This window comes from Streptomyces sp. 2A115 (genome assembly GCF_052245575.1).
GTDB lineage: Bacteria > Actinomycetota > Actinomycetes > Streptomycetales > Streptomycetaceae > Streptomyces.
Map to the genome: position 1 here is coordinate 54,860 of NZ_JBQQCG010000014.1, position 57,671 is coordinate 112,530.

Genomic DNA, 57,671 nt, shown 5'->3' on the forward strand with positions numbered 1-57,671 from the left:
TCGCGGCCATCCGCCAGTACACCGGCACGTCGCCCCGAACACCCCCGCCCTCGCCCCCGCCTCCCTGAACGAGCGCGAGCAACCGCGCTGACGCCTCCGCCGCGCCGCCCACCACCGACTGCCCGGGCCCCGCCCACCAAGGCCACGTACCCGTATGCCTGGCATACGGACCCAGCTCGCCATCGACCGACGTGACCACCGCCGCGCCGCTCCCAACTGTGCTCATGATTCCCCCGTGCTGTGATCGCATACTGCTTCCCCCGACAAGGAACAGCCACCGCCCCGCAGCCGTCCCCCACTGCTGACAAACCCTACGCCGCCCCACTGACAACGCCCGAAATCCCAAGCCCCACAAGGCTTCGGGCCCCGGGCCCGAACGTCAGCCGCCGGCCAACGCCAGGACCGCTCGTCGGTCTCGCAGGGCGACGCGGCCAGGGTCTGTGTGGGGTTGTGATCTGGATCAGGGAGCGGGGCGTGGTGCGTGCGCTCGCAAGGCGCCGGAAGGCCCTCGTAGCGGAGCTACTTGGGCATTTCGGCAACGCGGCGAGCGTGCGTGCCACGCCCCACGAGCCCAGATCACAACCCCACACACAGGCCCAAGAGGGTGGGTGCCATTTCCCACGGGCCGGTGGGGGCTTGGCGCGCAGTTCCCCGCGCCCCTGACGGAACCGGCGCGGCAGTCGGCTACGTCCCTTCAGCCGCCCCGCGCCGAATCCCGCCCGGCGAGAACCGCATCCACCGTCTGCGCCACCCTCAGCTCGGACGTGTCCAGCAACAACCCGACCCGCGGAGTCTCCTCCCGCAGGCCCCGGTCCGGCACGTCAACCGTCCATGCCCTCGCCCTGTACCCGCTGCTCGCCCGCCCCGCCTCACGCACCGCGACGACCTCGGCCCGCGATCCCGCGGCCCCTTCACTACATGGCCGTCACTGCATGGCGGTCACTGCGTGGCGGTCACTGCGTCGCCGTCACCACGGCCGCCTGAGGCCGTATCGGCAGCCGGTTCACCGGCCGCCCGGTAGCCGCCCGCACCGCGGACGCGACCGCGGCCGGAGAGGTGACCACCGGCACCGCGCTGACCGCCTTCGCCCCGAAGGGCGCGACCACGTCACGCTCCTCGACGAGCTTGACGATGCGGATGTCGGGCGCGTCCAGGGAGGTCGGCAACGCGTATCCGGTGAGGTCGGGGTGGCGTACCAGCCCGCGCGCGGTGCGCAGGTTCTCCGTGAGCGCGACGCCGACGCCCTGCGTGACTCCGGCCTCGATACGGGCGGTGAGCTGCGCGGGATTCAGTACACGCCCCACGTCCTGGGCGAGCGCCAGTTCCACGACGCGCACCGAACCCAGCTCGATGTCGACGTCCACGACCGCGCGGATCGCGCAGAAGGCGAGGCCCACGAAGGCGTCGCCCTGCCCGGCATCGTCCAGCGGCTCGGTGGGATGCGGGCGGCACTGCGCGGTGGCCCACAGCTCCTTGCCGTCCATCGCCTCCATGACGGTGGTCGACAGCACGCCGTCGTACGAGGTGATCTTGCCGTCGGTGATCTGGAGGAGCTCGGTGGACATCCCGAACTTGTGGGCGAGGGGCTGCAGCAGCTGCGTACGGACCATCTTGGCGGCCCGTTCGACCGCGCCGCCGGACACCCAGGTGTGGCGGCCGCGGCAGCCGGGTCCCGCCGGGGGCTGATCGGTGTCCACGGAGGCGACGTGCACCTCTTCGATGCCGAGCGTCTCCTGAACGATCTGCCGGGCGAGCGTGGTGAAACCCTGCCCGGTCTCCACGGCCGCGCAGAGCACCGTGGCGACACCGTCGTGGACCTTCACGGTGGCCGTCGAGACCTCGTCCGCGCCCTCGGCGCCGAGCATGTGGACCATGCCGAGGGCGTAGCCGACGCCACGCCGTACGGCCCCTGGTTCGCCGGCGCCCTCGGGGCCGCCGGGCAGCAGCCACTCGTCCTCGGGGGTGTCCTTGGGGAGGGCGGGCAGCGGAAAGTCCTGTACGGCCTGCAGCAGTTCCGCCACCGGAGCGGGACACGTCACGGTCTGGCCGGTGGGAAGTACGTCCCCCGTAGCCATGACATTGCGCAGGCGCAGCTCGGCCGGGTCGAGGCCCAGCTTCTTCGCCAGCTTGTCCATCTGGGCCTCGTAGGCGGCGCACACCTGCATGGCGCCTTCGCCGCGTACGTGCCCGGAGGGCGGGTTGTTGGTGCGGACGGCCCAGCCCTCGATGAAGGCGTTGGGGACGACGTACGGGCCGCAGGCGAAGGAGACGGCCGCCGCCAGGGCGTCCGACGACGTGTCGGCGTACGCGCCGGCGTCGAGCAGGATCTGCGCCTCGACCTTCACCAGCTTGCCGTCGGAGTCCGCGTGGTGCCGGTAGCGCAGCAGCGTCGGGTGCCGGTGCGTGTGGCCCAGGAAGGACTCTTCGCGCGTTGCGGTGAGTTTGACCGGACATCCGGTCTTCATGGCGAGCAGGCCGAGAGGGAGCTGAAAGCCGTGGTCCTCACGGTCGGCGGTGGCGCCGGGCACACCGGTGACCACGACCTTCACTCGCTCCGGTTCCAGGCCGTAGCAGGCGGCGACCGTGTCGCGGTCGGCGTGCGGGTCGGTGGACGCCATGTAGAGCTCGACTCCGCCGTCGGGCCGCGGCACGGCGAGGCCGGCCTCCGCGCCGATCGGGGCCGGGTCCTGGCGGCCGATGCGGTAGAGGCCCTCGACGACGATCTCGCCTGTCGCGTCCGGGTCGCCGTGACGCAGCGGGATGTGGCGGATCAGGTTGCCGTCAGGGTGCAGGGGCTCTGCCTCGAAGGCCTGCTCCGGGTCGGTCACCGGGTCGAGTACTTCGTACTCGACGATGACGGCGGCCGCCGCCATGCGCGCCGTGTCCGGATGGTCGGCGGCGACGGCCGCGAGAGGCTCCCCGTGGTGGCGTACGACCTCGGAGGCGAACACGGGCCGCTCGGCCTTGCCGCGGCCGTGCAGCGCGGCGCCCGGCACGTCCTCGTGGGTGATGACGGCCCGTACGCCGGGCATCTCGCGCGCGTGGGTGGTGTCGATGGACACGATGCGCGCGTGCGGATGCGGTGACCTGAGGACGGCCGCCCACAGGAGGCCCTCGGCCCACAGGTCAGCCGCGTACGGGAAGGTGCCCTCGGTCTTGGCGCGGGCCTCCGCGGGCAGCAGGGACACGCCGAGGCCGCGCAACGGCTCGGAAGCGGGCGTGTCGTCCGCGGTGGTCGCTGTGGTGGCGGTGGCGGTCTCGTTGCTCACGCCTGGCCTCCGTCCTGGCCGTACGGCTGCTCATGCCGCTGGGGTGGGTCGAAGGCGGACGGGTTGACGCCGCCCGCTCCGGGGCCCGCCTGATGCGGGATACGGGGCTCGTCGGCGTCCCCGGCGGACTCCGCGGAGGCGTGGGCCTCGCGTTCGGAGACGACCTCACGGACGGCGTCCAGGACGCCGCGGTAGCCGGAGCAGCGGCACAGGTTGCCGCACAGGGCCTGCCGGGTCTCCAGTTCGGTCGGCGCCGGGTTGCCCTCGAGGAGGTCGTGCACGGTCATCGCCATGCCCGGAACGCAGAATCCGCACTGGACGGCGCCGCACTTGGCGAGCGCCCGCTGGACGTCCGAGGACTGCCCGTCGGCGGCGAGCCCCTCGACGGTGCGCACCTCGCTCCCGGCCGCGGTCGCGGCGGGCACCAGGCAGGACGCCACGAGCCGCCCGTCCACCTGCACGTTGCAGGCTCCGCACTCGCCCTGCGAGCAGCCGTCCTTGGCGCCCGCGAGTCCGAGCCGCTCGCGCAGTACGTAGAGCAGGGATTCGCCGATCCAGGCGTCGGACACGGGCCGTTCCACGCCGTTCACCCGCAGGACGTACGCGGCCATGGGGTGGTCGTTGTGCGGGGGTGTGACCGGGGAGTCGTCGGGCGCGGGCTCCTCGCCGGTGTCGTCGTGGGCCTCGGCGGGCTCCTCCGGAGAGCGGTCGTCCAGAGGGACCTCCTCCGGAGAGACCGTTTCGGGCTCGGCGACCGGTTCGTCCACGGGTTCCGGGACCGGGGTGCCGTGACCGGCCGGCGCCTCCACCGGTTCTTCGTACTCCATGGACGCGTGCTCTGCGGATTCGCGCTCTACGGAGACGGCGATTTCGTCGGCGTGCTCTCCGGAGACGGCGATGATCTCGGCGGCTGCGTGCTCGGCGTGGAGCGCGGCCTCGTCGGGGAGCGGCGGCTGGTCGGGAGCCGACTGTTGCGCCCACGGCTCGGAGGCCCAGGGCGCGGCCGCACCGCCCGGCAGGGTGGCCGGAGGCGTCCCCCCGCCCCACTGCTCGACCAGCGCCGACGTGGTGAACTCGCCGGACTCGTCGGGCAGCTCACCGTCGGCGACGGGAATGGACCACTGTCCGGTCACGTCGTGCCCGGGAGCGGCCTGGCCGCCCTGGGAGGGCTCCTCGAAGGCCCACTGGCCGGTGGCCCCCGGGTTGTACATGAAGGCGTCGTGAGCGGGCTGGGCAGGCGGGGCGGGCTGCCTGGGGTCTTCGGGCAGCGCGTTCGGGTCGGGCCACTGCACCGGCGGCGGCTGCCCGCCGTCGGCGACCTCGGGCGGCACGGCCCACGAGCCGGTGGCGACCGGGTCGGTCCCCTCGTTCGTGGTGGGTGCGGCCGTTATGGGCGGCGGCACGTAGCCGTGGCCAGGTGCGGCGAGCGGAGAGTTGGCGAGGAGGGCGTCGATGCCCCCTTCGGGGAGCTTGACGAAGGCGGTGGCGCCGTCGTCGTAGTCACCCTGGGGCAGCGGGTCCCAGCGGCTGCCCGCCTGAGGGGTGCCCTCTCCGTGCTGGTCGTCGGTCACTTCAGTGCCCTCCCCAGTGCTCGTCGGGCCAGTGCGGCGACGGTGCGCCGCAGGTGCAGTACGGCGGGTGGCAGCTGCGGTACGGAGCCGTCCTCGGCGGGCGCCGGGTCGGGGATGCAGGCAGCGGCGACGTACTCCCCGAAGGCGGTGAGCGCCTCGGGGACGATCGCGCGGCCGTTGTCCCAGTCGATCAGCGAGGCGACCCACTGCTCGGCGTCCAGGGGCCGCAGCGGCATCGGCGCTATGGCGCCCACGGCGCACCGCACTCCGCGCCGGGCGGGGTCGAGGACGAGCGCCACGGACGCGATGGCGCGTCCCGGGCCGGTCCGTCCGGTCGCCTTCAGGAAGACCTGCGGTGCGTGCAGCAGCGGCAGGCGTACGTACCCGATGAGTTCGCCGCCGCGCAGCATCTCCATGCCCGCGAGCAGGTGCGAGACGGGGATCTCACGGCGGGCGCCGCCCGGGCCCGCGATGATGAGCGTCGCCTCCAGGGCGGCGAGCACCGGCAGCGCGTCCCCCGTGGGGGCGGCCGAGGCGATGTTGCCCCCCAGGGTGCCCGCGTTGCGGATCTGCGGTGGTCCCGCGGCTCTCGCGGCGGCCGCGAGGGCGGGGATGAGGGCGGCGAAGTCGGGACGTCCCATGCGAGCGTGGGTGAGGCCCGCGCCGAGGAGCGCGTGGCCGTCCTGGTACTGCCAGCCGCGGATCTCGCTGATCCGGCCGAGGCCGACGAGCGCGGCGGGCCGCAGTTGCCCGGAGTTGACAGAGGCCATGAGGTCGGTGCCGCCGGCCACGGGAACGGCGGCCGGCATGGCGGCGAGTGCCGCCACGGCCTCGTCCAGCGAGGAGGGCAGCGTCACGGCCTGCGCCGCCTGCGGTGCGTGCGTGGTCAAAACCGGCTGCCCCTTCCCGCTGCCCCACCTGGTCCCACCTGTGCTGCCGTACGGTACGTGCTGACAGGGCGGACGTGGCAACTCTGGCACATCTTCCCCGCCCCCTGACGCGGGGGTCCGCTAGGAGGCATTCATACCCGCCACCAGCGGATGGTCCGTTTTCGCACCACATCGCCCGTCAGTGTTAATTGACACCCTTCGGTGCCCCTTGAGGGCCTTTCTCCTTGCGGGGCCCACCGTCCCAGGGCAACGGCACGGAAGACACCCTCTGGGAATCACCTCACACGTTTGGGGGCGCCCCCTCGATCGGGCGTCCGAGCACACCTGGTCGCCGCTGCCACGGCAACGGCCCGCTGGGCGGCCGGTAGCCGACTCCCAGGGCGTCAAGTCGCCCGTAGTGGGCGGTCATCCGCCGCTCGAAGTCCGCGAAGTCGCGTTCCGCGGGGGCGGGCAGGGAAGTCCAGGCGACCTCGGCGAAGGCCGCGAGCCGCGGAAACGCCTGGTAGTCCACGCGCGCGTGATCCTCCATCACCTCGGTCCACAGGTTGGCCTGGGTACCCAGGACGTGCCGCGCCTGACCGGAGGTCAACTCCGGCGGTACGGGTTCGAAGCGGTAGACATCCTCCAGGGTGCGTACGTAGCCGATGGGCACCGGCTCGTCCGGGCCGCCGTGCTGACGGTGGTCGAAGTACACCTGCTGCTCGGGGCACATGACGACGTCGTGGCCCGCCCGCGCGGCCGTGATGCCGCCCTGGTAACCGCGCCACGAGGACACGGCGGCGCCCGGCGCCAGGCCGCCCTCCAGGATCTCGTCCCAGCCGATCAGCCGGCGTCCGCGGGCGGTCAGCCAGTCGTCGAAGTGCCGGATGAACCACGACTGCAGCTCGTCCTCGTCCGCGAGCCCCAGCTCCTCGATCCGCGCCTGGGCGGTGGGCGACGCCTTCCACTGCTCCTTGGCGCACTCGTCGCCGCCGATGTGAATGAACGCCGAAAACGCCGAGGACCCGGTGGCGTCCGCGGGGAACAGGTCGAGGACTTCCTCGAAGACCCCCTCGTAGAACCTCAGGGTGTTGTCAGTGGGGGCGAGTACGTTTTTGGAGACGCCCCAGGTGTCCCAGACGGAGAGGGAGGTGGCGCCTTCCATGGACGCTTCGACGGACGTGGCCAGGACGTCGGTGTTGCCGAGTTCCGGATACGAGGCGATGGCGGCCTGCGAGTGGCCCGGGATGTCGATTTCCGGGACGACGGAGATATGCCGCTCGGCGGCGTACGCGACGATCTCGCGGATGTCGTCCTGGGTGTAGAAGCCCCCGTGCGGCTTCTCCTCCCAGAGGGGCGAGGCGCGATGGCCGAATTTCGTGCGCGCCCGCCATGAACCGGTCTCGGTCAGCTTCGGGTAGCGCTTGATCTCGATACGCCAGCCCTGGTCGTCGGTGAGGTGGAAGTGGAAGACGTTCAGCTTGTGCGCGGCCATCAGGTCGAGATAGCGCAGGACGCCGTCCTTGGGCATGAAGTGCCGCGCGACGTCGAGCATGAGACCGCGCCAGCGGAAGCGCGGGGCGTCCTCGATGATCTGGTGAGGGATCGCGTACGTGGCGCCGGGCCGGACGGGAGCGCGTCGGAAGGCTTCGGGGCCGATGAGCTGACGCAGCGTCTGGGCACCCCAGAACACGCCGGCCGCGCTGCCGCCGCTGATCTCGATGCCCCGGTCGGCCACGACGCCGAGTCTGTACGCCTCGGCCTCCAAAGTGTCGTCGAGGCGCAGCCGTACGGAGTTGGCGCCGTCCTCTCCTCCGGGGGGCAACGGCAGCCCCAGCGCCGCACCGAGCGTGGAGCGCAGCCAGCGCTCCGTGCCGGCCGTGCCGGGTGCCGCCCACAGGGAGGTGTCCGTGTCGAGGGTGACGCCGCGCCGCGTTGACCCTTCGAGGGCCATGGGCACTTCGAGTGCGGCGGGCGCCGGGATCAGTGCGGGAGGCGCCGGAGTCATATCCGTATCCGTCATGCCGTCAGTCCTTCACCGCTCCGCCCAGTCCGGAGACCAGCCGTCGCTGTACGAGTACGAAGAAGATCAGTACCGGAATCGTCATCACGGTGGAAGCGGCCATCACACCGCCCCAGTCCGGGTCGTCGGGCTTGTAGAAGACAAGGAGGGCCATCGGCAGGGTGGACTGCGAGGTGTCGCTGATGATGAAGGACTTGGCGAACAGGAAGTCGTTCCAGGCGGAGATGAACGAGAACACGCTGGTGGCGACGAGTCCCGGAAAGACCAGTGGGAAAAGGATCTGCCACAGGAACCGCGACCGGCTGGCCCCGTCGATGTACGCGGCCTCCTCCAGCGCCTCGGGGACGGCCTTCACGAAGCCCCGCAGCATCCAGATCGCGAAGGGCAGCGAGAAGGCGATGTGCGGCAGGATCAGCGCGCCCAGCGTGTTGAGCTGCCCGAGGTCCCGCATCTGGAAGAACAGAGGGATCGTCAGGGCCTCGATGGGCACCATCTGCGCGATCAGGAACATGATCAACAGGGTGGTGCGGAAGCGGAAGCGGAATCGCGTCACGGCGGTCGCCGCGAGAAAGGCGATGATCGCCGAGACGGCGACCACGGTGAGCGCCACGACAAGGCTGTTGAGGAAGTAACGGCCGAATTCCTGCTGCCCGAAGACACGCCGGAAGGAATCCAGGGAGGGTGACAGCGTCCAGGGCCGCGGCTCGGTCGACTCGATCTCTCCGGCGGGCTTGAAGGCGCTCAACGCCATCCAGTAGAGGGGGAATGCGACAATGACCGCGATCAGCAGCGCCGAGGCCTCGGCGGCCAGCCGCCACGGCCGCCGCACGGAACGGCGTACGAAATCCCGTACAAAGCCCGTTGAGTTCCCGGAATTTGCGGGACTTACGGGACTTACGGGCTTCGCCGGACGTACGGACCCGGCTGAACTCGCCGAACCCGCCGACGAACTCGCGGAACTCATGGAACTCACAGCTCCTCCCCCTGCCTCCGCAGCAGGCGCAGATATACGAGGGTGACGGCGAGCAGAATCAGCAGCATCACCACTCCGATCGCCGAGCCGAGGCCGTACTGCGAGGAGGCGAACGCCTTCTGGTACGCGTACACGTTGAGCACGAGGTTCTGTCCGGCGATGCCGCCACCGTTCGTCATGACGTAGATCTGCGTGAAGACCTTGAAGTCCCAGATGACCGACTGGATGGTGACGACCACGAGGATCGGGCGGAGCATCGGCGCGAGCACCGAGCGCCAGATCCGCCACTGCGAGGCGCCGTCCAGGGCGGCCGCCTCCAGCACCTCGCCGGGTACGGCGCGAATTCCCGCGTACACGGTCACCATCACGAACGGGAAGGAGCACCAGACGACTTCGAGCAGTACGAGGGCGAAAGCGCTGTATCGGCCGTACGTCCACGAGTGGTCGCCCAGCCCGAGCACGCGGTTGACGGGCCCGAAGTCGGGGTCGAACAGGAGCAGCCACACCGTCGAGCCGGTGACCGCGGGTGTCGCCCACGCGCCGAGCGCGGCCAGCATCAGGGCGAGTCGCGGCACGGCACGGACACGTGTCAGAAGCACGGCGAGTGCGCAGCCCACCGCGAGCGTCGCCCCGACACACGCCGCGGCGAACACCACCGTGGCGAGGAGCACCTGCCAGAACTGCTCGTCCCCGAAGAGCGTCGCGTAGTTCCCGAACCCCTGAAAGCTCGTCGGCTGCCCACCACTGACCTGTGCCTGCGTGTACTCCAGGAACGAGATCAGCCCGAGCTGGTAGACCGGATAGACGAGCAGTCCACCGACCACGACGAGGGCGGGCGCGAGGTAGAGCCAGGGCGTCCAACCACCACGCGCGAGCGGCGACTTACGGACCACCGCCCCGCCGCCCCGTCTCCGGGGCGCCCGGCGGCCGGCTCCGGGCGACGGGCCCTTCACCGGCTCGGAGCCCGCCGCCCGACGTGCCGCGACCGACGCCTCTGCCCTGGACGCAGTCACTCCGACCTCCCCAAGCCGAACCGCGGCCGCCTCTCCAAGCTCGGCCGGCTCTGTCTCCGCACCGGCGGGTGACACCAACTCACCAGGCGCGTCAGGTGCGTTCTCACCGCGGCCGGCGGGCCGCGCCGGTTCCCCGGAGCGGCCCGCGGCGACAGCACCGCGGCGCGGCGGCGGGGCGGCGCCCCCCGGAGCCGCGCCGTTCGTCACCCGGCTCACCCCGCGGAGCTGAACGCGGCGTTCATCTTCTTCGCCGCGTCCTTCGAGGCTGCCGCCACGTCCTTACGTCCACTGACGATCTCCTGGAACATCGTCGGCAGGACGAGGGACGCGTCGATCTGGGACCAGGCCGGCGAGGTGGGGACGAACTTGGTGCCGGCGCCGAGGGTCTTCACGAAGGGCTCGACGTACGCCTCCCGTTTCGCGACGTCCTGGCGCACGTCCGTGTACGTCGGCAGGAAGCCCATCGCGTCGAAGAGTTCGCCCTGCGTCTTCTTCGAGGCAAGCTCCTTCATGAGGTCGACCGCGAGAGTGCGGTGTGTGGTGCTGTCCAGTACGCCGATGTTGTTGCCGCCCGCGAAGGCGGGAGCGATCTCGCCCTCCTTGAGCCCAGGCAGCGGCACGACGGAGTACTTGCCCTTGACCTTCCCCGCCTCGACCGCCGCGTGGCTGAAGTCACCGCCGATCGCCATGCCCGCCTTGCCGGCCGCGAAGGCGGTGATCGTGTCGTTGCCGCCCATGCCCGCGCACTTGGCGGCCGGGCAGTTGTCGTCACCGAAGAGCGAGGTGTACGCCTTGATGCCCTTCTGGGCCGCCGCGCTGTCGATCGTCGCGGCGTACGAGCCGCCCTTGCCCTTGGCGATCTCGCCGCCGTTGGACCAGACGAAGGGCATCGCGCCGAACGTGTACGCGCCGCCGACCGCAAGCCCGTACAGTTCCGGCTTCGCCTGCCGGATCGCCTTGGCGGTGGTGATCAACTCAGCCTGGGTCTTGGGGACTTCGAGGCCCAGCTCCTTGAAGACGTCGGTGCGGTAGTAGAGGGCGCGGACACCGACGAAGTAGGGGGCGCCGTAGATCTTGCCGTCGACCGTGACGGACTGCTTGGCGGTCGGGTCGCTGTCCTTGGACTCGTTCCAGTCCGTGAACTCTTTGGAGATGTCGGCGAGTCCGCCGTCCTTCACGTAACCGGCCGTGTCGGTGTTCCCGAACTCGATGAGGTCGGGCGCGCTCTTGGGGTCGTTGAAGGCGGCCTTGATCTTCTCGGCGCGCGTCTCGACGGGTATGTACTGGACGTCGACCTCGGTGCCCTCGTGGGCCTTCTCGAAGGCGTCGACAACACCGGCGACCACCTTCTCCTTCGGGGAGTTGGCGACCTCCTGGAAGAGCCACACCCGCAGGGTGCCGCTCTTCTCGTCCGCGCCCCCGGAGTTGTCGGAGGACTCAGGGGCGCAGGCGGTCGCCGTGAGCCCGGCGACGACAAGTGCGGCGATCGGGGCGGCCATTCGTGCAGAGAGCTTCATGAGCGTCCTCCGGGGAGTGTTGCAGCATATGCAATGGTGGTTTTACGCTGCACAACGCTCGGAGACTATGGAGTACATGAACATGCCCACAAGAGGTCTCAACCACTCTGTGACCGGCGAGAGCACCCTGCGCAACGGCACACAGCAACAAAGGCCCCGGGACGCGCCATAACGTGCGTCGGGCGCGTCAGCCGTTACCGGCGGCCCGCTCATGACTCGCGCCCGGCGACCCCTATCCGCGCCACGAGGCCCTCGGCACCCCGTATATGCCCCACGAAATATGCGCCGCGAAGCAAGCCCCGGGTACGACAAGACCGCGGCACCCCGCACCGGGGCGCCGCGGCCGTGCAAGATTCACGCCGTGCCAGGTCCACGCGGCGTACCGGCCGGAGGACGCCGGCGCGGGGCGGGTTACTTGTCGCCGCCGTCCTTGCCCTGGTCGCCACCGGCGCCCATGGACTCGTAGATCTCCTTGCACATGGGACACACGGGATACTTCTTCGGGTCGCGACCCGGAACCCACACCTTGCCGCAGAGCGCGACGACCGGCGTGCCGTCCAGCGCGCTCGCCATGATCTTGTCCTTCTGGACATAGTGGGCGAAGCGCTCGTGGTCACCGTCGCCGTGCGACGTCTGGGGCGCAGGCTCTACGAGGGTCCCCGTCCCAGTACCTCGCTGGGGCTGGGTCTCAGGCTCAAGAGTGCTCATAAGCGCAAGAGTACTGAAGCCGACGGGCATCAGTTGAGCGAAGGGTCGTCCGGATACGTGGCCACCATCGCCAGCTCGTTGCGCTGACGCCTGAGCACCTCGCGCCACAGCCGTTCCGGAGCGGGCGACGAGACGTCTCCGGGCTCGGACTCGACGACGTACCAGGCACCCTCGACGAGTTCGTCCTCCAGTTGACCGGGGCCCCAGCCGGCGTACCCGGCGAAGATCCGCAGGCTGCCGAGGGCCGAGGCCAGCAGCTCCGGCGGAGCCTCCAGGTCCACCAGTCCGATCGCCCCGTGCACCCGGCGCCAGCCCAGCGGCGCTCGCTCGCTGGACGCGCCCCCCGGGATCACGGCCACACCGAGCGCCGAGTCGAGCGATACCGGGCCGCCCTGGAAGACGACGCCGGGCTCGCCCGCGAGGTCGGCCCAGCCCGAGAGGATGTCGCCCACGTCCACCGGGGTGGGGCGGTTGAGGACGACGCCCAGGGAGCCCTCCTCGTCGTGGTCGAGGAGCAACACCACCGCGCGGTCGAAGTTCGGGTCCGCCAGGGCGGGCGTGGCCACGAGCAACCGCCCTGTGAGCGAGGACACCTCGGTCATGCCTGACATGATCTCGCATCTTCCCCGCCCGAGGGGAGGCAATGCGCGTACCCGCGTGAATGCGGCCATGAATTGGAGAAGTGGCCTGGTAAGGCCTCGTTTGAGGGTGGTGCTGGGAGACGGGCGGGTGTACATACGCAGGCGGAGCGCACGCCGGCTCCGGTGACCCCGTGTGCCCGATCAGGCGCGGCTCGTGTTGTGGCAAAGCTATGACAACCCCGGTGCGCACTTGGGCTTACTGAACGGGGGTAGGCGGCCATTACGCTTGCTCCTCGGCCCCTGTCCAACTCATCGGAACGCGAGATACATGACCGTCAACGGCTCAGACGACGTACTCCTTGTGCACGGCGGAACCCCGCTGGAAGGTGAGATCCGTGTCCGCGGTGCGAAGAACCTCGTACCGAAGGCCATGGTCGCCGCGCTGCTCGGCAGCGCTCCGAGCCGGCTGCGCAACGTACCCGACATCCGCGACGTGCGCGTCGTACGCGGGCTGCTGCAGCTGCACGGGGTGACGGTCCGTCCCGGAGAGGAGCCGGGCGAGCTGGTCCTGGACCCGTCGCACGTCGAGAGCGCGAACGTCGCCGACATCGACGCGCACGCGGGATCGTCGCGTATCCCGATCCTGTTCTGCGGCCCGCTGCTGCACCGTCTGGGCCACGCGTTCATTCCGGGCCTGGGCGGCTGCGACATCGGCGGCCGGCCGATCGACTTCCACTTCGAGGTGCTGCGGCAGTTCGGCGCGAAGATCGAGAAGCGCGCGGACGGCCAGTACCTGGAGGCTCCGCAGCGGCTGCGCGGCACCAAGATCCAGCTGCCGTACCCGTCCGTTGGCGCGACCGAGCAGGTACTGCTGACCGCCGTCCTGGCCGAGGGCACCACCGAGCTGTCCAACGCGGCTGTCGAGCCGGAGATCGAGGACCTCATCTGCGTGCTGCAGAAGATGGGCGCGATCATCGCGATGGACACCGACCGCACCATCCGCATCACCGGCGTCGACAGCCTCGGCGGCTACACCCACGCGGCCCTCCCGGACCGCCTGGAGGCCGCCTCCTGGGCTTCCGCGGCGCTGGCGACCGAAGGCAACATCTACGTCCGCGGCGCCCAGCAGCGCTCGATGATGACGTTCCTGAACACCTACCGGAAGGTCGGCGGCGCCTTCGAGATCGACGACGAGGGCATCCGCTTCTGGCACCCGGGCGGCCAGCTCAAGTCGATCGCGCTGGAGACGGACGTCCACCCCGGCTTCCAGACCGACTGGCAGCAGCCGCTCGTCGTCGCGCTCACGCAGGCTACGGGCCTGTCGATCGTCCACGAGACGGTGTACGAGTCCCGCCTCGGCTTCACCTCCGCGCTGAACCAGATGGGCGCGCACATCCAGCTCTACCGCGAGTGCCTCGGCGGCTCCCACTGCCGCTTCGGCCAGCGCAACTTCCTCCACTCCGCGGTCGTGTCGGGCCCGACCAAGCTCCAGGGCGCCGACCTCGTGATCCCCGACCTCCGCGGCGGCTTCTCGTATCTCATCGCGGCCCTGGCGGCCCAGGGCACGTCCCGGGTCCACGGCATCGACCTGATCAACCGCGGCTACGAGAACTTCATGGAGAAGCTCGTGGAACTCGGCGCGAAGGTCGAGCTGCCGGGCAAGGCGCTCGGGTAGCACCCTTCTTCGCTCACGTCTCGCTCACGCCAATGGGGCGGCCACCCGGATCGGGTGGCCGCCCCATCGACGTACTGCACTGCCGTGCGCCGTCCCGTGCGCGGGCGGCGTAGGCCTTACTTGCCCTTGGCGGCTTCCTTGAGCTTCGAGCCCGCGGAGACCTTCACGCTGTAGCCGGCCGGGATGTCGATCGGGTCGCCGGTCTGCGGGTTGCGCGCGGTGCGAGCGGCACGGTGGGTGCGCTCGAAGGTCAGGAAGCCGGGGATGGTGACCTTCTCGTCACCCTTGGCGACGATCTCGCCGACGGTCTCGGCGAACGCGGCCAGAACGGCGTCGGCGTCCTTGCGGGTCACCTCGGCGCGGTCGGCCAGCGCGGCCACCAGCTCACTGCGGTTCATGTTGTTACTCCCGTGTTCTTCTTGCCGTTGAGGCGTGCCACGCGGCGGAGCCGCATATTGGGCACGTGAAGCCGATGCTGCCAGGGTCCTCGGTCGGTCCCCGGACCCGGGTCCGTAGCCGGACCCTCGCGCCCGAAGACGCATCCTGCCCCCACCTGCGGCGGGAAAGCCAATCCGGCACCCCTGGGAGTCACACGAAAAGCGCCACGGCCTCGAATTGGTGACGCTCCGTCCGCTCCCGGCAGCGGACCGCAGGGTCTGAAAGGGCCTGGTGGGCCCTCAGGACTGAACCATGGCCGCCACCCTAGAGGCGGCCACAGGCCCCGCGTTCCGCGACGCGCCGGTACCCAGGCGGGCGTGGCGACCATCACAGCCACCGATTTTGGCCGCCGCGCATGGCCACCGACCGAACCATCCATCGCGATGCCCATGCCCACTCCACCGCACCGCACACGGCCCGAGCGCGGACCGCGCCCCCGCGGGGGCGCGGGGAACTGCGCGCCAAGCCCCCACCGACCCGCAGCATACGAACCAACCCGCCCCGCACCCCTCCAAGGCCGGGGTCTGGGGGCGGAGCCCCAGGGGTAGTGCCACGTCGGTCGGAGCCGTCAAAGACGGCTCAGCCCGACACCGCCGCGCCCGCGGCCTTCGCCGCGTTGCGGACCGCGCCCGCGACCGCACCGGCGACCTTGTCGTTGAAGACGCTGGGGATGATGTAGTTCGGGTTGAGCTCGTCCTCGGTGACCACGTCGGCGAGGGCGGTCGCGGCGGCGAGCATCATCTCCGTGTTGACCGTGCGGGACTGGGCGTCCAGCAGACCGCGGAAGACGCCCGGGAAGACCAGCACGTTGTTGATCTGGTTCGGGAAGTCGGAGCGGCCGGTGGCCACCACAGCCGCCGTCTGGCGGGCGATCGCCGGGTCGACCTCGGGGTCGGGGTTGGCGAGGGCGAACACGATCGCACCGTCCGCCATGGCGGCCACGTCGTCGCCGTCGATGACGTTCGGGGCGGAGACACCGATGAAGACGTCGGAGCCGTGCACGGCCTCCTTCAACGTCCCCGTGACGCCCTCGGGGTTGGTGTTGTCCGCGATCCACCGCAGCGGCGAGTCGGGGGCGGCCTGGACCAGGTCCTCGCGGCCCGCGTGCACGACACCGTGGATGTCGGCCACGACGGCGTGCTTGACGCCGGCGGCGATCAGCAGCTTCAGGATGGCCGTACCGGCCGCGCCCGCACCGGACATGACGACGCGGATGTCGCCAATGCCCTTGCCCGCGACGCGCAGCGCGTTCGTCAGGGCCGCGAGCACGACGATCGCCGTACCGTGCTGGTCGTCGTGGAAGACCGGGATGTCGAGGGCCTCGCGCAGCCGTGCCTCGATCTCGAAGCAGCGGGGCGCGGAGATGTCTTCCAGGTTGATGCCCGCGAAGCCCGGGGCGATCGCCTTGACGATGGCGACGATCTCGTCGGTGTCCTGGGTGTCCAGGCACAGCGGCCAGGCGTCGATGTCGGCGAAGCGCTTGAAGAGGGCCGCCTTGCCCTCCATGACCGGCATGGCGGCCATCGGGCCGATGTTGCCGAGGCCCAGGACCGCCGAGCCGTCCGTCACGACCGCGACGGTGTTGCGCTTGATGGTCAGGCGGCGGGCGTCCTCGGGGTTCTCGGCGATCGCCATGCACACCCGGGCCACACCCGGCGTGTAGATCATCGAGAGGTCGTCACGGTTGCGGATCGGGTGCTTGGACTGCATCTCGATCTTGCCGCCGAGGTGCATCAGGAACGTACGGTCGGAGACCTTGCCGAGCGTGACGCCCTCGATGCCGCGCAGCTGCTCCACGATCTCGTCGGCGTGCGAGGTGGACGTCGCCGCGATGGTGACGTCGATCCGGAGCTTCTCGTGGCCGGAGGCGGTCACGTCGAGGCCGGTCACCGAGCCTCCGTGGGACTCGACGGCCCCGGTGAGCTGGGAGACCGCGGTTCCGCTCGCGGGCACCTCCAGCCGGACCGTCATCGAGTAGGAGACGCTGGGCGCCGTTGCCATGGCCGACTTCCTCTGCTTTCACCGTGTACTGCGAGCGTTACCGGCTCGCGAGTTTGCCGTCCGATCGTCGCACCTACCGCGGAGTACGTGGTAGCCACCCCGGATTGCGAACGTTTTGTTCACAACGAAACGAGGTCCACGTCACCAAGTGACGTGGACCTCTCGTACGTTCAACAACACGTTAATGACACCGACCCGCCATGCTCGCCTCGCGGCAAGTGGTCGCTCGTAGCGACGAAGGTTGGGCCCGGGGGCTTGGATCGGGCCGGTGTCACGTCCAAGGTAACAAACGATCCCCGTAAGGCAATTCCCGCATCGCTCGTCTCAGTCCCGGAGCAGGTCCGGCACTCCCCCCGCGTCGGGCTCGTCCCGGTCGGCCGAGACCACGGTCAGCTGCTGTGTGGCCCGGGTGAGGGCCACGTACAGCACCCGCAGGCCCGCGGGGGACTCGTCGGCGATCTCCGCCGGGGAGACGACCACCGTGGCGTCGTACTCCAGCCCCTTGGCCTCCAGGCTGCCGAGCGCGACCACGCGGTCCCCGAGCCCGGCCAGCCACCGTGCGGCCTCCGCGCGCCGATTCATGGCGACGACGACCCCGACCGTGCCGTCGACCTGGTCGAGCAGCCGCGCGGCCTCCTCCCGCACGGTCTTCGCCAGGGAATCCCGTACGACGGCGTACCGAGGCCGTACGCCCGTCGAACGGACCGCTGCCGGGGACTCGGAGCCGGGCATGGCGAGGGCCAGGACCTTGGCCGCGAGCTCGGCGATCTCGGCCGGGTTGCGGTAGTTGACGGTGAGCGTGAAGCGGCGGCGCGGGCGGGTGCCGAGGGCCTCGTCGCGGGCCTCGGCGGCCTCGTCGGGGTCCGACCAGGACGACTGGGCGGGGTCGCCGACAACCGTCCAGGTGGCGTGCCGGCCGCGGCGGCCGATCATGCGCCACTGCATGGGCGTGACGTCCTGGGCCTCGTCGACGATGACGTGCGCGTACTCCGTACGCTCCTGGGACAGCCGCTCGGCGCGCTCGCGCCGCGTCTCCTCGCGTACGGGCATGAGCTCCTCCAGGCCCGTGAGCTCGTCGAGCGGGTCGAGGTCACGCTTCTTGCGGGGGCGGGACGGCGTACCGAGGATCGACGCCAGCTCGTCCAGCATCGCCACGTCGTGCACGGAGAGGCCGTCGCGCTTCAGGGAGCGCGCCACCCGCCGTACCTCGCCGGGGTTGAGGATCCGCCGCGCCCACCGCCCGAGCCGCTTCTCGTCGGCCATCGCCACCAGGACGGCGCGCGGTGTCAGCTCCGGCCACCAGGCGTCGAAGAACGCGATGAAGCTGTCCTCGGAGCTGACGTCCTCGTCGAACGACGAGCGAAGTTCCGCCGCCAGCTCCGGGTCGGCGTGCCGGGTGCCGGCGCCGGACCGCGCCCAGAGCGCGTCGAGCAGCAGCTTGCGGGCCCGCGGCCGGAGCAGGTTCACGGGCGCGGTCCCGGAGAGCGCGTTGTGCCGGATGCGGTCCAGTTCGGGGGCCTCCAGCTCCAGGCGGCGCCCGAAGGCGACCACGCGCAGGCGGGTGGTCGAGGTGGCGGGGGCTGCCGGCAGGTCCTCGTCCGGTTCCTCGTCGCCGAACGCGAGCTGTCCCTGGGACGGACCCCCGGACGAACCCCGCGACGAAGCGGCACCCGGCTCCTCCAGCGTCCCCTGCGCCGCCTTCCGCAGCACTTTCAGCATCCTGTACGACCCCTTGGCCCGCGCGACCGCCGGTGAGTCGTACAGCGTGGCCTCGGCACCGTCGACCAGGGAGCCGACCGCGCGGATGGCGACCTGACCCTCCTCGCCGAGGGACGGCAGGACGCCCTCCGTGTACGCCACCAGCAGCGGCGTGGGCGAGACGATCAGGATGCCGCCCGCGTACCGGCGCCGGTCCTGGTAGAGCAGGTACGCGGCCCGGTGCAGGGCGACAGCCGTCTTGCCCGTCCCCGGTCCGCCCTCCACGTACGTCACCGACGCGGCGGGCGCCCGGATGACCAGGTCCTGCTCGGCCTGGATGGAGGCGACGATGTCCCGCATGGTGTGGCTGCGGGCCTGGCCGAGCGCGGCCATCAGGGCGCCGTCGCCGATCACCGGCAGCTCGCGCCCGGCGAGGGTCGCCTTCAGCTCCGGGCGCATCAGGTCGTCCTCGACCCCGAGGACCTTGCGGCCCTTGGAGCGGATGACCCGACGACGTACGACCCGGCCGGGATCGACCGGCGTGGAGCGGTAGAACGGCGCGGCCGCCGGGGCCCGCCAGTCGATGACCAGCGGCGCGTAGTCGGAGTCCAGGACGCCGATGCGGCCGATGTGGAGGGTCTCCGCGATCTCGGCCGTGCCGTCCTCGCGGACGGCCCCCTCCGCCGCCTCCACGGCGGTGTACGCGCCGTCCGGGCCCTTCTTGCCGTCCTTGCCGAGGAGCAGGTCGATCCGACCGAAGAGGAAGTCCTCGAACTCGTTGTTGAGGCGGTTGAGATGAATCCCCGCCCTGAACACCTGGGCGTCCCGCTCCGCGAGCGCCCCGGGCGTTCCGACCTGTCCGCGCTTGGCGGCGTCGTTCATCAGGAACTCCGCCTCGTGGATCTTTTCCTCAAGGCGCTGGTACACCCGGTCAAGGTGCTCCTGCTCGACACCGATCTCCCGGTCGCGTACCGAATCGCCTACCGGATCAAGCGCCGTTTCCTGCTGAACCTGAGCGGCCACCGGGCCCCCTTCTGACGTGCATAGCAGCCGTCAACCGTACGCGAAGGGGGCCCCGTGAGGCTACGTTTCCGCTCTGGGTCGGTTACACGTTCACCTGGACCAGGCGCTTGCCTTCGAAGGTCATGACCTCGAAGTGGTCGATATCGGCGGGATCCATGGCGACGCCACCGTGCACGTAGAGCGGCTTCTTGGCCTGCTCGGTGGTGGCGTTCTTGATGCCGTAGCCCCACTTCGGGACCGCCCAGGAGGTCGCCGTCTCACGCTCGCCGTTCTTGCCGACGGCGATGAGGGAGCACTTCTCCGGCCCTTTGACGTTCTTCAGCTCCAGGACCGCGTGGGTGCCCCAGGCCTTGGACTGCATCCCGACCGTGGCGCTGACCTTGGTGCTCGCGTCCGTGCCGTCGACCTTTTCGGTCATGGTCTTGAACGCTTCCTCGGCGGGACCGGCGGAGTGCGCGGGCTGAGCCTGCTGCTCCGTCTCGCCGCCGGTGACCGCGATCGCGGCGATCGGGCCACCGATGATCAGCGAGGCCGCGAGCCCGAAGAAGGCACGCCGACTCCTCTTGGCGCGGACGCGGCGCTCGGAGACCTCGCCGACCAGCCGGTCCGCGAGCCGCGGGCTCGGGCGGGCGGCCAGCGACTCGCCGATGGCCGGGGTGCCGATGGAGCCCGGGAGATCCGCGAGGGCGGCCAGCATCGGCTCCATGCCGGCGAGTTCGTCGAGCTGTTGCGCGCACCACGCGCACGTGGCGAGGTGCGCCTCGAAGGCGGTCGCCTCGGCGTCGTCGAGGATGCCGAGGGCGTAGGCACCGACGGTTTCGTGCAGATCGCCCGGTCCCTGCGAACTTTGCATGGATCCAGGACTACCCGTTCCGTATCCCCCGTATGTGCTCATGCCGTCACCCCCCGCTCTTCCAGTGCGAGCTTCATCGAACGCAGGGCATAGAACACCCGTGAGCGCACCGTGCCACTGGGTATCCCGAGCGTCTCGGCTGCCTCATTTACGGTACGCCCCTTGAAGTACGTCTCGACGAGTACCTCCCGGTGAGCCGGGGTGAGGTCCTCGAGCGCGTCAGAGAGTGTCATCAGCCACAACGCCTTGTCGATCTCGTCCTCCGCGGGGATGACCTCCAACGGTGACGGGTCCACCTCCTGAGGCCGGGCCTGCCGGCTGCGGTGGCCGTCGATGACGATGCGTCGAGCGACCGTCACCAGCCAGGGGCGTACCGAACCGGTAGCTCGGTTGAGCTGACCGGCGTTCTTCCAGGCGCGGATGAGCGTCTCCTGCACGACGTCCTCAGCCCGCTGCCGGTCTCCCGCGACGAGCCGCAGCACGTAGGCGAGCAGAGGCCCGGCGTGTTCGCGGTACAGCGCACGCATCAGCTCCTCGTCCGGTTCCGAGGGCTGGGACATGCGATGTCGGGCCCTCGGCGATCGTTCATCGGCCACGGCGGAATCCTTGCGCACGCCTACCTCCGGTGTCCGGGGGATCCCCCAGTCGGTCGCTCATCACCGGATACGGGCGGAGGTGCTGCGCTGTTCAATGTGCACGGAATTCTTTGTGAGGAGCGCGAGACTGAGAGGGAGTCAAATCCCTTCACATGCTCCACATTTGCTTCACGGGGGCTCCACCGAGGGATACTAGCCCGGGCAGACACCACTCCATACCCACGGGTATGCCGCCACCCTATGCTCGCGCGAGGGCCGCCCTGCGCCGATGCCGGGCGACCCTTTCGCGGTTTCCGCACACCTCACTGGAGCACCACCTGCGACGACGCCCCCGGGATGTGTCCAGGTACACGATCGGGCAGTTGTCTCCCTCGCACTGGCGGAGGTCGGCGCGGGCGACGGGATCTGTGAGGAGTTCCACTGCGTCACGGGCGATCGCCGCGATCAAGGCGGCGCAGGCGGGCGGGCCGTCGAGGGCGCGTACGAGCGAGCCGCCGGCATCCCATTCGGCGCGCGGTACCGGTGGTGCGGGGCGGGCGAGTTCGTTGACGCGGGTCAGCGCGATGTCGAAGGGCCGGGAGTCCCGCGAGGGTTCACGGCCCACCAATTGCCCGATATGGCCGCGCAGTTCGCGGAAGCCCACGAGCCAGGAGGAGTCGGCCGCCGCCAGCGACGTACCCGCCGGGACGAGTCCGGATCCGACGATCCAGGCCCGCAGCGGTTCGACCGAGTCGAGCCGTTCCTCCGGGTGCGTGGTCGCCAGGAGATCCAGACAGATCCGTCCGGAGTCGAACCGCAGCTCGTACGGGGCTGTGGCCATGCCCAGTGCCATGTGCCTGTCACCGCCTTGGGTTACCGCCGTGAGGGGGTCGGTGAGGGGTCCGTCCGTCTCCCTACAGTGCCTTCCCGCACGCGCCGCCGGAACCCCCCGTAACGCCTTGGCCGCCGTACAGCCCTGGACGTCCGCTTATGCGCGTGCGCGTCACGGCCATGTCGCCCGCCCCGGCCCGCCGGTTGACTCGTGGCCATGACGAACACGAACACGACAGCGAGCACAGAGAACGGAGAGCGGCGGCGTACGACCGCCGGGGGTGTACTGGTCGCGGCCACGGTCGCCACGGGTCTGATGGCCGGACTCTTCGCCGCGTACGCGAACAGCGTGATGCCGGCGCTGGCCCGCAGCGACGACCGCCTCTACATCGAGGTCATGCAGAACATCGACGACGTCATCCAGAACCCGCTGTTCCTCCTGGGCTTCAGCGGCGCGCTGCTGCTGACGGCCGTCTCGGCCTGGCAGTTGCGCGGCTCACCACGGCTTCGGGTGTGGGTGTTCCCGGCACTCGTCATGTACGTGCTCGCGTTCCTGGTGACCGTCGTCTTCAACATCCCGCTGAACACCGACATCGTGGACTCCGGGAATCCGGCCACGATCACCGATCCGGCCGCCGTGCGCGAGAAGTTCGAGGACCCGTGGGTGGCCTGGAACGTCGTACGGGCCGTACTGCACACCCTCGCCTTCGTCCTGCTGACGCCGGCGCTGGTGCTGTACGGACGCCATGGCCGGAGCGGGCGTCAGTCGTCGCCGTACTTGGAGTCGGCGGCCGGGTCCAGCGCCAGCCGGTAGCCGCGCTTGACGACGGTCTGGATGAGCTTGGGCGCACCGAGTGCCGTACGCAGCCGGGCCATCGCCGTCTCCACCGCGTGCTCGTCCCGGCCCGCGCCGGGCAGCGCCCGCAGCAGTTCGGCCCGGGCCACCACCCATCCGGGCCGCCGTGAGAGCGCCCGCAGGAGCGACATCCCGGCGGGCGGTACGGGCCGCAGCGCGTCGTCCACCAGCACCGCGTGCCCCCGGATCTCCACCCGGTGGCCGGCGATCGGCAGCGTTCGTGCCCGGGACGGCAGCTCCTGACACAGGATCTGTACGAGCGGGCCGAGCCGGAAGCGTTCCGGCTGGACCGTGTCGACGCCGCGGGCCTGCAGCGGCAGTGCGGTGACCGGGCCGACGCAGGCCGGCAGCACGTCGTGGTTGAGGGCGGCGAGCAGCTCGGGCAGCAGCCCGCGGTCCTCGGCGCGGCCCAGCAGCGAGGCGGCGGCCGGCGCGCTGGTGAAGGTAAGCGCGTCGATACCGCGGGTGACCGCGGCGTCGAGCATCCGGTCGACGGGCCCGATGTCCTCCGGCGGCATCCACCGGTACACGGGTACGCCGACGACCTCGGCGCCCGCGGCCCGCAGCGCCTCGACGAAACCGGGCAGCGGCTCGCCGTGCAGCTGGACCGCGATCCGGCGCCCTTCGACCCCTTCGTCCAGCAGCCGGTCGAGTACCTCGGCCATGGACTCGGAGGACGGGGACCATTCCTCGTTGAGCCCGGCGGCCCGGATCGAACCCTTGACCTTGGGCCCGCGGGCGAGCAGCTCGACCCCCCGCAGTACGTTGAGGAGATCCTCGCCGAGACCCCAGCCGTCGGCGGCCTCGACCCACCCCCGGAATCCGATCGCCGTGGTGGCGACCACGATGTCAGGGGCCTCGTGGAGCAGCTGCTTGGTCGCCGCGAGCAGTTCGCTGTCGTCGGAGAGGGGCACGATGCGCAGGGCGGGGGCGTGCATGACGACGGCCCCGCGCCGCTGGAGGAGCGCCCCGAGCTCGTCGGCTCGTCGGGCGGCGGTCACACCGACGGTGAACCCCGCGAGGGGGCCCTGGTCCCGCTGGCCCGGTCGCTGTTCTGGTCGCTGCTGGTCCTCGTACATGTGTCCTGTCCCGCTCGAGTGGTGTTTCGTCCTGAGTCACCCGCTGGGTCTGGGGGGCGTCTTGCTCCGGGGCGTCCTCTGCACGCCGCGTGGCCGCACGCCTTCATGGCGGTCTACCGAGCCTGTCAACGGTGCGTGACAGACTCGGTTCCGCTTTATGTCGCTCGTGTTACGTCACACTTCGGCGTAGCTGAGCTGCGACTTCGCTTCCGATGCTGTCGTGGCCGTGGACTGGGCCTTCGCCGGGCGGCGAAGGTATACGGCCCAGGTGACTCCGAAGCAGACCGCGTAGAAGGCGAGGAAGCCGACGAAGGCTCCCGTGCCGGAACCGACACTCAGGAACGACTGCCGGAAGGCGAGGTTGATCCCCAGCCCGCCGAGCGCGCCCACCGCTCCGATGAGCCCCATCGAGGCGCCGGACAGCCGCCGCCCGTAGGACGCGGCCTCTTCACCGGTCAGGCCCTTGGCGACGGCCTTGGCCTGGAAGATGCCGGGGATCATCTTGTACGTGGACCCGTTCCCGAGCCCGGTCAGTACAAACAGCAGGATGAAGGCCGTGGTGAACAGGGCCAGCGACTGCTCCATGGACGCGGCCACGATGACGGCGGTCGCGACACCCATGCCGACGAAGTTCCACAGAGTGATCTTCGCCCCGCCGTACTTGTCGGCGAGCCAGCCGCCCACGGGCCGGATCAGCGAGCCGAGGAGCGGGCCGATGAAGGTGACGTAGGCCGACTCCAGCGGCGTACGGCCGAACTGCGTCTGCAGCACGAGCCCGAAGGCGAAGCTGTATCCGATGAACGAGCCGAACGTCCCGATGTAGAGGAAGGACATGATCCAGGTGTGCGGGTCCTTCACGGCCTCCTTGGCCGCGCCGGTGTCGTTCTTCACGGACGTGATGTTGTCCATGTACATGGCGCCGAGGACGGCGGCGATGATGATGAGCGGGATGTAGATGCCCAGCAGGACGCGCGGCCCTGCACTGGCACCGATGACGGCGAGCCCGACGAGCTGCACGACCGGCACGCCGATGTTGCCGCCGCCGGCGTTGAGCCCGAGAGCCCACCCCTTCTTCCTCAAGGGGAAGAAGGAATTGATGTTGGTCATGGAGGAGGCGAAGTTGCCTCCTCCGACGCCGGCGAGCATGGCGCACACCAGGAAGGTGCCGAAGGATGTCCCCGGCTCCATCACGATGAACGCGGCGATCGTCGGGATGAGCAGCATGCTCGCCGAGACGATGGTCCAGTTTCGGCCACCGAAGCGGGCGACGGCGAAGGTGTAGGGCACCCGCACGATCGAGCCGACCAGCGTGGCCATCGAGATGATGAAGAACTTGTCGGCGGGGGTGAGCCCGTACTCGGGGCCCATGAAGAGAACCATGACCGACCACAGGGTCCAGATCGAGAACCCGATGTGCTCGGAAAGGACGGAGAAGAAGAGGTTCCGATTGGCGACCTTCTCTCCCGTCTCCTTCCAGAACGTCTCGTCCTCCGGGTCCCACTGCTCGATCCAGCGGCCCCCCTTGCGCGGTGTGATGCTGCTGCTCGGGGCTGTCATCTCACGCCTCCACTTTCTCCGGGTCCGTGTGCCCGAAGGTAGGGATGACGCGTTTCCGCCCTGTGGCTGTGGGTGACCGCCCGGGAACGTTGCTCTCACCCCGGGACGAGGGGCGCGGTGAGGGTTTTCGCAAAACGTGGGGGTTTCCTACTGGTGAGGGGGGTGGCGGGGCTGCTGCTGGGGGCTCGGGTGGGCCGCCCGCTGGGATTGAGGGTACGCGTGCGGGTGGGGGTGGGGCTGCGACTGAGGGTGGGGTTGAGGGTGGGGATGCTGCGGTACGGGGCAGGGGTGGGGGTAGGGGGCTTGGGCGCCGTACGGGCCGGGGGACTGTGAGGCGTACTGACCGTGGGCATACGGAGTGGAGGTGTACGGACCGGGACTGGCGGTGTACGGACCTGGCGTCGGCGTACCCGGAGCGTATGTACCCGGTGCAGGCGTACCGAACGGATTCCCCGCAGGCATACCGAAGGGATTTCCGTGGCCCGGGAGCTGCCCGCCCAACGGCAGGTACCGCACCCGCCCCGTTTCGTCCGTCACCGGGGCGAACCCGGCCGCCTGCAACCGCGCCGCGAACTTGGCATTCCGGTTCCGCGTGACGACGACACCGATGCCGAGCAGCCCCATCAGAAGCACCCAGAAGATGCCCGAGAAGACGAAGGCCGTGGAGTCCCCACCTGTCCGCACCGCCAGAACCAGACACCCGACGGTGACGCCGAGGGCCCCGTACAGCATCCGCTTCTCGGCGTTCTTCCCGGTCAGGTCGAAGTTGATCCGCGCCTTGAGCAGCTCCAGGGCGTCGGGCACGAAGGGAGGGAGCGGCCCACCACTGGCGGCGTTCGGAAACTGGGCCCAGTTCTGCGCGGCCCGCTGCCGGGCGACCGGGCCGGGATCGGGCACGATGAGCATCTTCAGCTGACTCCCCTGCCCACCCCCTTGTCGCACGTCCGCGTACTCGTACCCGAACTGCTGCGCGACGAAGGCAAGCCTGGAGAGCTTCTTCACGGAGGACATGGGGCTGGTGAGCTCGACGGGCTCTCCGCTTGCCATGAGCTGGAACATCTTCTGCAACTGGCGCTTGCTCACGGCTGTCTTCCCCGCCCCCACCTGGTGATCATTGCCTGTTTCAGCACCCTATCCACCGCCGCGGAGGGCCCACGGCCCCTCACACGGACTGCACGGAAGGCTCACACACGGCGACTGCGTCAGCCGGACTCCCGTCGGCCTAAATTCATTACGGCCAGCGGGGCGGCTGTGACTACACGACTACCGACTGCGACAGCCCCCTCCCCCGACCTCGAACCACAGCAGTTTGCCCGCACTCCCGTAGCGCTTGTCGCCGACCGGCCATCCACCCCACACATCCGCGCACTGCTGCACGAGCAGCAGCCCGCGCCCGCCTTCCGCGTCCGCCGGGGCGGGCGGGACGCGATCGCCAGGGGGCTCGTCGAAGGGTGCGGGAATATGCGGGCTGCTGTCCCACACACCCACCCGCAACCGCCCGTCGCCCAACGCGGTCAGCCGCAGGGAGGCGGGTCCCTTCGTATGCCGGTAGGCGTTGGTGACCAACTCGGACGTCAGCAGCTCGGTGACGTCGAGGACTCCGGGCATGCCGTGCCCGTTCAGCGCGGCCCGCACGGTCATACGTGCGACGCGTGCGGCGCGGGGGTCATGGGGCAGGCGAAGGGCGTACACCCAGGTATCGGGCGGGGCTACGGTGACCATGGATGCCTCCGGGAGGGAGAAGGAGGAGAAGGGGACTTGGGCTCGCGCAACTGCGGCGCCGTGCGGCGGCAATGCCTGGGTTGGTGCGCTTCCGGCTTACGGGCGGACCCAGTTGAGCGGCGTATGCACACTCTAGAGCAGGGTGATGTGATACTTAACATCGATCGGGCATTATGATTCGCATTCCACTCTTGTGAGTGAACACGAGAGTGCTGCCGGGAAGCGAGAGAGGGCAGCCGTGCCACCCAGCAACAACCCCACCCTGCGGCAGCAACGCCTCGGCTCCGAGCTGCGCAAACTCCGTGAGCATGCGGGACTCACCGCCACCGCCGCGGCGAGCCTTCTCGGGCTTCGGCAGGCTCAGATCAGCGGCATCGAGGCGGGCCGCTACGCGGTCAGCGCCGATCGCGTCCGCACCTTCGCCCGCAGCTACAGCTGCGCCGACCCGGCGTTCGTCGACGCGTTGGCCGCTATGACCGGTGGCCGACAGCGCGGATGGTGGGACGAGTACCGAGACCACTTGCCCGTCGGTCTCATCGACCTCGCAGAGCTGGAGCACCACGCGGCGGCTTTGCGCGTGGCACTGGTCATCCACATTCCCGCCTTGCTACAGACCACCGACCACGCTCGCGCCCTCTTCGGCGAGGCGGTGCCACCCTTTCGGCAGCACGAGATCGAGCACCGGGTCAGCCACCGCGTCAAACGGCAGGGCATCCTGTACCGAGAGACTCCACCCCCCTATACAGCAGTGATCCACGAGTGCGCCCTGCACATGGGATACGGCGGCCCCACCACAGTCCGTGCCCAGCTCCAACACCTCCTGGACATGAGCGAGTTGGACCACGTCACCGTGCGGATCATCCCGTTCGGCAAAGGCTCCTTCCCCGGAACAGGACAGTCCATTGACTACCTCGTGGGTACGGTCCCGCAACTCGATACCGTTCAGCTGGACGCCCACCACGGCTGCGAATTCCTCGACGCGGAGGCCCAGTTGGACAAGTACCGTCACGTGCTTGACCGCATGGAGGCGAATGCCTTGAAACCCGCCGCGTCCCGCGACCTCATCCACCGCATCACCCAGGACACCTGAGAGAGACCGACAGTGCCCAACCCTCAATGGCAGAAGTCCACTTACAGCCCGGACGCCTCCAACTGCGTCTACGTCGCCGCCACCCCCACCGGAGCCATCCACCTCCGCGAAAGCGACGACCCAGAGATCACCCTCTCGACCACCCGCGCCCCCATGAGTGCCCTAATACGCACCCTGAAGGCGCCCCCGTCCGCGCGCAGCACCTGACCAAGTGGAAGCTTTGGGACACCAGATCGGGCCCAGGCACCGCATCTGGTGTCCCAAAGCTTCCACTTGGTGACGAGCCAGGCAGCCGGCTCCGCCGGCGGAGCCCTATCCCGCTGTTTCCGTCGTCAACGCGTCGCGCTCGTGCCAGGTTCCAGCGGATTGTCGAAGGTGACCGTTTCGGCGACCTGCTGGAGGATCGCGCGGTACTGCTCGCGGCGGGCTACCGCCGTTGTGCTCAGCGTGAGGATGACCAGGCGCTTGCAGTCGGGGTGGGGCAAGTGAGCGTGGATCTGGATGAGGGGTGCCTGGGGAAGCCCGCTGTCCACCGAGGGCTTGAGTACGGTCTCGCTGAAGGTGGCTGGGCCGCAGGGAAGTTCGAGGTACTCGATTCGAGTGTGACCTTGGGCTGAAGTCACGGCGCGGCCCGCGGTTACCGCGCGCGGGGCCACGGCCGTGTCACGCCAGGAAAGTGTGAAAAAGGAAAGCAAGGGTGGACCGCTGCCATTGTCCGCGTCATCGATGTCGTCGCGGTGCAGGCCGACCGAACAATGGGCGGTGCCGACCTCGCGCAGAGCCCCCAGCAACTGCTGGCCCTGCGCGAACTGGGCGATGAACTGCTGGCGGATCACGTCGTCGGGCGCCGCGTCGAGAAACGGGGCGAGGGCAGTACGCAGCACGTCGGCAGCCGGGGATTCAGGCGCGGGCAAGAGGGCGTCGAGAGGCAGAGTCGTGAAACCTGGGGGTTCGGCGAACCAGACTTCGGTGGTGGGATTCTTGACGGAGTCGTGGAGCGTGAAGCTGGGGATGGTCATTCAGGATGTCTTTCCCCGGCGTGTATCAGGTTGGGCGGGGTGGATCCCGACACGTCGGCCACGTTCGATGTCTTCAGGTGTAGCGCCCCAGTCCGCGAAACAGCGGCCGTCATCCGCCCCCGACTGCTGCTGAAGGACATGTAGGCGGCGAGGTGCCTCACCGTTCGGAGTGGGCGCGGCAATGAGGCCGATGAAGCGTGGGTCGCCGGCGAACCACACGACCTCAATCTGTGCCTTCAGCTCGGGCTTGGCACGGAGGGCCAAGCGGCGGCTCCACCACTCCGTGCGCAGATGCTGGGGGAACACCAACGGCAGTCGCTGCTCCGGGCGGGCCGGATTGGGGAGTTCGAACCATCCGTACTGCCTGCCGATGACCTCTGGATGTTTGGTCAGCCCCGAAGGTACGCCGCGGAGAATTTGCCATGGATACGTTTGCAAGATGCGCCGCATGCGGAACGCCGCGGGAAAGTAGCGCAGTTGGAGCACAGCTCGGTACAGGGAATAGATCAAAAAGGGAACGAACAGGAAGGCGAACCCTGGAGACAGGAATACGACCAGCACGGCCAGCAGGCCAATCCAAGCGGCAAGCCATCCGATGAGACCGACGATGTTCATGACCATGTGGCCCACCCAGGCCCGGTGGGTAGGCGGGTGTTCCCAGGCGGTGGTGTAGTCAGCAGGATTCACTGGCGCGCTCTTCCTCCGGAGGGAAAGTCAAAAGACGTGACCAACAAGGTTCAGGATTCCACCGTTGTCGAGGATGAGCCGCGTCCCGTCAATTCCGGCAACAGAGCCATCCTTGATTCCATCGTCGTCCGCATCCACCAGGCTGTTGACCAGGCCGAAGCCACTAGTGCCCACACCAATCGAGCTCGACGTGGCGGCTACCGCTCTCTCCGCCTTCGCGGTGTCACTCGCACCGCGCACCAGCCATCCGGTCAGCGGATTGTTCAAACCGGAGACGCCTTGCGCCCCTTCCATGATCTTGGAACCGACGACGCCGGCCTTCTGGCCAAATGAGAGGGTCTCACTTCCAGCACGAATGGCGTTTACCGCTCCTCGGGTTCCGACCGTTGCTGCTCCAAGCCCCGGAAGCGCGCCCATGACGTCGCCTCCCACAGTGACGAGGCCACTGAAGAAGTCAGCGTCGAACTCACCCTTGGTGAAGCCATCCTCCAACGACGCCCACAACTCGGGGTCCTGGCCGATTCGAAAACCCAACGCCGTCACACTCAGCGCCGAGGCCGTCAGCATGAGCGCCGCCACCATCGCCACCCCCAGCGGCCCAGCGAAGATGATCGCCACCAGTCCGACGACCCCCGCCACAAAGCTGAGGATGTCCGGCAGGTTCTCACCGAGCCAGTCCATCGCCGAGTCGAACCACCCCGGCTCATGCGGCGCCAGCTTCTTCGTCGCGTCGCGGATCTTGCCCGCCCGGTGCTGCGCCTGTTTCTCATGCTCCTCGGCGAGCTTCCGGGCCCTGCCCAGGATCTTCTCGAGGTCGGCTTCCGCCTCGTCCACGGCCGTGTTCGCACGGGTCAACGCCTTTTGCGCGTCGTCGTGCCCGGCGCCCTTCTTGTCCTTCAGGCTCGGGTCATCGCCCGCCGTTGTCGCCCGGCCCTTCGCCGTGTCGACCACGGCACGCGCGTCCTTCGCCTCCTCGTCCAGCCGCTTGGCCCGGCGCTGGAAGTCGTCGAGCTCGCCCTCCCAGAGGTTCAGCTGCTTGGCAGCCTTACGAAGGGAGTGCGCGGCGTTCTTCAGGTTCAGCGGCAGCGGGCCACCGTCGAGCTGCTCCCGGAAGGCGACGGCGGCGTCGCCCTTCCAGTAGCTGCCGTCCATCAGCTTGGTGACCAGGTCACGCGTGTCTTCAAGAACCTTCGCGCAGCTTGCGAGCTTCTTGTGCAGGCCGCTTACCGTCTCGGTGCTGCCCGGTACAGGGTTGAAGCCCAGGTTGGGGTAGTCGGGGTTCGGCATCCTCGGCGCGGATTTGAGCCCTTGAGGCTTTCCGCGGTCGGCCACGTACTGAGGGTCGAGGGGTGCACCCGGTTGCGGTTCGACACCAGGGGTCGTCACTTCTTGTCCCCGCCCTCACCGCTCCTGGCCTTGTTCAGCGCTTCCTCGAGCGCCTTGTCGACCTCGCGGTAACTGTCCCGGCTCTTGCCGATGATCTTCGCAAGGTCCTCGGTCTGCTTGCCGATCTCCTCCGAGCCGTACTTCCAGTCCTCCTGGAAGTCCTCACAGGCGGAGTCGAGATCATCCGTGCCGAGCCCTGTAATCGTCGCGTCCGACAGCGCCTTGCGGACACCCTTGAGCGAATCCGTCGACTTGTTCAGCATCTTCATGAAACGCCCGAGCTCATCGCCGTCAACGGCTAACCGGTCCGCCACGCGCTCCTGCTCCCCGTTCGCCCGCCATTCCTGAACCGGAACGACGCTATCCGCTCTTGGTCCGCCCGGCCAACCGCCCTCTCGGGGAACGCAGTTGGCCACTGCCCGAACCCATCACCGCGGTCAGCGGTTTACGGCCTGGATCTCCTGCACGATCACGTCCTGCTCAGCCCCGAACTCTCCATCAGGCAACGCCTGGTCCTCGTTGACGCCGGTGCCGGTCCAGTGGATCTTCCAGGTGATGGTGGCCTGGAGCTGGTACGAGCCGTCGCCCGAGGAGCGCAGGTATTTCACGCCGCAGGGCGGGGTCTCATCGGCCTTGCCCTTCGCGTAGGGCTCACCGATCGAACCGTCCGCATTGATCTCGCACTCACCTGAGGCTGGATACGTCGTGGCGTCGTCCGTACCCGGCTCGATCTTCAGCGAGACCGGTTCCGCCGTGGTCGTCGCCTCGACGTCCAGCAGCGGGACGGAGGCAGTCACAGACACCGGCTTGAACTTCGCCGTGTCCAGCCACGACCACGTCGGAAGGTTCACCTTCGTGGTGCCCTCCGGGGCGAGTTCGACCTTCGTCGACGGTACGCGGATCTCGGCGTAGGCGAGTTGGGCCAGCATCTCAGGAGTGATCGCCTCGGGAACGTCCGCGGGTGGCGGATCACCGTTGTCCACCCAGAAATAAGGCCTGGTGCAGTCGAGGGCGCCGGGGTCACCCTGCCGACCCTCCGTGACGTACGAGTCCCACCAGTAGCCCTCGCCGGCCTTGTCCTTGTTGAAGTCCTTGTACGGCTCGCCGTTCACATAACGGTCACGCTGCTCGGCGTCCCACTGATAGCCCGTCGACTCGGACTCCCAGGTCGGCTCCACGTGCTTCTGGAACTGGTCGGGCGTGTACTTCGGGGCGTAATAGCAGGCGGGCGGCGTCCAGTTGGCGGCTGAGGACGTCACAGGTCCCGCAGATTCACCGGTGCCGTTCTTGGAGCGGTCAAAGACCACAGCGCCGGCGTTCGCGGACAACGTCTCATCCTTCTGGCCCCCACCCACCTGAGTCTCGGAGCCCGTGTTGTTGCCACCTGGGGTCCACCCGGCCCAAGCAGTCGGGCTGACGGCCAACACCATGACGCCCGCCAAGACACTTGCGCGAACCGAGATCCTTGCTACGGCTGGCACTGGGCCGCCCCCCTCGTGGAAAGGATCTGTGATGTCTGCCAGATCCCGTCGGCGTTCTTGTCCAACTTGGTGTTGTACTGGACGTAGCTGTCCTTGGTGACAGGAGTCTTGGCAATCTTGTTGGTCTTCTTGTCCTTGCTGAAGCCCTTGCTCTCGTCCGCACAGAACGTGAGTACCGCCGATGTCTCGCTCTGGAGCGTCACCTTGCGGTCGTAGTACCGCGCCTCGCCCGTGATCGTGGCTCCGGCGTCCTTGAACTGTTCAACCCAGGACAGTGCGGCCTCAAGAGCTTTGCCTGTGTTGTAGAAGGCGAGCGCTTCGCCCTTGGGATCTGTCCCTGTGATTGCGGCGTTAACAGCGCGCATGCGCTCCGCATTGTCCGCGAGCACGGCCTCCTTGACCGGGTCGCCTGTGCCCTTGTCCTCGAAGACCAACGTCACGTCGGATGGCAGCTCGATCTTCGGCCGCTCGGCGGAATCCGCCGCGCTCTCACTCGGCGAAGCCGACTTCTCGGTGCCGGTATCAGCGCCCGCGATCTTGTCGCTGTCCTTGGAACTGTCGCTGTCGCTGTCGCCACCGCCGCAGGCGGACAGCGTCAAAGCCGCAGCGGCGGTCAGCGTGATCGCTGCGAGCAAGGTGGGGCGGCGGTTCACTGACGACTCCCGGTGGGGCGAGGGTTGACATGAGCGGAGTAACGCTATCGATGCGGCGGTGGTGACACCAGAGCGAATAGCGTCGAGGGCAGTTCCGTACGGGCCCCAAAGCGCCCATAAGCTCACCAAATGGCAGCCTGGAGGCTTCCATTGAGTGAGCCTCGGGAAGCGGCACAACTGCCGCCTTGGCCAGTGCAAACCGTCGAATGACGTCGTCCCCAGCCGGCCCGATCTTCAACGAAGCGGACACAGCTCCGTAACAGGCGGAGTCCAGTCAGCCTCAGGGTTGGCCCTTCGCACTCCCCCTCTGGGAATCGAGCTCTGCCAATCGAGCTTTTCGCCAGCCCAGACACCCTGGCCGGTTGGCCGCTGCCGACTCGGCCGCCGCGGCGGTCAGCGCGAGGTGGTGGGGCGAGGGGGGACACGACGAGGGGGGACACGAGCGGAGGCACGCTACCGACAACCGGGCCGGCCACCCCAAGGGGCTCCCGCCGCCCCTCACTCCGTCCCGCGGTGGCTGGCCGGAGTCGGACGGCGTCGTCATCTGCGGGTGGCGCTACTCGAGTTGCGTCTGGCGAGGCAAGCAACACCAGCCGCCCGATGCGGCCCAACATTCACCACGTGCCACCCGCAGGCAAGTACGTATACGCCTCGATAAGGGCGCAGACATACCCAAGTACGTACGTGGGTCAGGCCCTTCGCCTGGACCCTCCACGTTTCGCACCGTTCGGCCACAGCTGCGGCCGCCTCTTCGCCGCCAGGTCCTCCGCCCAGCCGAAGCAGACGATGCAGCCTCCGATGAGGACCCAGGTGAGGGCGAAGACGGGCCACGGGCTCTCCAGCAGCCAGGAGAAGTGCTGCCACATCACGTCGATCCCCCACAGCCGGTCCCACTGTGTCGCGACGATGAGGATGCAGACGTTGTGCCAGAGATAGATCGTCACGGCGCGGGAGTTGAGGAGGGTGATCAGTTTGTCCCAGCGGCGCAGCCGACGTGGCCATTCGGACCAGGACGGGCTGAAGTGCACCAGCAGCAGCACCGTGCCGAAGGACCAGAGGGCCTGGGCCAGGGGCATGCTGTCCAGGTCGTGGTCGTTGGTGAAGTTGTGGTTCAGGGCGTACCAGAGCCCGAGCAGGGCGATGACCGGGGCCACGGACGGGACGACGTAGCCCGGCAGGCGTTTCAGGATCCCCTCCTGGTGCGCCATGCCGAGGATCCAGCAGGCACCGAAGGTGCTGAAGTCGGTGAGTGCCGAGGGGATCCGCTCGCCGGGAAGGCTGACGTAGCCCAGCTCGAACGCGGCCGACAGGGCGATCGGCGCGACGATCGTCAGCAGCGGAAGGGCACGCAGGGCCTTCAGCAGGATCGGCGACAGCAGTACGTACCAGAGATAAGCGCGTACGTACCACAGCGGGCCCGCGAGGTCCGAGGCCCAGTTGTCGCCGATGAAACCCTGGACGCCGGGCAGTCCCTCGGCGAAGGGCGGATCACTGAACGGGACGATCCAGAAGGTGAGATGGAGCCACCACCAGCCGGGGTGCCCGTCCGCGTTCGGTCCCCAGCCCTGGAGGACCATGCCGGTGACGCCGACCGCGCCGAGAAGCCAGATCGGGGGCACCAGGCGACGGATCCGGCCGCGGATGACCTGCGTGGCGGGGCGCTTGAGCGAGCGGGCCATGAGGTTGCCGGCCAGCGCGAACATCACGCCCATGGAGGGGAACACCAGGGGCAGCCAAGCCCAGCCCGTCAGGTGGTAGAGGACGACGCGGAAGAGGGCGAGCCCGCGGAGGAAGTCGAAGTACAGGTCTCGGGCGGGGGCGCGGCGGGCGGGCGTCGGAGCCGGTTGCGGTGGGTCCGGTTCCAGTTCCGGTCCCGACTCCTCCCGGGTGGGCGGGACGGAAGGCATCGCCCCTGTCCACGGAATATCGGCTGGGGGTGTGCTCATCCGACGGGCCTCCGGTCCATGTCCTGCTTGGGCGTGCTCGGACCCGCCGCGCCGGGGAGCCCCACAGCACCCGTGCGCCGGAGCTTCTGCCAGCGCAGACGGCCACCGGTCAGGGCGGTGATCCAGGACTGGAGGAGTACGACGTACATGAGTTGGCGGTACAGGATCTGCTGAAGCGGGAGGGAGAGGAGGTGGGTCATGCGTTCCTTGTCGAGGCGGAACGCGTAGGCCGCGCATATCGCCTGGACCACCAGGACGCCGAACCAGGCGAGGATCGTCTGCTCGGTCGGGCCGAAGATCAGCCCGTAGAGGAGGAACACGTCGATCAGGGGGGCCAGGAGCGGGGCCAGGACCATGAAGAGGGACACCAGGGGCATGCCTACGCGGCCGAAGCGGCCCGACGGGCCCCGTTCGATGATCGCCCTGCGGTGCTTCCAGATCGCCTGCATAGTGCCGTACGACCAGCGATAGCGCTGGGACCACAGCTGCTGGACGGACTCCGGGGCCTCGGTCCACGCGCGGGCGTTCTCCGCGTACACGACCCGCCAGCCGTCGCGGTGCATCGCGATGGTGATGTCCGTGTCCTCGGCGAGGGTGTCGTCGCTCATGCCGCCGACACGCTTGAGTGCCGAGCGGCGGAAGGCACCGACGGCCCCCGGGATGGTCGGCATGCAGTTGAGCATGTCGTACATACGGCGGTCGAGGTTGAAGCCCATCACGTACTCGATGTGCTGCCAGGCGCCGATCAGCGAGTCGCGGTTGCCGACCTTCGCGTTGCCCGCGACCGCGCCGACGCTGGGGTCGCCGAAGGGCTGGACCAGTTCGCGGACGGTGGAGGGTTCGAAGACGGTGTCGCCGTCCATCATCACGATGAGGTCGTGACGGGCGTTCGCCACACCCCTGTTGAGGGCGGCGGGCTTGCCCGCGTTGAGCTGGCGTACGACGCGTACGTTCGGCAGGCGCAGGTTCTCGACGATGCGCGCGGTGCCGTCACTCGATCCGTCGTCGATGACGATCACCTCGATGGGGTGATCGCTCGCCACCAGGGAGTGGACCGTCTGCTCGATGCACTTCGCCTCGTTGTAGGCGGGCACGAGGACGGACACCGGTTCGGTGATCGGCGGGCCCCAGCTGAAGTCGCGGCGGCGGACCCGGCGGGCGTGCAGGACGGAGAGCAGCAGCATCAGCCCGAAGCGGGCGAGGACGAGGACGCCGATGATGGCGAGGCCCACGACGAGGACACTCGTCGTCTTCTCCGAGGCCTGGACCGCGAAGACCCATGCCTTGGCCTTCCACAGGTCGAGGCCGGTGACCTTCGTGTGCGCGCTGGGCGCCTTCAACGCCGCGGTGAGCGTGTCGAAGCGGTAGCCGTCGTCCTGGAGCCCGGACACGAACCGGTCGAGCGCCGCCACGGTCTGCGAGCGGTCGCCGCCGGAGTCGTGCATGAGCACGATGGCGCCCTTGCCGTCCTTGGGCATGGCGTTGCTGATGATCTTTTCGACGCCCGGCTTGCGCCAGTCCTCGCTGTCGGTGTCGTTGACGATCGTGATGTAGCCGCGGCTGCCGATGTACTCGGTCACCGGCCACGACCTGTTGTCCATGGCGCCGGCCTGCGACGAGTACGGCGGGCGGAACAGCGAGGTCCGGATACCGGCGGCGCCCGTCAGCGCGAGCTGGTTCTGGGACAGCTCCCAGTCGATACGGCTCTTCGACTGGAGTGAGAGGTCCGGGTGGTTGAAGGTGTGCAGGCCGATCTCGTGACCCTCGTCGACCATGCGCTTGACGAGGTCCGGGTGGCGCGAGGCCATGGTGCCGGTGATGAAGAAGACGGCGTTGGCGTCGTACTTCTTGAGGACGTCGAGCACCTTGGGGGTCCACTTGGGGTCCGGGCCGTCGTCGAACGTCAGGACCAGCTTGCGGTCCGGGACGATCCGGCTCTCCTCGCGGCCGCTCCGGGTGTCGATCACCGGGCCGCCCTCCAGGATTTTCTCGGGGACCCGGTCGGACGCCGCCGGCGACTGAACGCGGTGGTCGGCGAGGATCTCGCTGTGTACGAAGCCGCGCAGCATCAGCATCGCCATCAGCGCGACGAGGATGAGCGAGGGCAGCAGGTAGCGCATGGGCAGGCGTCGGCGCCGGGCGCCCCCGTCTGCGCCGCGGCGGCTTGTGCGGGGTGCCATCAGAGAATGTTCTCCGGAGAGTACGGGGAGTACGGGGACGACAAGGCCGACGCGGGCGACACGGACGACGAGGTGTCGGGGCCCGGCAGTACGAGGATCGGCGATACGAGGACCGGCCCGGGCGTGAGCAGGTCGCCGGCGACCGTGTCGGTGCCGCCGGCCGGGGGATCCGGGGGATCGTCCGTGACGGTTTCGGTCGGCTCGGGGTCCGGGTCGGGTGGCGGGCTGACCGAGGTGGACGGGTCCGGCGGAGGCGGTGCGGGGTCGGACGGGGTCGGCTTGGTGGTGGTGGCCGAGGGCTTCGGGTCGGGGCTCCCGCTCGCGTCCGAAGCGCTGGCCGACGGGTCCGCCGAGGTACTGGCACCCGGCGGCCGCGTGACCGTCCCGCCGGTCGACGGGTTGATGCCCGGCGAGGGAGTCACCGAGTTGGACGGGTCCGCGGACTGGGAGGGCAGCGGTGGGGTGTCCACCTTGTCGGCCGGCTTGCTGTCTTCCTGGGCGAGGCCCGGGAGCCAGGGCGCGGTCGAGTTGCCCGACAGGAGCGTGGCGAGGATGACCACCGCGTAGACGGCGCAGGCCATGCCGACGGCCATGCCTATTCGGCGATACACGCGGCTGCGGCGGCCCGTCTCGTCGACGAAGACCGGGCCGTCCGAGGACTCCTGGGCGCCCGGGGCACCCTTGGCCTGCTGGACGAGCCAGTCGTCGAACCGCGGCCCCACACCGTCGAGTTGGACCGTGACCTCGTGCGGGTCATGAGTGTGCTCGGGGTGCTCGGACTCCTGCCAGGAGTCGTGATCGACGTCGGAGTCGGAGTCGACAGCGGAGTCGGTGTCGGTTCCGCGGTCGGCGCCGCTGCCGCGCGAGGTGGGCCGGCCGGGGTCCGGCCAGGTCACACCCGATTTACCGTCTCTGAGCTCACCCTTGCTGAGCTCACCCTTGCTGGACGCACCCTTGCTGGACACACCGTCTCTCAACTCAACGTCTCGCTGCTCGTCGTCTCGCCGCTCGTCTTCGCTCTGCCGCAGCACGGACGTGTCCGTGTCTCTCGGCCGGAGCACCGACGTATCAGCGTCTCTGTCCCGCTGCCTCGGCACCGACACGTCCGCCGCACGACGAAACCATGCATCGGAGTCGCGACCATCCGAGTCACGACCATCCGAGTCACGACCATCCGAGTCACGACTTTCGGAGCCGGGACCGTCGGAGCCAGGACCGTCGGAGTCACGGTCGAACGCCTCATCCACTTCCAAACGGACCGACGCATCGGCTCCGGCCTCGTCCGGGTGATCGACATCCCGTCGACCCGGATCAGCGCCTTCCGGCCAACTTTCCACGCGCACGCACATCCCCCCACAGGAATGGTTCTGGGGTGCGTATACGACCCGGGTAACTCGCACACGTCGTCCGGACCGGACCCCCATCCGATCCGAGCGCCCCCTTTATCACACTGCACCCGGACCATGAATGTAGCGCACGTAAGCATCAGTAAGGGTTCTGTGTCCGTCCCGGCTCATCATGATGAGTGCATCTGTGGCCGGAATCCACCCGTCCACAGGGCGCTCCAGCCATCTTTCCTCGGCCGCAAGCTCCGCCGCGGCGGCACGCAGGGCCTCGATCCCACGATGCCTCAGCCCCTTGCGCCACACAAGCGAAACGGGTGACAACGGCACGGGGTTCACGAGGGGCCGCAGCACCGATCCGGGCATGGCCGGAAAATCGACCACGGCGAGGACGGGGTTCCGTGTCTTGGCCATGACCCTTTGGAACTCCCCGGCGCCGACGGCGAGCGGCGCGGGCGACGCGACCTCGATCCCGCGCCCCTCGAACAGCTGACGTGCCAGCTCGGTCCACTCCAGGGTCCGGGGGTTCCCGGCACCGGCGTACACCTGCTCGCCCGCGAGCGCGTCGAGCGGTACGGCGTCCAGCGCGGCGAGGTGGTGGTCCTCGGGCAGGATGACGGCCATCGGCTCGTACCGCACGGGCTGCTGTTCCAGGCGGGCCCGGATCGCCGGGTCCAGCCCCGCGAACCGCCCGAAGGACGCGTCGAGCCGGCCGGCGAGCAGCTCGGCGGCGGCGCCGGTGAGGCCGCTCTCGAAGCGGGCCATCAGCTCGCAGTCGGGGATGAGTTCGCGCGCCCGGTGGAGGACGCGTTCGATGGCCAGCCCTTCGCTGTTCACGTCCACGAGCAGGGGGCGCTCGGCGTCCGTCAGCCCGAACGCGGCGAGCAGTTCGTCCTGCGCTTCCAGGGCCCGGCGCGCGTACGGCAGCAGCCGCTCGCCGTCCGGGGAGAGCGTCACCTGGCGAGTGCTGCGCACGAAGAGGGCTGCCCCCAACTCCCGTTCCAGGCGCCGGACATCGCGGCTCAGAGCCTGCTGGGCGACGTACAGCCGGGCGGCCGCACGCGTGAAGTGCAGCTCCTCGGCGGCGGCGAGGAAGGCGCGCAGGAGGCGTGGGTCGAGGTCGCGGGGCCCGGGCATCCCGGGAACCTACAACACAGGTGCGTCAATCAGCACGGAGAAGGTGTTGGACCCCTGATGACGGGCCGGGCGACCGTTGATCCATGCCGCCACAGCCCTCATCGCCGCGCACGACTTCCCCAGGTACGACTTCCCCGCGTACGACTTCCCCAGGTACGACATCTCCGTATACAACCTCCCCGCGCACGACCTCCCCGCCTACGACCGTCTTCACCGTCACCGCCGACAGCCTGGTGGTCGCCGACTTCCGACCACGAGGAACGCGAGAGCCGCGAGAACCGCGAGGTTCACGAGGGCCCCGGCGACCCCGGCAGTCCCGTCGTCGGCCCTCGCGCAACCCGTACCGCCGCCTCTTCGCCATCCCCGGCACCCGAGCGTTCACGATCGGGAATCTGATCGCGCGTCTTCCCATGGGCATGTTCAGTGTGAGTGCCGTCATCATGATCGCGGGGACCCGTGGCTCGTACGCGCTCGCCGGCGCCGTGACGGCCACGGGCCTGGCGGCGACGGCGGTGGTCGCGCCCTGGACGGCACGCCTCATCGACCGCCACGGGCAGGCGCGGATCGCCGTACCCGCGACGGCGATCGCGGCACTCGGCTCGCTCGCGCTGCTGCTGTGCGTGCGGTACGAGGCGCCCGACTGGACCCTCTTCGCCGCGTACGCCGCCACGGCCACCACGCCCAACACCGGAGGCATGTCCCGGGCGCGCTGGGCCCATCTCCTGAAGGGCGACCCGGCACGTCTGCACACCGCGAACTCCTTCGAACAGGCCGCGGACGAGCTGTGTTTCATGCTCGGCCCGGTGCTGGCCGCGTTCCTGTGCGGGGTGTTCTTCCCGGAGGCGGGCACGCTCGTCGGCGTCGCCCTGCTGCTGATCGGCGTCCTCGTCTTCGCCGCCCAGCGCTCGACGGAACCGCCCGCCCAGGGCCGTACGACCGTCAAGGCACCGTCCCCTCTCCGGGCTCCCGGAATACCGCCCCTGTTGATCGGATTCCTGGCCACCGGCGCGGTGTTCGGGTCGATGGAGGTCGTCACGATCGCGTTCGCGGATGCACAGGGGTACCGGTCGGCGGCCGGAGTGATCCTCGCGCTCCAGGCGGCCGGCTCGTGCGCGGCGGGGCTCCTCTACGGAGCGCTGAAGCCCGGACGCCCTGTTGAACGGAGATATCTCCTGGGTCTCACCGCGATGACACCCCTCATGGCACTGCCCCTCATGGCCGCCACGCTCACAGGCGACCTCGTGGCCCTCGCGCTTTCCCTGCTCCTCGCCGGGATGGCCACGGCGCCGACGATGGTCACCGGCATGACGCTTCTCCAACGCCGCACGCCCGAGGGTCGGCTGAACGAGGGCATGACGCTGGCGGTGACCGGTCTGCTGGGCGGGATCGCCGTCGGGTCCGCGCTCGGCGGCTGGGTCGCGGAGCACGGGTCGGCCGCCGCCGGTTACGGCGTCCCGGTCAGCGCGGCCGCGGTAGCCCTACTGATCGCCCTCGCAACAGCGCGACCAGCAACTCGGTGAACCACATCACCACCCAGGACAGCCGACGCCCCGCCCCCACCCGAACCTGAGCCTCACGCCCCCACCAAGCTCACCAAGCTCACCAAGCTCACCAAGCTATCGCCGATCGTCGCGTATGGCCGCGTCAGTCAGCCGCCGCCCCCTGTCGTTCGACCCCTCGAACCCCACTCCAATTTCGACGCACCCCATTGACTCGCCTCCGGCCCCCACATACCTTCCCTCGTCGAAGCGCTTCGACATCAAGCGTCGAAGCGTTTCGATGAACCCTGCGTGACGCCCCCCACGACGAACGTGACGAGACACGACCAACGAGCGCGATGAGCACGACCGACAAACGTGACAAGCACGACTCACCGGGACAGTGAGCCATCCGACTCCCATGGAGGCACTGGATGTTGACGACACGAAGGCGTGTGGTGGCGACGGCCGCGGCGGTTCTGAGCGGGACCCTGCTCCTCGCCTCATGCGGCGATTCGGACAGCGGCGGATCCGACAGCAAGACCTTGAAGTTGTGGCACTACGAGGGGCCCGACAGCGCGATGGGCGTGGCCTGGAACGCGGCCATCAAGGAGTTCGAGAAGACGCATCCGGGCGTCAAGGTGAAGTTCGAGGAGAAGGGCTTCGAACAGATCCAGAAGACGGCCCCGATGGTTCTCAACTCGGACGACGCACCCGACCTCATGGAGTACAACAAGGGCAACGCGACGGCCGGTCTGCTCTCCAAGCAGGGGCTTCTCACCGACCTGTCCGCCGAGGCCACCAAGCGCGGCTGGGACAAGAAGATCAGCCCCGGGGTGCGCACCACCAGCCAGTACGACACCAACGGCGTGATGGGTTCCGGGAAGTGGTACGGAATCCCCAACTACGCCGAGTACACGATGGTGTTCTACAACAAGGACCTCTTCAAGAAGCACGGGATCCAGGAACCCACCACGTTCGACGAACTGACCGCCGCCATGGACAAGTTCGTCGACGAGGGCGTCACCCCGCTCGCCAACGCGGGCGCCGAGTACATGGCCCACCAGTACCTGTACCAGCTGGCGCTGTCGAAGGCCGACCGCGCCTGGGTTGACTCGTACGAGCTCTACAAGGGCAAGACCGACTTCCACGACGCCGCCTGGACGTACGGCGCCGAGACCTTCGCGGACTGGGTGAAGAAGGGCTACATCAGCAAGGACTCCACGAGCGCGAAGGCGGAGGACGCCGGGGTCTCCTTCATCCAGGGCAAGAGCCCGATCCTGTTCTCCGGCAGCTGGTGGTACGGCAGGTTCGCCGCGGAGAACAAGTTCGACTGGGGCACCTTCCTCTGGCCGGACTCGAACATGACCCTCGGCTCGGGCGGCAACCTCTGGGTCGTCCCCAAGGGCGCCAAGAACAAGGACCTGGCGTACGACTTCATCGACATCACCATGTCGGAGAAGATCCAGAACCTGCTCGGCAACAAGGGCGGAGTCCCCGTGGCGGCCGATCCCGCCGCCATCACCGACCCGCGGGCCAAGGCACTCATCGCCAACTTCAACACGCTCTCCGAGCGGGACGGCCTGGCCTTCTATCCCGACTGGCCCGTCGCCGGCTTCTACGACGTCCTCGTCTCCGAGACGCAGAAGCTGATGACGGGGAGCGCGAAACCGGAGGCCTACCTGGACGCGGTGCAGGAGGCGTACGACAAGGGCGTACCGGAGCAATGACGGTCACCGTCGAACGGGGAGAACGGGGAGAACGGGGCGGCCGGGTCACCGGAAAGCACCAGTACGCGAAGAACCCGCGCCGCCCCCGCGACTCGTACACCCTGTTCCTGCTGCCCGGGATGCTCGCCTTCTTCGCGGTCATCATCGTGCCGTTCCTGATGAACACGGGCGTGAGTTTCACGGAGTGGCAGGGGGTCGGCAGCCCGGAGTGGACCGGGCTCGCCAACTACCGGGAGCTGATGGACGACTCGGAGTTCTGGGCGTCCTTCCGGCACAGCCTCTTCATGGTCGTGGCGATGGCGGCCGTACCGACCGTCCTCGGACTCGTCCTCGCCGCCGCCCTGTTCGACTTCGTCGGCAAGCACTTCGGGACGAAGACGGCCGCCGTGCTCCGCGCCTGCTTCTACCTCCCGCAGGTCCTGCCCATCGCGGTCGCGGGCATCGTGTGGAGCTGGATCCTCGCGCCCGAGAACGGCTCCCTGAACGAACTCCTGAAGGCCATCGGACTCGGCAGCCTCCAGCAGGACTGGCTCGGCGACCCCGACCTCGCGCTCTACAGCGTGATGGGCGTGATGGTGTGGGTGCAGCTCGGCTTCCCGCTCGTCATCTTCATGGCGGGGCTGCAACGCGTCGACCCGCAGCTGTACGAGGCCGCCGAGCTGGACGGCGCCGGCTGGTGGCGAAGGTTCTGGCACGTCACCCTCCCCCAGATCCGGCCCGAGATCTACGTCGTCCTCCTCTGGTGCACGATCGCCGCGCTCAAGGTCTTCGGCGCGGTGTACGTCCTCACCAAGGGCGGACCGGGCGGGGCCACGAACGTCCCCTCCTACTTCTCCTTCACCACCTTCTTCGAGAAGACGCAGGTCGGTTACGGGGCCGCGATCTCGACCGTACTGACCGTGATCATCCTCGTCCTCGCCCTCGTGGGACTGAAGCTCCAGACGCGTGCCGAGGACGCCGAGGAAGGGCTCCGCGCATGACAGCCGTACGAACCGAGGCCCGCCGGCCCACCCGCACGGTCATCGCCCGCTATCCCGTCCTCGTCGCCCTGATCATCGGGGCCCTGTTCATGGTCCTGCCCTTCCTGATCATCACGGTCAACGCGGTGAAGTCGCCCGCCGAGTACTCCGCGAACGGCCCCCTCAGCCTCCCCGAGGGCGTCTACCTCGACGGCCTGAAGGACTTCTGGGAGCGCGTCGACTTCGGGCAGAAGCTCGTCAACTCCGTGCTGATCAGCGGCAGCGTGGCTCTCCTGGCCGTCGTCCTGTCCGTGCTCAACGCGTACGCGATCGGGATCGGCCGCATCAAGGGCCGCACCTGGGTGCTCGCCTTCTTCGTCCTGGCGAACATGCTGCCGCAGGAGGCGCTGGTCTACCCCGTCTACTACCTGAGCAAGGAAGTCGGCCTGTACGACACCCGGTTGAGCGTGATCATCGTCTTCACCGTGATCCAGGCCGCCTTCGGCACGTATCTCCTCTCCTCCGTCCTCGGCCAGTTCCCCCGCGAGATCATCGAGGCCGCCCGGATCGACGGGGCGAACAAGTGGCAGGTGCTGTGGCGGATCGTGGTCCCCGTCAGCCGGCCCACCATCGGCGTGCTGCTGGTCTTCTTCTTCATCTGGACCTGGAACGAGTTCCTGCTGCCCCTGGTCATGTTGATCTCCAACGACAACCAGACCGTGTCGGTGGCGCTCGGCGTGCTCCAGGGCCAGCGCCTGATGGACGCCACGATGACGAACGCTGCCGCCCTGCTGGGCGTGCTGCCCGCCATCGTCTTCTTCCTCGTCTTCCAGCGGACCCTCACCCGCGGGATCGCCGTGGGTGCCGTCAAATGAAGGAGTGTGGGCATTGAAGTTCACCGACGGCTACTGGCTGCTGCGCGAGGGCGTGACCGCGGCCCACCCGGTAGAGGTCCTCGATGTGACCGACGGGCCCGGCGCCCTGGAGATCCACGCACCGACCCAGCCCATCCGCCACCGCGGCGACCTGCTGAAGGGACCGGTCGTGACGATCAGCGCGCACGCGCCGATGCCGGACGTCATCGGCGTCACGTTCACGCACTTCGAGGGCGAGGAGCCGCACGGGCCCCAATTCGAGCTGGCCAAGGAGGAGTTCACCGCCCACACCGGGTACGACGAGGAGTCCGCGACCCTCACCGCGGGCGCCCTGTCCGTCAGAGTGAGCCGCACCGGCCCCTGGCACGTCGACTTCCTCGCGGACGGCCGCACCCTCACCTCCAGCGGACCCAAGGGCATGGGCATCATGCGGGACGCGGGCACCGGCGGCCACTATCTGCGCGAGCAGCTGAACCTCGGCGTGGGCACGCAGGTCTTCGGGCTCGGCGAGCGCTTCGGGCCGCTGGTCAAGAACGGCCAGGTCGTCGACATGTGGAACGCCGACGGGGGCACGGCCACGGAACAGGCGTACAAGAACGTGCCGTTCTATCTGACGGACGCGGGCTACGGCGTCTTCGTCGACCATCCGGGCCGGGTGTCCTTCGAGGTCGGCTCGGAGGCGGTGTCCCGGGTTCAGTTCAGCGCGGAGACACAGCAGTTGACGTACTACGTCATCTACGGCCCGACCCCGAAGGACATCCTCCGCAAGTACACGGCCCTCACCGGCCGCCCGGCCCTGCCGCCCGCCTGGTCGTTCGGGCTGTGGCTGTCGACGTCCTTCACCACCTCGTACGACGAGACCACCGTCAGCTCCTTCATCGACGGCATGAAGGAGCGCGAACTCCCGCTCTCCGTCTTCCACTTCGACTGCTTCTGGATGCGGGAGTTCAACTGGTGCGACTTCGAGTGGGATCCGCGGGTCTTCCCCGACCCGGAGGGGATGCTGGCCCGCCTCAAGGAGCGCGGCCTGCACATCTCCGTATGGATCAACCCGTACATCGCGCAGCGCTCGCCGCTCTTCGCGGAGGGCCGGGCCCTCGGGCACCTGCTGAAGCGGCCGGACGGGAGCGTCTGGCAGTGGGACCTGTGGCAGCCGGGAATGGCGCTCGTCGACTTCACCAGCGAGGCCGCCCGCGAGTGGTACGCGTCGAAGCTGGAGGCACTGCTCGACCAGGGCGTCGACTGCTTCAAGACCGACTTCGGGGAGCGGGTACCGGTCGACGTCGCGTACGCGGACGGAGGCGACCCCGAGCGGATGCACAACTACTACACGTACCTCTACAACCGCACGGTCTTCGACGTGCTGCGCAAACACCGGGGGGAGGCCGAAGCCGTCGTCTTCGCGCGCTCGGCGACCGCCGGCAGCCAGAAGTTCCCCGTGCACTGGGGCGGCGACTGCGAGGCGACGTACGAGTCGATGGCCGAGTCGCTGCGAGGAGGGCTGTCGCTGGGCCTGTCCGGCTTCGGCTACTGGAGCCATGACATCGGCGGCTTCGAGGGAACGCCGACACCGGCCCTCTTCAAACGGTGGATCGCCTTCGGGCTGCTGTCATCGCACAGCCGGCTGCACGGCAGCTCCTCCTACCGCGTCCCCTGGCTCTTCGACGAGGAGGCCGTGGACGTCCTGCGCCTCTTCACCCGCCTGAAGCTGCGCCTCATGCCCTACCTGTACGAGGCCGCCCGCACCGCGCACACCGAAGGCGTGCCGATGATGCGCGCGATGGTCCTGGAGTTCCCGGACGACCCCGGGTGCGCTCATCTGGAGCGGCAGTACATGCTCGGCCCCGATCTGCTGGTCGCGCCCGTGTTCTCCGACGAGGGAGAGGTGTCGTACTACGTCCCCGAGGGCACCTGGACCCACTTCCTCAGCGGACAGCCGGTCACCGGGCCCCGCTGGGTGCGCGAAAAGCACGACTTCATGAGCGTTCCGCTGCTGGTCAGGCCGGGTGCGGTGATCCCGGTGGGGGCCGTGGACGACCGGCCCGACTACGCGTACGCCGACGGGGTCACCCTGCACGCCTACGGGCTCGAACGCGGCGCCCAGGTGACCGTGCCGGTGGGGGACGTGACCTTCACCGTGGTCCGCGAGGGGGACACGCTGCGGGCTTCATGCAGCGATCCCTCGGCGCCCTGGGGGCTGGCCTCGGGCGGGCGTGAGGTGCGGGCGAAGGCCGGTACCGGGTTTCTGACGGTGGAGCTGGGCTGATGGTCAAGATCACCGATGTGGCGCGGCACGCCGGGGTCTCCCCCAGCACCGTCTCGTACGCCCTGAGCGGCAAGCGCCCCATCTCCGAGGAGACCCGTCGGCGCATCGAGGAGTCCATACTCCAGCTCGGCTACCATCCGCACGCCGGGGCCCGGGCGCTGGCGAGCAGCAAGTCGAACGTGCTGGCGCTGGTGATCCCCTTACGGGCGGGCATCCATGTGCCGGTCGTCATGCAGTTCGCGGTGTCCGTGGTGACCGCTGCCCGTCAGTACGACCACGACGTGCTGCTGCTGACGCAGGAGGAGGGCGAGGCGGGTCTGCGACGCGTCGCGGACACCGCGCTGGTCGACGCGCTCATCGTGATGGACGTCCAGCTCCACGATCCCCGGCTGCCGTTGCTGCGCGCCCTGGACCGGCCCTCGGTGCTGATCGGTTTCCCTCAGGAGCCCGAGGGCCTGACCTGCATCGACCTGGACTTCAAGGCCGCGGGCGAGCTGTGCGTCGAGCATCTGGCCGGGCTCGGGCACCGGGTGATCGGGCTCGTGGGGTCGCCGCCCGAGGTGTACGTACGGGAGACGGGGTTCGCCCAGCGCGTGGTCCAGGGCTTCACCGCCGCGGCCCACCGGAACGGGCTGGCCTCCTCGGTCCACCCGTGCGAGGCGGCGCCCGCGGCGGCGCGGCAGGTCGCCGAGCAACTCCTGCGGGAGCGGCCCGCGTTGACGGGTGTCGTGGTGCACAACGAGCCGATCCTGGAGCCGCTGATCGACGCGTTCGAAGGGCTCGGCTTACGGGTCCCGGGAGACCTGTCGGTCACAGCGATCTGCCCGGACGAGCTCGCCGAGCGCGCCCGCGTCCCCGTCACCTCGATCGCCATACCGGCCGCCGAGGTGGGCACGGGGGCGGTGGAACTGCTGATGAAGAAGCTCGGCGGCGGTGCCGCACCGGAGGCCACCCTGCTGTCGCCGCGGCTGACCGTGCGGGCCAGCACGATGCCACGCCCCTGACCTTGCAAGGCCCTAGTCGAAGGAGCCGTGACATGAAGGGCAAGAGAAGCAAGAGAACACCGAGACAGCCGAGAAGACCCGGAAGACCGAGAACCACGCTCGTCCTCGCGCTGGCCTTGATCGCCGGACTCGGCGCCACCGTACCGGCGGGGGCCGACGAGCCCTCGTACCCCTTCCGCGATCCCCGGCTCTCCCTCGACGCACGCGTGAACGATCTCCTCTCCCGTCTCACGCTCGACGAGAAGATCTCTCTGCTCCACCAGCACCAGCCCGCGATCCCCCGCCTCGGCATCCAGTCGTTCAAGACCGGCACCGAGGCCCTGCACGGGGTCGCCTGGCTCGGCGAGACCACCGTCTTCCCGCAGGCCGTGGGGCTCGCGTCGACCTGGGACCCGGCGTTGATGAAGCAGGTCGGCTCGGCGGTCGGCGACGAGGCGCGCGGCTTCCAGCAGGAGCGCCCGGCCGGCTGGGGCCTCAACCTCTGGGCGCCCGTGGTCAACCCGCTGCGCGACCCACGCTGGGGCCGCAACGAGGAGGGCTACTCCGAGGACCCGTACCTGACGAGCTCGATGGCGACCGCGTACGGCACCGGCCTGACCGGCGGCGACCCCGACCACCTCAAGACGGCGCCCACGCTCAAGCACTTCCTCGGCAACAACAACGAGGTGGACCGCACCACCACCTCGTCCGACCTGCGCCCGCGCGTGCTGAAGGAGTACGAGGAGCAGGCCTTCAGGCCGACGATCGAGGCGGACGCCGCGACCGGCGTGATGTCCTCCTACAACCTCGTCAACGGCCGCCCGGCGACGGTCGATCCGGCGCTGAACGACGAGGTGCGCGGCTGGTCCTCGTACGACCTGCTGAACGTCACCGACGCCTACGCGCCCAACAACCTGGTCGGCACCGGCAGCCAGAAGTACTACGACACCCTTCCCGAGGGGAACGCGGCCGCGCTGAAGGCCGGCGTCGACAGCTTCACGACGGACGACGCGAACTCCGTACCGACGACGACAGCCGTCAAGTCGGCTGTCTCCACAGGCCTGTTGAAGGAGTCGGACGTCGACACGGCGGCCGGGCACATACTGAGCGTCCGCGTCCGGCTCGGCGAGTTCGACCCGGGCGGCGGGAAGTACGGGTCGATCGACAAGTCCGTGATCAACAGCCCGGCGCACCAGAAGCTGGCGCGGAAGGCGGCGGCCGACGCGGCGGTGCTGCTGAAGAACTCGGGCGGCACCCTGCCCCTGAAGGCCTCCCCGTCCCACGACCTGGCCGTCGTCGGCCCGCTCGCCGACACCCTCTACACCGACTGGTACTCGGGCACACTCCCGTACGCCGTCACGCCCGCCGAGGGCATCTCCGACCGGCTCGGCAAGCCCGTGACCAGCAACGAGGGCGTGGACCGGATCGCCCTCAAGAACGCGGAGACCGGAGAGTACGTGACGGCGGGCACGGACGCCGACGGTGAGGCCCTCCAGGAGAGCGCCGCCTCTTCCGACGCGGCGGCCGCCCAGTTCGACGTGTTCGACTGGGGCGCCGGCATCGTCACCCTCCGCTCCGCCGCGAACGGCAGGTACGTCGGCTACAACTGGTCGAACTTCGTCAACGACCAGGTCCAGCCGAACGGTTGGTTCGTCCAGCAGCAGTTCGCGCTGGAGGAGCAGACCGACGGCACGTACCTCCTCCGCTACGCGGGGTACGAGACCCAGGAGCCCTGGTGGTCGAACCCGGTCTACCTCGGCCCGACCGGCCCCGACGGCACCCTCGGCCTGGTCACCAAGGACGAGGCCGCGCACTACGCCAAGGACGTCGTCCGCAGCGGCACCGCGGAGGCCGTGGCGGCGGTGAAGGGCAAGGACGCGGCGGTCGTGGTGGTCGGGTCCATGCCGGCGATCAACGGCCGCGAGAACGACGACCGCGAGGACATGAGCCTGGCCCCGTCCCAGGAGGCCCTGGTCAAGGCGGTGCGCGCGGCGAACCCGAAGACGGTCGTGGTCGTCGAGAACAGTTACCCGACCACCCTCGGCGCCCTCCAGAAGGAGGTTCCCGCCCTCCTCTGGACCACCCACGCGGGCCAGGAGACCGGCAACGCCCTCGCCGACGTCCTCTTCGGCGCCGTGAACCCGGCCGGACGGCTCACCCAGACCTGGTACGAGTCGGAGGCCGACCTCCCCTCCATCCTGGAGTACGACAACATCAAGTACGACCGCACGTACCAGTACTTCAAGGGCGACCCGCTCTACGAGTTCGGCTACGGACTCTCGTACTCCTCCTTCCGCTACGGCGAGTTGAGGCGAACCGCCGGCGGATACGAGCTCGCCGTCACCAACACCGGCAAGCGCGCCGGCGACGAGGTCGTGCAGCTCTACACCCACCAGCGCGTCTCCCGCGACAAGCAGCCGCTGAAGCAGCTGGAGGCCTTCCGGCGGATCTCGCTCGATCCGGGCCAGACGAAGACCGTCAAGCTCGAACTCACCGCGAAGGACCTCGCACACTGGGACGTCACCCGCTCCAAGTGGGTGGTGGAGAGCGGCACGTACGACGTCCTCGTGGGTGCGTCCTCCGAGGACATCCGCTCCCGTACGTCGCTGAAGGTGCGCGGCGAGACGATTCCGGCCCGGGATCTCTCGCGCTCGACCCGGGCCGAGAACTTCGACGACTACCAGGGTGTGCGGCTGGTCGACGAGTCCAAGGTCCGCGGCACCTCGGTGGGGGCCACGGCCGGCGGGGCCTGGCTCAAGTTCGCCGATGCCCAACTGGGCTCCGGCGCCACGAAGTTCAGTGCGCGGGTGGCCGGAGCGGCCGGGCAGGTCGAGATACGGCTCGGCTCGCCGACCGGCACGCTCGTCGGCACGGCGAGGGCGTCCGGAACCGGGTCGGTGTACACGTACGACACGGTGAACGCCTCCCTGTCCGCCACCGCGAAGGGGCGCCAGGACGTGTACCTCGTACTGAGCGAAGGCCTTCGCCTGTCGGCCTTCTCCCTGCGCTGACCCGCACGGCGGCAGAACAGCGGAACAGGTGAACGGCACGGCCCAGGGCGCCGAAAGGGTGCCCTGGGCCGCACCTCACCTCGGCACTCGCTCAGCGCCCCCGCCCTTGAGAACTCAGCACTCCGCCGGCTTGCGCCACGAGCACTCCAGATCCCCGTCCCGCTCGGCCCCGCGCGCGCTGCCCGGCTTCACGAGCACCGCCTCGTCCGCCGTGGACTTCGCCAGCGTCACCACGATCGCGTCCTCCAACGGCTTCACGGACGACGCCAGGTAGTTGTTGAGCACGATGCTGTAGACGAGCTCGCGCCCGCCGGCATCCGTGACATACCCGGAGAGCCCCGACGCGCCCGTCAACGACCCTGTCTTCGCACGGGCGTTGAGCGCGGCGGGCGTGCCGCACATCCTGGTCCGCAGCGTCCCGCCCACGAACCGGTCCGGATCGCAGGCCACCGGCAGGGACCGGTACCAGTCGGCGTACCAGGGCTCGCCCCGCACGGCGAGCAGCAGCTTGGCGAGCTGCCCGGCGGGGATGTTGTTCATCCGCGACAGCCCTGACCCGTCCACCTGCCGCAGCTTGCCGGTGTCGACGCCGACGCCCTTCAGATAGCCGCTGACGGCAGCGAGCCCGGCGCCCCAGCGCCCGGCCCCCGAGACCTTGTGCCCCATGGCCTTGGTCAGAACCTCCGCGTGCATGTTGTTCGACAACTTCATGAAGGGGATCAGCAGGTCCTTCAGCGGCATGGAGTCGTGCGAGGCGAGCCGCCGCGCGCCCTCCGGGGTCGCCCGCCCGAGCCGCGTCGGCCCGGTCACCTTCACTCCGTGCGCGGCTAGCGCGTCCCGGAACACGGCGGCCGCGTACCCGGTGGGCTCCCACACGGTGACCCACTCCTTGGCCCCCGAGCCACCGACCGGTGTCGTACCGCTGACGGTGATCGTGTTGGCGCCGTGCTCCCGTTCGACGGTGAGGTCGTTCGCCCCGCCGGAGCCGACGGTCGTGGCCCGCACGTCGATGTCGACGTACTCGGTCTTCGGGGTGACGCTGACGACGGGCTCCTCCCCCGCCGCCGCACCCGGTGCGACCTGCACGATCACGGTTCCCGTGTCGTAGTCGGTGTCCGGGGCGACACTCAGGGCCGAGATCTGCGCCTCGTAGTACGAGGACTCGTCGTCGGCGGCCCAGGAGCGGCCGAGCCGCACGCTGTCGAAGCGGGTGTCGTCGGCGAGGAGCCGCCCGTTGACACGGGTGACGCCCGACTCGGCCAGATCGGCGGCCAGCGCGTCGTAGTCCTTGGCGAGCGCCGTGGGGTCTCCGGTGCCGCGCAGATACAGATCGCCGTTCAGGACGGAGCCCTGGCGGCGGCCGGTCGCCAGGACATCCGTCGTGAACGTGTGGTCGGGGCCGAGGATCTCCATCGCCGCGGCCGACGTGGGCAGTTTGGTGGTGGAGGCGGGCATCAGCCGCGAGGTGGGCTGCCGCTGGTACAGCACCTCTCCGCTCGCGGCATCGGCGACCACGACGCTCGCCGCCCCGCCCTCCATCCGGCTGTCCCCGAGGATCGTGTCGAGGGCCTCCGGCAGCCCGCTCCGGTCGGTATCCGCCCCGGCCGGCGAACCCCCACTGAGCCCGGCCGCCGCGATCCCGATCACGACAGGCCAGATCCACCGGTACATACGGGAGTTGACGCGCCCCCCAGAACACTTCGCGGTTCTTCTCACGGGTCTACTCATGCCACAGCAGCATCCCGGACGACGCGCCTCGTGGACAGTACGCCTCCAGAGCGCTCAGCCGAGTCCCCACGATTGCCCGAGCCTGTGGGCCGCGCACAGGTTCACATCCAGGATGTACGCCCCCGCCGAGCCGCACTGCTCACTACCGCTTCCCGGATCGACGGGCTGCCCATGCCCCATCCCGGTGATGCCGTACGTCTCCACGACCGCCGTCCCGCTCCCGTCCCGGAAGACCTGGTGCGGGTAACCGGCGACGCTGTCGCTCACGTCCGCGACCTGATCGGCGCCGTGCACGTTGGTCCACTGCTTCATGAGGTCGGTCATGTTGACGGGCTTGACGGTGTAGTCGGCCGTCCCCTGGAACACGGTGAGCTTCGGCCAGGGCCCGCCGTACCCGGGCCGGGCGGCCCGCACTCGGTCGCCCCACTGCTGTGCGGTCTGGGTGGCGCCCACGTACATGCAGACGTACGGCGACCCCGCGGCCTGCGCGCACCCGTACGGCAGCCCCGCGGCCACCCCACCCGCGGCGAACTTCTCCGGATACGTGGCCAGCATCACGGAGGTCATCCCGCCGCCGGCGGACAGCCCGGTGACGTACACCCGCGAGCCGTCCCCCGAAACGTCGGCGAGCTGCCGGTCGACCATCTGCGCGACGCTGGCGGCCTCTCCCTGACCCCGCGCGATATCACCGCTCTGGAACCAGTTGAAGCACAACGAGGCGTTGTTGCCGGACGGCTGCTGCGGCAGCACGACGGAGAACCCCCAGCGGTCGGCGAGCTGGGTCCAGCCACTGCCGGTGCCGTACCCGGCGGCGTTCTGCGTGCACCCGTGCATGGCCACGACGACGGGCCGCCCCGCGGGCAGCCCGTCGGGCACGTAACGGAACATCTTCAGGGCTCCGGGATTGCTCCCGAAGCCGGTGACTTCCTGCACGGACGCGGCGGAGGCCCGCCCCGGCGGCAGGACAAGCGACAACAGGGTGGCCAGGAGGGCCACCAACACAAGACGACGGGATGTAGCGGCTCTGGTTTCGGTCATGAGGAGGGACCGTAGAAGCGTGAACCGTCCCCCGATATGTCCCCGGACCCCACAACAAGACCTTTCGCAGTGTGGCTCGTAGACACGACAAAGGCCCCGCTGCCTGGGCAGCGGGGCCTTTGCCTACTGTGTTCAATTAAAAAACATGGGGTTTGTGGAGATGGCGGGAATCGAACCCGCGTCCAACGGTGCAGAATCAGGGCTTCTCCGAGCGCAGTTCGCTGCGATTTTCTCAGCCCCGGAGATCACGCGAACAAGTCTCCGACGGGCTCAGTCACTGTTTGATTTCCCATCGAACCCCGTGACCGGGCTCGACGGTTTAGTTCCCTAGATTATGCCAGGGTCCGGGTCGGGAACACCCCCGGGCTGACACCCATTAAGGGTCCTTCACTCACTGCTTATTAGGCAGCGAGGGCGAAGGACTGGGAATCGCTCTTGGAATTGGCGATTATTGGTTGCGACATATGGTTAACGAGATCATTGCCGCTTCCTCGGCTCGCTTCCCCTGCTTCGACAGCCGCTGTCGAAACCGATCATCCCCATGTTGTGTTTTCAAGCCGGGCCTTTCGACCCACGCACCCTCGGTGGGGCACTGGTGCCATCGTACGTGACCAACGCGCGACGATGCCACCGTATTCCCGACGGCCGCGCCACTCGCGCGCCGCCCGTCGGCTGCTCACCGGCTACTCGCCCCGCTGCTTCCTCTTGACAGCCGCGATCGCCCGGTCCGACTCCCGCCGGTCCTGCTTCTCCCGCAGGGTCTGCCGCTTGTCGTACTCCTTCTTGCCTCGGGCGAGCGCGATCTCGGCCTTCGCGCGGCCGTCCTTGAAGTACAGGACGAGGGGCACGATCGTGTGACCCGTCTCCTCGGACTTCGACGCCAGCTTGTCGATCTCCTCGCGGTGCAGGAGCAGCTTGCGCTTGCGGCGCGCGGAGTGGTTGGTCCAGCTGCCCTGGCTGTACTCGGGGATGTGGGCGTTGTGCAGCCATGCCTCGTCCCCGTCGATCTGGACGAATCCGTCGGCCAGCGAGGCGCGGCCCTGGCGCAGCGACTTCACCTCCGTGCCGGTGAGTACGAGCCCGGCCTCGTAGGTGTCGATGATCGCGTAGTCGTGCCGCGCCTTCTTGTTCTGCGCGACGATCTTGCGCTTGCCGTCCTTGACCTTGCCGGAGGCTCCCCCGCCCTGCTTCGGCTGGGACTCTTTCGGTACGTACATGCCCTTGCTCATAGTGCTGGCCATTTTCGCACTAGAGAGGGGTCCGAGGGAAAGCCGATTACGAGGTCGGCGACGCAGGATCTCCGAGCCCGCTCAGTATGGTCTCGGCCCGCTCCAGCGCGCTCTCCTCGACCTCCAGGTCGGGGGCGAGGCCACGGCCGTCGACGCTGCGCCCGGAGGGGGTGCGGTAGTGGCCGACGGTCAACTCGGCGACCGAGCCGTCGGGCAGCCGGCTCGGCATCTGGACCGAGCCCTTGCCGAAGGTCCTGGAGCCCACGACGACCGCGCGGCCGCGGTCCTGCAGGGCGCCCGTGAGGAGCTCGGCCGCGCTCATCGTGCCGCCGTCGACGAGCGCGACCAGGGGTCTTGTGGTGTCACCGCCGGGATCGGCGTGCAGCGCGCGCTGGTCCCCGTTCACGTCGTACGTCGCCACGAGACCGCCGTCCAGGAAGGCGGAGGCTGCGGTGACGGCCTCGGTGACCAGGCCGCCGGAGTTGCCGCGCAGGTCGAGGACGACCCCGGCACCCGCGGGCGCCCGGTCCACGGCGGACCGTACGAGGTCGCCGGAACCCTTGGGGAAGGAGGCGACCTTGATCACGGTGATGCCTCCGGGGAGCTCGCGCACCGTCACGGAGTCCGTGGACAGCCGCGCCCGGCGCAGCGTCTCGCTCCACGCGCGCGTGCCGCGCTCCAGGCCGAGCGCGACGGCGGTGCCCTCCGACGCGTCGGTGGCGTCGCCCCTCAGTAACGAGACGACCTCGGTGACGGGCCTGCCGTCGACACGGCGGCCGTCGACGCTGCGCAGCCGGTCGCCCTTGCGGATCCCGGCGGCCTGCGCGGGCGAGCCGGACTGCACGCGGGTCACCTCGATCCGTCCGTCGCGCTCGCGCCGGGCCCACAGACCGACGCCCGTGTACTGGCCGTCGAGGGCTTCCTCGAACTCCTCGTACTCGCCCTCGGAGTAGACCGCGCCCCAGCGGTCGCCGCTGCGGCTGACGGCCCGCTCGGCGGCCTCCACCGGGGACTTGCCGTCGGCCATCGCCTCGGCGGCGGCGTCGGCGACGTCCTCCTCGTGGCCGGCCGTGACCGACCGGCCCGACGGAGGAGCGGGTTTCCGGCCGGATTCCTCGAACGAGCCGGTCGCGGCGCCTGCCGCGAGGACGCTCGCGAAGACCAACGTCAGGGCCGCCCCGCGGCCGAAGCGGCGGGGCTGACAAAACAGGTCTCGGCCTGACATGCCGGTGAGTCTAGGACAACGCGAAGGGCCGCACCGGCGGTTGCCGGTACGGCCCAATTGGCGTGCGTCACACCTTCAGATACTTGCGCAACGCGAAAAACGCGGCGAGCGCGGGCATCAGCAGACTCGTGGCGAGGATGAGCGGCAGCTTCGTCAGAACGGCGTCCCAGCCGATGAAGTTGATCAGATTCAGCTTCTCGGACAGGGCGAGCCCGTGGTCGATGATGAAGTACCGGGCGATCAGCAGGAAGGCACAGGCCACACCACCGCCGATCAGTCCCGCGACGGCGGCCTCCATGATGAACGGCGCCTGGATGTAGAAGCCGGAGGCGCCCACCAGCCGCATGATGCCGGTCTCACGCCGACGGCTGAACGCGGAGACGCGCACCGTGTTGACGATCAGCATCAGCGCGACGACGAGCATCATCGCCATCACGGCGCGGGCTGCCCAGTTCATGCCGTTGAGCAGCCCGAAGAGGTTGTCGAGGATGCCCTTCTGGTCCTGCACGGACTGCACGCCGTCACGGCCGTCGAAGGCGGTCGCGATGACCTGGTACTTCTCCGGGTCCTTCAGCTTGACGCGGAAGGACTCCTGCATCTGGTCCGGGGTGAGCGAGGCGGCCAGCGGGGAGTCGCCGAACTGCTCCTTGTAGTGCTTGTACGCCTGGTCGCTGGACTCGTGCGTGACGGTCTCGACGACCGACATCTTGTCCAGGTCGGTCTCGATCTGCTCCTTCTGCTCGGTGGTGACCGCTCCCTTGGCGCACTTGGGGTCGGACTCCGCGTCGCTCTTGTTGCAGAGGAAGATCGAGACGTTGACCTTGTCGTACCAGTAGCCCTTCATCGTGTTCACCTGGTCGCTCATCAGGAGCGAACCGCCGAACAGGGCGAGGGAGAGGGCGACCGAGACGACGACCGCGAAGGTCATCGTCAGATTGCGGCGGAGACCGACACCGATCTCCGACAGAACGAACTGGGCGCGCATGGCGTCTGCTAAGCCTTTCCGTGGACCGTCGTCAGTGCTGGTAGCCGTAGACGCCGCGTACCTGGTCGCGGACGAGTCGGCCCTGCTCCAGCTCGATGACGCGCTTGCGCATCTGGTCCACGATGTTCTGGTCGTGGGTCGCCATCAACACCGTCGTACCTGTCCGGTTGATGCGGTCGAGCAGCTTCATGATGCCGACGGAGGTCTGCGGGTCGAGGTTTCCGGTCGGCTCGTCCGCGATCAGCAGCTTGGGCCGGTTCACGAAGGCTCTCGCGATGGCGACACGCTGCTGCTCACCACCCGACAGCTCGCCGGGCATCCGGTCCTCCTTGCCGCCGAGCCCGACGAGGTCGAGCACCTGGGGCACGGACTTGCGGATCTCGCCGCGTGACTTGCCGATGACCTCCTGC

49 protein-coding genes and 1 other RNA gene (2 of these 50 running past the window's edge) are annotated in these 57,671 nt (G+C 69.0%); 12 read left to right on the top strand and 38 right to left on the bottom strand.

The features are described from left to right. The 11 genes from ACTWQR_RS14915 to ACTWQR_RS14965 form a co-directional block, all read right to left on the bottom strand. On the bottom strand, positions 1 to 226 hold the 5' portion of the coding sequence (locus ACTWQR_RS14915) for an SUKH-4 family immunity protein (protein WP_443227513.1). The gene continues 500 nt to the left of window position 1, outside the view; the window shows 226 of its 726 coding nt (coding positions 1–226); it begins with the start codon at positions 224 to 226; its stop codon lies off the left edge, out of view. 468 nt (positions 227 to 694) lie between these two features. Then, positions 695 to 820, bottom strand: a complete 126-nt coding sequence (locus ACTWQR_RS14920) for a hypothetical protein (protein WP_443227514.1) — start codon at positions 818 to 820, stop codon at positions 695 to 697. A 133-nt stretch (positions 821 to 953) separates the two neighbouring features. Next, the gene (locus ACTWQR_RS14925) at positions 954 to 3,269 is read right to left on the bottom strand and encodes a xanthine dehydrogenase family protein molybdopterin-binding subunit (RefSeq protein ID WP_443227515.1); all 2,316 of its coding nucleotides are present in this window, start codon (positions 3,267 to 3,269) and stop codon (positions 954 to 956) included. Beyond that, positions 3,266 to 4,840, bottom strand: a complete 1,575-nt coding sequence (locus tag ACTWQR_RS14930) for a 2Fe-2S iron-sulfur cluster-binding protein (RefSeq protein ID WP_443227516.1) — start codon at positions 4,838 to 4,840, stop codon at positions 3,266 to 3,268. The genes ACTWQR_RS14925 and ACTWQR_RS14930 overlap by 4 nt, the downstream gene beginning before the upstream one ends. Continuing rightward, a complete protein-coding gene (locus ACTWQR_RS14935; protein ID WP_443227517.1) occupies positions 4,837 to 5,730 on the bottom strand; it encodes an FAD binding domain-containing protein in 894 nt (297 codons plus the stop codon). Before ACTWQR_RS14935 ends, ACTWQR_RS14930 begins: the two co-directional genes overlap by 4 nt. Before the next feature lie 280 nt (positions 5,731 to 6,010). Next, positions 6,011 to 7,717, bottom strand: coding sequence for a beta-N-acetylhexosaminidase (locus ACTWQR_RS14940; protein ID WP_443227599.1), 1,707 nt, complete (start codon positions 7,715 to 7,717; stop codon positions 6,011 to 6,013). 19 nt (positions 7,718 to 7,736) lie between these two features. Then, entirely contained in the window at positions 7,737 to 8,561 is an 825-nt protein-coding gene (locus ACTWQR_RS14945; RefSeq protein WP_443227518.1) for a carbohydrate ABC transporter permease, read from the bottom strand. Between the two features lie 140 nt (positions 8,562 to 8,701). Then, positions 8,702 to 9,598 (bottom strand): carbohydrate ABC transporter permease, encoded by an 897-nt coding sequence (locus ACTWQR_RS14950; RefSeq protein ID WP_443227600.1) that lies wholly within the window; start codon positions 9,596 to 9,598, stop codon positions 8,702 to 8,704. Positions 9,599 to 9,930: 332 nt separating this feature from the next. Then, complete coding sequence (locus ACTWQR_RS14955; protein ID WP_443227519.1) at positions 9,931 to 11,235, bottom strand: extracellular solute-binding protein; 1,305 nt, start codon at positions 11,233 to 11,235, stop codon at positions 9,931 to 9,933. Between the two features lie 411 nt (positions 11,236 to 11,646). Beyond that, the gene (locus ACTWQR_RS14960) at positions 11,647 to 11,943 is read right to left on the bottom strand and encodes a DUF3039 domain-containing protein (RefSeq protein WP_443227520.1); all 297 of its coding nucleotides are present in this window, start codon (positions 11,941 to 11,943) and stop codon (positions 11,647 to 11,649) included. Between the two features lie 29 nt (positions 11,944 to 11,972). Continuing rightward, the gene (locus tag ACTWQR_RS14965; protein WP_443227521.1) at positions 11,973 to 12,545 is read right to left on the bottom strand and encodes a YqgE/AlgH family protein; all 573 of its coding nucleotides are present in this window, start codon (positions 12,543 to 12,545) and stop codon (positions 11,973 to 11,975) included. A 307-nt stretch (positions 12,546 to 12,852) separates the two neighbouring features. On the opposite strand from ACTWQR_RS14965, the gene murA reads away from it, so the two are divergent. Next, positions 12,853 to 14,199 (top strand): UDP-N-acetylglucosamine 1-carboxyvinyltransferase, encoded by a 1,347-nt coding sequence (gene murA / locus ACTWQR_RS14970; RefSeq protein ID WP_443227522.1) that lies wholly within the window; start codon positions 12,853 to 12,855, stop codon positions 14,197 to 14,199. Between the two features lie 116 nt (positions 14,200 to 14,315). Here murA and ACTWQR_RS14975 read toward each other — a convergent pair whose 3' ends face one another. From ACTWQR_RS14975 to ACTWQR_RS14985, 3 genes are all read right to left on the bottom strand, one after another. Next, complete coding sequence (locus tag ACTWQR_RS14975; RefSeq protein WP_006374476.1) at positions 14,316 to 14,597, bottom strand: HU family DNA-binding protein; 282 nt, start codon at positions 14,595 to 14,597, stop codon at positions 14,316 to 14,318. A gap of 619 nt (positions 14,598 to 15,216) precedes the next feature. Then, complete coding sequence (locus tag ACTWQR_RS14980; protein ID WP_443227523.1) at positions 15,217 to 16,638, bottom strand: NAD-dependent malic enzyme; 1,422 nt, start codon at positions 16,636 to 16,638, stop codon at positions 15,217 to 15,219. Between the two features lie 324 nt (positions 16,639 to 16,962). Further along, positions 16,963 to 19,293 (bottom strand): HelD family protein, encoded by a 2,331-nt coding sequence (locus ACTWQR_RS14985; protein WP_443227601.1) that lies wholly within the window; start codon positions 19,291 to 19,293, stop codon positions 16,963 to 16,965. Here ACTWQR_RS14985 and ACTWQR_RS14990 point away from each other — a divergent pair. Beyond that, positions 19,234 to 19,374, top strand: a complete 141-nt coding sequence (locus ACTWQR_RS14990; protein ID WP_363109100.1) for a hypothetical protein — start codon at positions 19,234 to 19,236, stop codon at positions 19,372 to 19,374. The genes ACTWQR_RS14985 and ACTWQR_RS14990 overlap by 60 nt on opposite strands. Before the next feature lie 67 nt (positions 19,375 to 19,441). On the opposite strand, the gene ACTWQR_RS14995 is transcribed toward ACTWQR_RS14990, so the two are convergent. The 3 genes from ACTWQR_RS14995 to ACTWQR_RS15005 form a co-directional block, all read right to left on the bottom strand. Beyond that, entirely contained in the window at positions 19,442 to 20,212 is a 771-nt protein-coding gene (locus tag ACTWQR_RS14995; protein WP_443227524.1) for a zf-HC2 domain-containing protein, read from the bottom strand. Positions 20,213 to 20,250: 38 nt separating this feature from the next. Further along, positions 20,251 to 20,772 (bottom strand): sigma-70 family RNA polymerase sigma factor, encoded by a 522-nt coding sequence (locus ACTWQR_RS15000; RefSeq protein ID WP_221357382.1) that lies wholly within the window; start codon positions 20,770 to 20,772, stop codon positions 20,251 to 20,253. A gap of 274 nt (positions 20,773 to 21,046) precedes the next feature. Next, positions 21,047 to 21,640: a CGNR zinc finger domain-containing protein gene (locus ACTWQR_RS15005; RefSeq protein ID WP_443227525.1), complete on the bottom strand. Its 594-nt coding sequence runs from the start codon at positions 21,638 to 21,640 to the stop codon at positions 21,047 to 21,049. Between the two features lie 195 nt (positions 21,641 to 21,835). On the opposite strand from ACTWQR_RS15005, the gene ACTWQR_RS15010 reads away from it, so the two are divergent. Beyond that, positions 21,836 to 22,432 carry an anthrone oxygenase family protein gene (locus ACTWQR_RS15010; protein WP_443227526.1) on the top strand — a complete coding sequence of 199 codons (597 nt, stop codon included), beginning with the start codon at positions 21,836 to 21,838 and terminating at the stop codon, positions 22,430 to 22,432. On the opposite strand, the gene ACTWQR_RS15015 is transcribed toward ACTWQR_RS15010, so the two are convergent. The 4 genes from ACTWQR_RS15015 to ACTWQR_RS15030 all read right to left on the bottom strand — a co-directional run bounded on the left by ACTWQR_RS15015 (position 22,381) and on the right by ACTWQR_RS15030 (position 26,832). After that, entirely contained in the window at positions 22,381 to 23,553 is a 1,173-nt protein-coding gene (locus tag ACTWQR_RS15015) for a uroporphyrinogen-III synthase (protein ID WP_443227527.1), read from the bottom strand. The genes ACTWQR_RS15010 and ACTWQR_RS15015 overlap by 52 nt on opposite strands. Before the next feature lie 174 nt (positions 23,554 to 23,727). After that, the gene (locus tag ACTWQR_RS15020) at positions 23,728 to 25,110 is read right to left on the bottom strand and encodes a nitrate/nitrite transporter (protein ID WP_443227528.1); all 1,383 of its coding nucleotides are present in this window, start codon (positions 25,108 to 25,110) and stop codon (positions 23,728 to 23,730) included. 147 nt (positions 25,111 to 25,257) lie between these two features. Beyond that, complete coding sequence (locus ACTWQR_RS15025) at positions 25,258 to 26,193, bottom strand: hypothetical protein (RefSeq protein ID WP_443227529.1); 936 nt, start codon at positions 26,191 to 26,193, stop codon at positions 25,258 to 25,260. Between the two features lie 180 nt (positions 26,194 to 26,373). Next, positions 26,374 to 26,832 (bottom strand): ATP-binding protein, encoded by a 459-nt coding sequence (locus ACTWQR_RS15030; protein WP_443227530.1) that lies wholly within the window; start codon positions 26,830 to 26,832, stop codon positions 26,374 to 26,376. Between the two features lie 238 nt (positions 26,833 to 27,070). Between ACTWQR_RS15030 and ACTWQR_RS15035 the strand changes: the two genes are divergently transcribed. Together ACTWQR_RS15035 and ACTWQR_RS15040 are read left to right on the top strand one after the other, a co-directional pair. After that, positions 27,071 to 27,922, top strand: coding sequence for a helix-turn-helix domain-containing protein (locus tag ACTWQR_RS15035; RefSeq protein ID WP_443227531.1), 852 nt, complete (start codon positions 27,071 to 27,073; stop codon positions 27,920 to 27,922). A 12-nt stretch (positions 27,923 to 27,934) separates the two neighbouring features. Continuing rightward, entirely contained in the window at positions 27,935 to 28,129 is a 195-nt protein-coding gene (locus ACTWQR_RS15040; RefSeq protein ID WP_443227532.1) for a DUF397 domain-containing protein, read from the top strand. A gap of 125 nt (positions 28,130 to 28,254) precedes the next feature. On the opposite strand, the gene ACTWQR_RS15045 is transcribed toward ACTWQR_RS15040, so the two are convergent. The 10 genes from ACTWQR_RS15045 to ACTWQR_RS15090 form a co-directional block, all read right to left on the bottom strand. Further along, a complete protein-coding gene (locus ACTWQR_RS15045; RefSeq protein WP_443227533.1) occupies positions 28,255 to 28,941 on the bottom strand; it encodes a hypothetical protein in 687 nt (228 codons plus the stop codon). Beyond that, the gene (locus ACTWQR_RS15050; protein ID WP_443227534.1) at positions 28,942 to 29,562 is read right to left on the bottom strand and encodes a hypothetical protein; all 621 of its coding nucleotides are present in this window, start codon (positions 29,560 to 29,562) and stop codon (positions 28,942 to 28,944) included. It lies immediately after the preceding gene. Positions 29,563 to 29,655: 93 nt separating this feature from the next. After that, positions 29,656 to 30,960, bottom strand: coding sequence for a hypothetical protein (locus tag ACTWQR_RS15055; RefSeq protein ID WP_443227535.1), 1,305 nt, complete (start codon positions 30,958 to 30,960; stop codon positions 29,656 to 29,658). A 50-nt stretch (positions 30,961 to 31,010) separates the two neighbouring features. Beyond that, positions 31,011 to 31,328 (bottom strand): hypothetical protein, encoded by a 318-nt coding sequence (locus ACTWQR_RS15060; protein WP_443227536.1) that lies wholly within the window; start codon positions 31,326 to 31,328, stop codon positions 31,011 to 31,013. Between the two features lie 123 nt (positions 31,329 to 31,451). Next, positions 31,452 to 32,444, bottom strand: a complete 993-nt coding sequence (locus tag ACTWQR_RS15065; RefSeq protein WP_443227537.1) for a hypothetical protein — start codon at positions 32,442 to 32,444, stop codon at positions 31,452 to 31,454. A gap of 38 nt (positions 32,445 to 32,482) precedes the next feature. After that, positions 32,483 to 33,148, bottom strand: coding sequence for a hypothetical protein (locus ACTWQR_RS15070; protein ID WP_443227538.1), 666 nt, complete (start codon positions 33,146 to 33,148; stop codon positions 32,483 to 32,485). A 689-nt stretch (positions 33,149 to 33,837) separates the two neighbouring features. After that, the gene (locus tag ACTWQR_RS15075; protein WP_443227539.1) at positions 33,838 to 35,055 is read right to left on the bottom strand and encodes an acyltransferase family protein; all 1,218 of its coding nucleotides are present in this window, start codon (positions 35,053 to 35,055) and stop codon (positions 33,838 to 33,840) included. Positions 35,056 to 35,090: 35 nt separating this feature from the next. Further along, positions 35,091 to 37,274: a glycosyltransferase gene (locus tag ACTWQR_RS15080; protein ID WP_443227540.1), complete on the bottom strand. Its 2,184-nt coding sequence runs from the start codon at positions 37,272 to 37,274 to the stop codon at positions 35,091 to 35,093. Next, positions 37,274 to 38,239, bottom strand: coding sequence for a hypothetical protein (locus ACTWQR_RS15085; protein WP_443227541.1), 966 nt, complete (start codon positions 38,237 to 38,239; stop codon positions 37,274 to 37,276). The genes ACTWQR_RS15080 and ACTWQR_RS15085 overlap by 1 nt, the downstream gene beginning before the upstream one ends. Before the next feature lie 480 nt (positions 38,240 to 38,719). Further along, positions 38,720 to 39,754, bottom strand: a complete 1,035-nt coding sequence (locus tag ACTWQR_RS15090) for a LysR family transcriptional regulator (RefSeq protein ID WP_443227542.1) — start codon at positions 39,752 to 39,754, stop codon at positions 38,720 to 38,722. A gap of 83 nt (positions 39,755 to 39,837) precedes the next feature. On the opposite strand from ACTWQR_RS15090, the gene ACTWQR_RS15095 reads away from it, so the two are divergent. From ACTWQR_RS15095 to ACTWQR_RS15125, 7 genes are all read left to right on the top strand, one after another. After that, positions 39,838 to 41,274 carry an MFS transporter gene (locus tag ACTWQR_RS15095; RefSeq protein WP_443227543.1) on the top strand — a complete coding sequence of 479 codons (1,437 nt, stop codon included), beginning with the start codon at positions 39,838 to 39,840 and terminating at the stop codon, positions 41,272 to 41,274. A gap of 392 nt (positions 41,275 to 41,666) precedes the next feature. After that, positions 41,667 to 42,962: an ABC transporter substrate-binding protein gene (locus ACTWQR_RS15100; protein ID WP_443227544.1), complete on the top strand. Its 1,296-nt coding sequence runs from the start codon at positions 41,667 to 41,669 to the stop codon at positions 42,960 to 42,962. Continuing rightward, on the top strand, positions 42,959 to 43,942 hold the full coding sequence (locus ACTWQR_RS15105) for a carbohydrate ABC transporter permease (protein ID WP_443227545.1): 984 nt from the start codon (positions 42,959 to 42,961) through the stop codon (positions 43,940 to 43,942). The genes ACTWQR_RS15100 and ACTWQR_RS15105 overlap by 4 nt, the downstream gene beginning before the upstream one ends. Next, positions 43,939 to 44,796: a carbohydrate ABC transporter permease gene (locus tag ACTWQR_RS15110; protein WP_443227546.1), complete on the top strand. Its 858-nt coding sequence runs from the start codon at positions 43,939 to 43,941 to the stop codon at positions 44,794 to 44,796. The genes ACTWQR_RS15105 and ACTWQR_RS15110 overlap by 4 nt, the downstream gene beginning before the upstream one ends. A 13-nt stretch (positions 44,797 to 44,809) precedes the next feature. Then, entirely contained in the window at positions 44,810 to 47,062 is a 2,253-nt protein-coding gene (yicI, locus tag ACTWQR_RS15115) for an alpha-xylosidase (RefSeq protein ID WP_443227547.1), read from the top strand. Then, the gene (locus ACTWQR_RS15120) at positions 47,062 to 48,066 is read left to right on the top strand and encodes a LacI family DNA-binding transcriptional regulator (RefSeq protein ID WP_443227548.1); all 1,005 of its coding nucleotides are present in this window, start codon (positions 47,062 to 47,064) and stop codon (positions 48,064 to 48,066) included. Before yicI ends, ACTWQR_RS15120 begins: the two co-directional genes overlap by 1 nt. 32 nt (positions 48,067 to 48,098) lie before the next feature. Continuing rightward, positions 48,099 to 51,056, top strand: a complete 2,958-nt coding sequence (locus tag ACTWQR_RS15125) for a glycoside hydrolase family 3 C-terminal domain-containing protein (RefSeq protein WP_443227549.1) — start codon at positions 48,099 to 48,101, stop codon at positions 51,054 to 51,056. Between the two features lie 114 nt (positions 51,057 to 51,170). Here ACTWQR_RS15125 and dacB read toward each other — a convergent pair whose 3' ends face one another. From dacB to ftsE, 7 genes are all read right to left on the bottom strand, one after another. Next, positions 51,171 to 52,727: a D-alanyl-D-alanine carboxypeptidase/D-alanyl-D-alanine endopeptidase gene (dacB, locus tag ACTWQR_RS15130; protein ID WP_443227602.1), complete on the bottom strand. Its 1,557-nt coding sequence runs from the start codon at positions 52,725 to 52,727 to the stop codon at positions 51,171 to 51,173. 111 nt (positions 52,728 to 52,838) lie between these two features. After that, positions 52,839 to 53,822, bottom strand: a complete 984-nt coding sequence (locus ACTWQR_RS15135; protein ID WP_443227550.1) for an extracellular catalytic domain type 1 short-chain-length polyhydroxyalkanoate depolymerase — start codon at positions 53,820 to 53,822, stop codon at positions 52,839 to 52,841. 152 nt (positions 53,823 to 53,974) lie between these two features. Beyond that, positions 53,975 to 54,363: a transfer-messenger RNA gene (gene ssrA, locus ACTWQR_RS15140) on the bottom strand. A 142-nt stretch (positions 54,364 to 54,505) separates the two neighbouring features. Further along, on the bottom strand, positions 54,506 to 55,039 hold the full coding sequence (smpB, locus tag ACTWQR_RS15145; RefSeq protein ID WP_443227603.1) for an SsrA-binding protein SmpB: 534 nt from the start codon (positions 55,037 to 55,039) through the stop codon (positions 54,506 to 54,508). Positions 55,040 to 55,097: 58 nt separating this feature from the next. Next, positions 55,098 to 56,276 carry a S41 family peptidase gene (locus tag ACTWQR_RS15150; RefSeq protein ID WP_443227551.1) on the bottom strand — a complete coding sequence of 393 codons (1,179 nt, stop codon included), beginning with the start codon at positions 56,274 to 56,276 and terminating at the stop codon, positions 55,098 to 55,100. 67 nt (positions 56,277 to 56,343) lie between these two features. After that, positions 56,344 to 57,261: a permease-like cell division protein FtsX gene (ftsX, locus tag ACTWQR_RS15155; protein WP_443227552.1), complete on the bottom strand. Its 918-nt coding sequence runs from the start codon at positions 57,259 to 57,261 to the stop codon at positions 56,344 to 56,346. Between the two features lie 31 nt (positions 57,262 to 57,292). Further along, positions 57,293 to 57,671: the 3' portion of a cell division ATP-binding protein FtsE gene (gene ftsE / locus ACTWQR_RS15160; RefSeq protein ID WP_151476621.1), read on the bottom strand. It continues 311 nt past the right edge of the window; only the last 379 of its 690 coding nucleotides appear in the window; its start codon lies off the right edge, out of view; the stop codon is at positions 57,293 to 57,295.

Excerpts from the sequence above, each read along its gene's own strand:
- ftsX (WP_443227552.1), bottom strand. The coding sequence starts at position 57,261 with ATGCGCGCCCAGTTCGTTCTGTCGGAGATCGGTGTCGGTCTCCGCCGC.
- ACTWQR_RS15020 (WP_443227528.1), bottom strand. The coding sequence starts at position 25,110 with ATGACAGCCCCGAGCAGCAGCATCACACCGCGCAAGGGGGGCCGCTGG.
- ACTWQR_RS14975 (WP_006374476.1), bottom strand. The coding sequence starts at position 14,597 with ATGAACCGCAGTGAGCTGGTGGCCGCGCTGGCCGACCGCGCCGAGGTG.
- ACTWQR_RS14995 (WP_443227524.1), bottom strand. The coding sequence starts at position 20,212 with ATGCAAAGTTCGCAGGGACCGGGCGATCTGCACGAAACCGTCGGTGCC.
- ACTWQR_RS15120 (WP_443227548.1), top strand. The coding sequence starts at position 47,062 with ATGGTCAAGATCACCGATGTGGCGCGGCACGCCGGGGTCTCCCCCAGC.
- ACTWQR_RS15065 (WP_443227537.1), bottom strand. The coding sequence starts at position 32,444 with ATGGTGTTGGCCGTCAGCCCGACTGCTTGGGCCGGGTGGACCCCAGGT.
- ACTWQR_RS15110 (WP_443227546.1), top strand. The coding sequence starts at position 43,939 with ATGACAGCCGTACGAACCGAGGCCCGCCGGCCCACCCGCACGGTCATC.
- ACTWQR_RS15125 (WP_443227549.1), top strand. The coding sequence starts at position 48,099 with ATGAAGGGCAAGAGAAGCAAGAGAACACCGAGACAGCCGAGAAGACCC.
- ACTWQR_RS14965 (WP_443227521.1), bottom strand. The coding sequence starts at position 12,545 with ATGACCGAGGTGTCCTCGCTCACAGGGCGGTTGCTCGTGGCCACGCCC.
- ACTWQR_RS15030 (WP_443227530.1), bottom strand. The coding sequence starts at position 26,832 with ATGGTCACCGTAGCCCCGCCCGATACCTGGGTGTACGCCCTTCGCCTG.
- ACTWQR_RS15150 (WP_443227551.1), bottom strand. The coding sequence starts at position 56,276 with ATGTCAGGCCGAGACCTGTTTTGTCAGCCCCGCCGCTTCGGCCGCGGG.
- ACTWQR_RS14980 (WP_443227523.1), bottom strand. The coding sequence starts at position 16,638 with ATGGCAACGGCGCCCAGCGTCTCCTACTCGATGACGGTCCGGCTGGAG.
- ACTWQR_RS15105 (WP_443227545.1), top strand. The coding sequence starts at position 42,959 with ATGACGGTCACCGTCGAACGGGGAGAACGGGGAGAACGGGGCGGCCGG.
- ACTWQR_RS15050 (WP_443227534.1), bottom strand. The coding sequence starts at position 29,562 with ATGGTCATGAACATCGTCGGTCTCATCGGATGGCTTGCCGCTTGGATT.
- ACTWQR_RS15095 (WP_443227543.1), top strand. The coding sequence starts at position 39,838 with ATGCCGCCACAGCCCTCATCGCCGCGCACGACTTCCCCAGGTACGACT.
- ACTWQR_RS14955 (WP_443227519.1), bottom strand. The coding sequence starts at position 11,235 with ATGAAGCTCTCTGCACGAATGGCCGCCCCGATCGCCGCACTTGTCGTC.
- dacB (WP_443227602.1), bottom strand. The coding sequence starts at position 52,727 with ATGTACCGGTGGATCTGGCCTGTCGTGATCGGGATCGCGGCGGCCGGG.
- ACTWQR_RS15135 (WP_443227550.1), bottom strand. The coding sequence starts at position 53,822 with ATGACCGAAACCAGAGCCGCTACATCCCGTCGTCTTGTGTTGGTGGCC.
- ACTWQR_RS15090 (WP_443227542.1), bottom strand. The coding sequence starts at position 39,754 with ATGCCCGGGCCCCGCGACCTCGACCCACGCCTCCTGCGCGCCTTCCTC.
- ACTWQR_RS15080 (WP_443227540.1), bottom strand. The coding sequence starts at position 37,274 with ATGGCACCCCGCACAAGCCGCCGCGGCGCAGACGGGGGCGCCCGGCGC.
- ACTWQR_RS15010 (WP_443227526.1), top strand. The coding sequence starts at position 21,836 with ATGACGAACACGAACACGACAGCGAGCACAGAGAACGGAGAGCGGCGG.
- ACTWQR_RS14960 (WP_443227520.1), bottom strand. The coding sequence starts at position 11,943 with ATGAGCACTCTTGAGCCTGAGACCCAGCCCCAGCGAGGTACTGGGACG.
- ACTWQR_RS14940 (WP_443227599.1), bottom strand. The coding sequence starts at position 7,717 with ATGACTCCGGCGCCTCCCGCACTGATCCCGGCGCCCGCCGCACTCGAA.
- murA (WP_443227522.1), top strand. The coding sequence starts at position 12,853 with ATGACCGTCAACGGCTCAGACGACGTACTCCTTGTGCACGGCGGAACC.
- ACTWQR_RS15075 (WP_443227539.1), bottom strand. The coding sequence starts at position 35,055 with ATGCCTTCCGTCCCGCCCACCCGGGAGGAGTCGGGACCGGAACTGGAA.
- ACTWQR_RS15005 (WP_443227525.1), bottom strand. The coding sequence starts at position 21,640 with ATGGCACTGGGCATGGCCACAGCCCCGTACGAGCTGCGGTTCGACTCC.
- ACTWQR_RS15100 (WP_443227544.1), top strand. The coding sequence starts at position 41,667 with ATGTTGACGACACGAAGGCGTGTGGTGGCGACGGCCGCGGCGGTTCTG.
- ACTWQR_RS15015 (WP_443227527.1), bottom strand. The coding sequence starts at position 23,553 with ATGTACGAGGACCAGCAGCGACCAGAACAGCGACCGGGCCAGCGGGAC.
- ACTWQR_RS15045 (WP_443227533.1), bottom strand. The coding sequence starts at position 28,941 with ATGACCATCCCCAGCTTCACGCTCCACGACTCCGTCAAGAATCCCACC.
- ACTWQR_RS15000 (WP_221357382.1), bottom strand. The coding sequence starts at position 20,772 with ATGTCCCAGCCCTCGGAACCGGACGAGGAGCTGATGCGTGCGCTGTAC.
- smpB (WP_443227603.1), bottom strand. The coding sequence starts at position 55,039 with ATGTACGTACCGAAAGAGTCCCAGCCGAAGCAGGGCGGGGGAGCCTCC.